54 protein-coding genes (1 of these 54 cut by a window edge) are annotated in these 56,206 nt (G+C 73.5%); 26 read left to right on the top strand and 28 right to left on the bottom strand.

Annotated features, from left to right (window positions below; genetic code table 11):
* From CCE01nite_RS03555 to CCE01nite_RS03545, 3 genes are all read right to left on the bottom strand, one after another.
* Nucleotides 1–270, bottom strand: the beginning of a protein-coding gene (locus CCE01nite_RS03555; RefSeq protein WP_141371979.1) for a TerD family protein. Its footprint begins 1,041 nt before the window's first position; the window shows 270 of its 1,311 coding nt (coding positions 1–270); it begins with the start codon at nt 268–270; its stop codon lies off the left edge, out of view.
* A gap of 99 nt (nt 271–369) precedes the next feature.
* Complete coding sequence (locus CCE01nite_RS03550; RefSeq protein WP_218026441.1) at nt 370–1,035, bottom strand: uridine kinase family protein; 666 nt, start codon at nt 1,033–1,035, stop codon at nt 370–372.
* 100 nt (nt 1,036–1,135) lie between these two features.
* The gene (locus CCE01nite_RS03545; protein WP_034627580.1) at nt 1,136–1,621 is read right to left on the bottom strand and encodes a hypothetical protein; all 486 of its coding nucleotides are present in this window, start codon (nt 1,619–1,621) and stop codon (nt 1,136–1,138) included.
* Between the two features lie 92 nt (nt 1,622–1,713).
* On the opposite strand from CCE01nite_RS03545, the gene CCE01nite_RS03540 reads away from it, so the two are divergent.
* The 4 genes from CCE01nite_RS03540 to CCE01nite_RS03525 all read left to right on the top strand — a co-directional run bounded on the left by CCE01nite_RS03540 (nt 1,714) and on the right by CCE01nite_RS03525 (nt 5,314).
* The gene (locus tag CCE01nite_RS03540) at nt 1,714–2,736 is read left to right on the top strand and encodes a protein kinase family protein (protein WP_034627577.1); all 1,023 of its coding nucleotides are present in this window, start codon (nt 1,714–1,716) and stop codon (nt 2,734–2,736) included.
* Nucleotides 2,737–2,837: 101 nt separating this feature from the next.
* Entirely contained in the window at nt 2,838–3,794 is a 957-nt protein-coding gene (locus tag CCE01nite_RS22325; RefSeq protein WP_034627574.1) for a cold-shock protein, read from the top strand.
* A gap of 102 nt (nt 3,795–3,896) precedes the next feature.
* Nucleotides 3,897–4,400, top strand: a complete 504-nt coding sequence (locus tag CCE01nite_RS03530) for a YbaK/EbsC family protein (protein WP_034627571.1) — start codon at nt 3,897–3,899, stop codon at nt 4,398–4,400.
* A 206-nt stretch (nt 4,401–4,606) separates the two neighbouring features.
* Nucleotides 4,607–5,314, top strand: coding sequence for a 4a-hydroxytetrahydrobiopterin dehydratase (locus tag CCE01nite_RS03525; protein ID WP_034627567.1), 708 nt, complete (start codon nt 4,607–4,609; stop codon nt 5,312–5,314).
* 55 nt (nt 5,315–5,369) lie between these two features.
* Here the strand turns inward: CCE01nite_RS03525 and CCE01nite_RS03520 are convergent, their stop codons facing one another.
* Entirely contained in the window at nt 5,370–5,729 is a 360-nt protein-coding gene (locus CCE01nite_RS03520) for a VOC family protein (RefSeq protein ID WP_034627565.1), read from the bottom strand.
* A gap of 129 nt (nt 5,730–5,858) precedes the next feature.
* Here CCE01nite_RS03520 and CCE01nite_RS03515 point away from each other — a divergent pair, with 129 nt between their 5' ends.
* Nucleotides 5,859–6,440, top strand: coding sequence for a GNAT family N-acetyltransferase (locus CCE01nite_RS03515; protein ID WP_034627599.1), 582 nt, complete (start codon nt 5,859–5,861; stop codon nt 6,438–6,440).
* Between the two features lie 79 nt (nt 6,441–6,519).
* Here the strand turns inward: CCE01nite_RS03515 and CCE01nite_RS21705 are convergent, their stop codons facing one another.
* From CCE01nite_RS21705 to CCE01nite_RS03495, 4 genes are all read right to left on the bottom strand, one after another.
* Nucleotides 6,520–8,169 (bottom strand): cellulase family glycosylhydrolase, encoded by a 1,650-nt coding sequence (locus CCE01nite_RS21705; protein ID WP_084142560.1) that lies wholly within the window; start codon nt 8,167–8,169, stop codon nt 6,520–6,522.
* Nucleotides 8,170–8,376: 207 nt separating this feature from the next.
* On the bottom strand, nt 8,377–9,183 hold the full coding sequence (locus tag CCE01nite_RS03505) for a HEAT repeat domain-containing protein (RefSeq protein WP_034627562.1): 807 nt from the start codon (nt 9,181–9,183) through the stop codon (nt 8,377–8,379).
* 44 nt (nt 9,184–9,227) lie between these two features.
* Nucleotides 9,228–9,575, bottom strand: coding sequence for a hypothetical protein (locus tag CCE01nite_RS03500; RefSeq protein ID WP_034627561.1), 348 nt, complete (start codon nt 9,573–9,575; stop codon nt 9,228–9,230).
* 126 nt (nt 9,576–9,701) lie between these two features.
* On the bottom strand, nt 9,702–10,001 hold the full coding sequence (locus CCE01nite_RS03495; protein WP_141371978.1) for a hypothetical protein: 300 nt from the start codon (nt 9,999–10,001) through the stop codon (nt 9,702–9,704).
* Nucleotides 10,002–10,129: 128 nt separating this feature from the next.
* Here CCE01nite_RS03495 and CCE01nite_RS03490 point away from each other — a divergent pair, with 128 nt between their 5' ends.
* The gene (locus CCE01nite_RS03490; RefSeq protein WP_307722713.1) at nt 10,130–10,609 is read left to right on the top strand and encodes a MerR family transcriptional regulator; all 480 of its coding nucleotides are present in this window, start codon (nt 10,130–10,132) and stop codon (nt 10,607–10,609) included.
* Between the two features lie 105 nt (nt 10,610–10,714).
* Here the strand turns inward: CCE01nite_RS03490 and CCE01nite_RS03485 are convergent, their stop codons facing one another.
* From CCE01nite_RS03485 to CCE01nite_RS03460, 6 genes are all read right to left on the bottom strand, one after another.
* Nucleotides 10,715–12,031: a HEAT repeat domain-containing protein gene (locus CCE01nite_RS03485; protein ID WP_034627556.1), complete on the bottom strand. Its 1,317-nt coding sequence runs from the start codon at nt 12,029–12,031 to the stop codon at nt 10,715–10,717.
* Between the two features lie 120 nt (nt 12,032–12,151).
* A complete protein-coding gene (locus CCE01nite_RS03480) occupies nt 12,152–12,718 on the bottom strand; it encodes a dihydrofolate reductase family protein (protein ID WP_034627554.1) in 567 nt (188 codons plus the stop codon).
* A 554-nt stretch (nt 12,719–13,272) separates the two neighbouring features.
* Nucleotides 13,273–13,524: a hypothetical protein gene (locus tag CCE01nite_RS03475; RefSeq protein ID WP_034627551.1), complete on the bottom strand. Its 252-nt coding sequence runs from the start codon at nt 13,522–13,524 to the stop codon at nt 13,273–13,275.
* Between the two features lie 144 nt (nt 13,525–13,668).
* Nucleotides 13,669–14,007, bottom strand: a complete 339-nt coding sequence (locus CCE01nite_RS03470) for a DUF3140 domain-containing protein (protein ID WP_034627548.1) — start codon at nt 14,005–14,007, stop codon at nt 13,669–13,671.
* Nucleotides 14,008–14,281: 274 nt separating this feature from the next.
* A complete protein-coding gene (locus tag CCE01nite_RS03465) occupies nt 14,282–15,088 on the bottom strand; it encodes an ETEC_3214 domain-containing protein (RefSeq protein WP_034627545.1) in 807 nt (268 codons plus the stop codon).
* A 120-nt stretch (nt 15,089–15,208) separates the two neighbouring features.
* Nucleotides 15,209–15,958, bottom strand: coding sequence for an alpha/beta hydrolase (locus tag CCE01nite_RS03460; protein ID WP_246056304.1), 750 nt, complete (start codon nt 15,956–15,958; stop codon nt 15,209–15,211).
* A gap of 451 nt (nt 15,959–16,409) precedes the next feature.
* Between CCE01nite_RS03460 and CCE01nite_RS03455 the strand changes: the two genes are divergently transcribed.
* The 3 genes from CCE01nite_RS03455 to CCE01nite_RS03445 all read left to right on the top strand — a co-directional run bounded on the left by CCE01nite_RS03455 (nt 16,410) and on the right by CCE01nite_RS03445 (nt 19,544).
* A complete protein-coding gene (locus CCE01nite_RS03455) occupies nt 16,410–17,117 on the top strand; it encodes a DUF72 domain-containing protein (protein WP_034627541.1) in 708 nt (235 codons plus the stop codon).
* A gap of 577 nt (nt 17,118–17,694) precedes the next feature.
* The gene (locus tag CCE01nite_RS03450) at nt 17,695–18,957 is read left to right on the top strand and encodes an OmpA family protein (RefSeq protein ID WP_170223932.1); all 1,263 of its coding nucleotides are present in this window, start codon (nt 17,695–17,697) and stop codon (nt 18,955–18,957) included.
* Nucleotides 18,954–19,544, top strand: coding sequence for a HEAT repeat domain-containing protein (locus tag CCE01nite_RS03445; RefSeq protein ID WP_141371976.1), 591 nt, complete (start codon nt 18,954–18,956; stop codon nt 19,542–19,544). The genes CCE01nite_RS03450 and CCE01nite_RS03445 overlap by 4 nt, the downstream gene beginning before the upstream one ends.
* A 125-nt stretch (nt 19,545–19,669) precedes the next feature.
* On the opposite strand, the gene CCE01nite_RS03440 is transcribed toward CCE01nite_RS03445, so the two are convergent.
* The 5 genes from CCE01nite_RS03440 to CCE01nite_RS03420 all read right to left on the bottom strand — a co-directional run bounded on the left by CCE01nite_RS03440 (nt 19,670) and on the right by CCE01nite_RS03420 (nt 25,002).
* On the bottom strand, nt 19,670–20,842 hold the full coding sequence (locus tag CCE01nite_RS03440) for an RICIN domain-containing protein (RefSeq protein WP_034627529.1): 1,173 nt from the start codon (nt 20,840–20,842) through the stop codon (nt 19,670–19,672).
* A 310-nt stretch (nt 20,843–21,152) separates the two neighbouring features.
* Nucleotides 21,153–21,890: a GH25 family lysozyme gene (locus tag CCE01nite_RS03435; protein WP_034627526.1), complete on the bottom strand. Its 738-nt coding sequence runs from the start codon at nt 21,888–21,890 to the stop codon at nt 21,153–21,155.
* A gap of 609 nt (nt 21,891–22,499) precedes the next feature.
* Nucleotides 22,500–22,940, bottom strand: a complete 441-nt coding sequence (locus CCE01nite_RS03430; RefSeq protein WP_246056302.1) for a RidA family protein — start codon at nt 22,938–22,940, stop codon at nt 22,500–22,502.
* A gap of 270 nt (nt 22,941–23,210) precedes the next feature.
* Nucleotides 23,211–23,813, bottom strand: coding sequence for a TnsA-like heteromeric transposase endonuclease subunit (locus CCE01nite_RS03425; protein WP_052103837.1), 603 nt, complete (start codon nt 23,811–23,813; stop codon nt 23,211–23,213).
* A 451-nt stretch (nt 23,814–24,264) separates the two neighbouring features.
* Complete coding sequence (locus CCE01nite_RS03420) at nt 24,265–25,002, bottom strand: hypothetical protein (RefSeq protein ID WP_141371975.1); 738 nt, start codon at nt 25,000–25,002, stop codon at nt 24,265–24,267.
* Nucleotides 25,003–25,520: 518 nt separating this feature from the next.
* Between CCE01nite_RS03420 and dnaK the strand changes: the two genes are divergently transcribed.
* Genes dnaK through CCE01nite_RS03400 form a run of 4 tightly spaced genes read left to right on the top strand, consistent with a single transcriptional unit; the run spans nt 25,521 to nt 29,494 of the window.
* A complete protein-coding gene (dnaK, locus tag CCE01nite_RS03415; protein ID WP_034627520.1) occupies nt 25,521–27,380 on the top strand; it encodes a molecular chaperone DnaK in 1,860 nt (619 codons plus the stop codon).
* The gene (gene grpE, locus CCE01nite_RS03410) at nt 27,377–28,036 is read left to right on the top strand and encodes a nucleotide exchange factor GrpE (RefSeq protein ID WP_034627516.1); all 660 of its coding nucleotides are present in this window, start codon (nt 27,377–27,379) and stop codon (nt 28,034–28,036) included. Before dnaK ends, grpE begins: the two co-directional genes overlap by 4 nt.
* 28 nt (nt 28,037–28,064) lie before the next feature.
* Nucleotides 28,065–29,054 (top strand): DnaJ C-terminal domain-containing protein, encoded by a 990-nt coding sequence (locus CCE01nite_RS03405; protein ID WP_034627514.1) that lies wholly within the window; start codon nt 28,065–28,067, stop codon nt 29,052–29,054.
* 5 nt (nt 29,055–29,059) lie between these two features.
* Nucleotides 29,060–29,494, top strand: a complete 435-nt coding sequence (locus CCE01nite_RS03400) for a heat shock protein transcriptional repressor HspR (RefSeq protein ID WP_034627512.1) — start codon at nt 29,060–29,062, stop codon at nt 29,492–29,494.
* A 46-nt stretch (nt 29,495–29,540) separates the two neighbouring features.
* Here the strand turns inward: CCE01nite_RS03400 and CCE01nite_RS03395 are convergent, their stop codons facing one another.
* The 4 genes from CCE01nite_RS03395 to CCE01nite_RS03380 form a co-directional block, all read right to left on the bottom strand.
* On the bottom strand, nt 29,541–30,494 hold the full coding sequence (locus tag CCE01nite_RS03395) for a CPBP family intramembrane glutamic endopeptidase (RefSeq protein WP_052103835.1): 954 nt from the start codon (nt 30,492–30,494) through the stop codon (nt 29,541–29,543).
* Between the two features lie 236 nt (nt 30,495–30,730).
* A complete protein-coding gene (locus CCE01nite_RS03390) occupies nt 30,731–31,396 on the bottom strand; it encodes a response regulator (RefSeq protein WP_034627507.1) in 666 nt (221 codons plus the stop codon).
* On the bottom strand, nt 31,393–32,667 hold the full coding sequence (locus CCE01nite_RS03385) for a sensor histidine kinase (RefSeq protein ID WP_052103832.1): 1,275 nt from the start codon (nt 32,665–32,667) through the stop codon (nt 31,393–31,395). Before CCE01nite_RS03385 ends, CCE01nite_RS03390 begins: the two co-directional genes overlap by 4 nt.
* Nucleotides 32,651–33,592, bottom strand: coding sequence for a hypothetical protein (locus CCE01nite_RS03380; RefSeq protein ID WP_052103830.1), 942 nt, complete (start codon nt 33,590–33,592; stop codon nt 32,651–32,653). Before CCE01nite_RS03380 ends, CCE01nite_RS03385 begins: the two co-directional genes overlap by 17 nt.
* Before the next feature lie 301 nt (nt 33,593–33,893).
* Here CCE01nite_RS03380 and CCE01nite_RS03375 point away from each other — a divergent pair, with 301 nt between their 5' ends.
* Nucleotides 33,894–34,886: an ATP-binding cassette domain-containing protein gene (locus CCE01nite_RS03375; protein WP_141371974.1), complete on the top strand. Its 993-nt coding sequence runs from the start codon at nt 33,894–33,896 to the stop codon at nt 34,884–34,886.
* Nucleotides 34,886–35,731, top strand: a complete 846-nt coding sequence (locus CCE01nite_RS03370; RefSeq protein WP_141371973.1) for an ABC transporter permease — start codon at nt 34,886–34,888, stop codon at nt 35,729–35,731. The genes CCE01nite_RS03375 and CCE01nite_RS03370 overlap by 1 nt, the downstream gene beginning before the upstream one ends.
* A gap of 39 nt (nt 35,732–35,770) precedes the next feature.
* On the opposite strand, the gene CCE01nite_RS03365 is transcribed toward CCE01nite_RS03370, so the two are convergent.
* Nucleotides 35,771–39,103 (bottom strand): ATP-binding protein, encoded by a 3,333-nt coding sequence (locus CCE01nite_RS03365; RefSeq protein WP_141371972.1) that lies wholly within the window; start codon nt 39,101–39,103, stop codon nt 35,771–35,773.
* 149 nt (nt 39,104–39,252) lie between these two features.
* Nucleotides 39,253–40,878: a methyl-accepting chemotaxis protein gene (locus CCE01nite_RS03360; protein ID WP_052104459.1), complete on the bottom strand. Its 1,626-nt coding sequence runs from the start codon at nt 40,876–40,878 to the stop codon at nt 39,253–39,255.
* A 459-nt stretch (nt 40,879–41,337) separates the two neighbouring features.
* On the opposite strand from CCE01nite_RS03360, the gene nrdH reads away from it, so the two are divergent.
* The 5 genes from nrdH to CCE01nite_RS03335 all read left to right on the top strand — a co-directional run bounded on the left by nrdH (nt 41,338) and on the right by CCE01nite_RS03335 (nt 45,921).
* Nucleotides 41,338–41,583, top strand: coding sequence for a glutaredoxin-like protein NrdH (nrdH, locus tag CCE01nite_RS03355; protein WP_034634631.1), 246 nt, complete (start codon nt 41,338–41,340; stop codon nt 41,581–41,583).
* Between the two features lie 169 nt (nt 41,584–41,752).
* On the top strand, nt 41,753–42,169 hold the full coding sequence (nrdI, locus tag CCE01nite_RS03350; RefSeq protein WP_034634633.1) for a class Ib ribonucleoside-diphosphate reductase assembly flavoprotein NrdI: 417 nt from the start codon (nt 41,753–41,755) through the stop codon (nt 42,167–42,169).
* A gap of 8 nt (nt 42,170–42,177) precedes the next feature.
* The gene (gene nrdE, locus CCE01nite_RS03345) at nt 42,178–44,283 is read left to right on the top strand and encodes a class 1b ribonucleoside-diphosphate reductase subunit alpha (RefSeq protein WP_218026439.1); all 2,106 of its coding nucleotides are present in this window, start codon (nt 42,178–42,180) and stop codon (nt 44,281–44,283) included.
* 57 nt (nt 44,284–44,340) lie between these two features.
* Nucleotides 44,341–45,315, top strand: a complete 975-nt coding sequence (gene nrdF, locus CCE01nite_RS03340) for a class 1b ribonucleoside-diphosphate reductase subunit beta (RefSeq protein ID WP_034634638.1) — start codon at nt 44,341–44,343, stop codon at nt 45,313–45,315.
* A 165-nt stretch (nt 45,316–45,480) separates the two neighbouring features.
* Nucleotides 45,481–45,921 carry an HNH endonuclease gene (locus CCE01nite_RS03335; protein WP_084142956.1) on the top strand — a complete coding sequence of 147 codons (441 nt, stop codon included), beginning with the start codon at nt 45,481–45,483 and terminating at the stop codon, nt 45,919–45,921.
* A gap of 18 nt (nt 45,922–45,939) precedes the next feature.
* Here the strand turns inward: CCE01nite_RS03335 and CCE01nite_RS03330 are convergent, their stop codons facing one another.
* Nucleotides 45,940–46,659: a phosphotransferase gene (locus CCE01nite_RS03330; protein WP_052104460.1), complete on the bottom strand. Its 720-nt coding sequence runs from the start codon at nt 46,657–46,659 to the stop codon at nt 45,940–45,942.
* Between the two features lie 104 nt (nt 46,660–46,763).
* Nucleotides 46,764–47,339, bottom strand: a complete 576-nt coding sequence (locus CCE01nite_RS03325; RefSeq protein WP_052104461.1) for a CAP domain-containing protein — start codon at nt 47,337–47,339, stop codon at nt 46,764–46,766.
* Nucleotides 47,340–47,557: 218 nt separating this feature from the next.
* Between CCE01nite_RS03325 and CCE01nite_RS03320 the strand changes: the two genes are divergently transcribed.
* A complete protein-coding gene (locus tag CCE01nite_RS03320; protein WP_034634639.1) occupies nt 47,558–47,860 on the top strand; it encodes a DUF1540 domain-containing protein in 303 nt (100 codons plus the stop codon).
* A gap of 318 nt (nt 47,861–48,178) precedes the next feature.
* Here CCE01nite_RS03320 and CCE01nite_RS03315 read toward each other — a convergent pair whose 3' ends face one another.
* Entirely contained in the window at nt 48,179–48,871 is a 693-nt protein-coding gene (locus CCE01nite_RS03315) for a hypothetical protein (protein WP_084142957.1), read from the bottom strand.
* A 278-nt stretch (nt 48,872–49,149) separates the two neighbouring features.
* Here CCE01nite_RS03315 and CCE01nite_RS03310 point away from each other — a divergent pair, with 278 nt between their 5' ends.
* The 5 genes from CCE01nite_RS03310 (at nt 49,150) to CCE01nite_RS03290 (ending at nt 56,150) form a co-directional block, all read left to right on the top strand.
* A complete protein-coding gene (locus CCE01nite_RS03310) occupies nt 49,150–51,354 on the top strand; it encodes a sigma-70 family RNA polymerase sigma factor (RefSeq protein ID WP_170223931.1) in 2,205 nt (734 codons plus the stop codon).
* A gap of 96 nt (nt 51,355–51,450) precedes the next feature.
* Entirely contained in the window at nt 51,451–53,118 is a 1,668-nt protein-coding gene (locus tag CCE01nite_RS21620) for a hypothetical protein (protein ID WP_034627747.1), read from the top strand.
* 350 nt (nt 53,119–53,468) lie between these two features.
* A complete protein-coding gene (locus CCE01nite_RS03300) occupies nt 53,469–54,524 on the top strand; it encodes a methionine ABC transporter ATP-binding protein (RefSeq protein WP_246056301.1) in 1,056 nt (351 codons plus the stop codon).
* Nucleotides 54,521–55,198 (top strand): methionine ABC transporter permease, encoded by a 678-nt coding sequence (locus tag CCE01nite_RS03295; RefSeq protein ID WP_034627751.1) that lies wholly within the window; start codon nt 54,521–54,523, stop codon nt 55,196–55,198. The genes CCE01nite_RS03300 and CCE01nite_RS03295 overlap by 4 nt, the downstream gene beginning before the upstream one ends.
* A 106-nt stretch (nt 55,199–55,304) precedes the next feature.
* A complete protein-coding gene (locus tag CCE01nite_RS03290; RefSeq protein ID WP_034627754.1) occupies nt 55,305–56,150 on the top strand; it encodes a MetQ/NlpA family ABC transporter substrate-binding protein in 846 nt (281 codons plus the stop codon).
* Nucleotides 56,151–56,206: the final 56 nt, after the last annotated feature.

Genomic DNA, 56,206 nt, shown 5'->3' with positions numbered 1-56,206 from the left:
GAGGCTCGTGACGACGCGGACCGCGTGCACGTCGGCGGGCACCGCCGCGAGGTCGACCTCGACGCGCCACGGCTGCCCGGCGGACGGCTGCAGGCACCGCACGCCCGGCCCGGTCGGCTGGTTGTAGAACACGAAGTCGGCGTCGGAGCGGACCTTGCCGCTCTCGGTGACGAGCAGGGCCGAGATGTCGGCGGGCGCCGGGACGTCGACCGTGAGCGTGACGCGGGACGCGGAGAGCGGGGCGTTCGCACCCTTGGTGAGCTGGTCCACCGGGATCCTTCCGTGGGTCGCCGACCGGGGGACGGCACCGGCCGTAGGGAATGTACCGGGCGACACCGTGCCGACGGATCCACCTGACGGGTGCCGACCTCACGCGGGGCCGGGGGCGACGGCGACCTCCCCGTCGCGCAGCGGGACCACCGGGGTGCCGGCGACGACCAGGCGGGCCCGCTCCCACGGCCGCTCGTGCGCGAGGAAGCGGAGCTCCTCGGCCATCCACTCGTGCCAGAACGCCACCGTCGCTGCGGCGTCCCCGTTGACGCCCTGCGCGAGGTCGCGGGCGAGGCCCCGCTCCTCGGCGACGGCGGCGTCGGACTGCACCCACAGCGTGGCGTCGACCAGGTCGTCCCACGCGCGCCGGCTCGCCCCGACCCCCTCGACGACGACGAGCTCGAGGCCTGCAGGGACGTCGACCGCCCCCTCCCGGCCGTGCCGGTCCCACGCGGGCGGACGGAAGGACACCGCCTCGCCGCGGTGCAGGGGCCGCAGGACGTGCTCGACGAGCAGGTCGCCCCACCCGAAGAAGGACTCGTGCCAGGCGAGGTCGTCGGTGTGGACGACTTTCGCGCGGCCCACCTGCCGGCTCAGCCGCTCGGCGAGCGTCGACTTCCCCGACGCGCTCCGCCCGTCCACGGCCACGACGCGCGGCCGCCCCGTCGGTGCGCCGGCGGCGTGCAGCACGGAGGCGGCGAGCTCCGCCTCGGGCACGGCGCGCCACGGTCCGGCCGCGGGCTCTCCCGGGGGCAGCGTGATCATCACGGGTCCAACCTTCCCCCACGGGCGGGTCCGAGCGGGGCCGCCGCGGTCGCGCTCCTCGGGTCTCGTGCGGGCGCACCCGGACGCCGGCGCGCCCGCGTCAGAGGCTGTCGCAGTAGTCGCGGCCCACGTCCGCGAAGTCGCTCGACGCCACGACCTGCGCCTCCGGCGGGTCCTCGACCTCCGGGTCGACCATGAACGGGTCGACCAGGACCTGCCCGGGCGCGAGCGCGGCGACGCTGTCCGCGGTGATCGTGGGCCCCTCGGCCGAGGCGACGTGGTGGGCCGACGCGCCGAGGCCGTACGCGTGGCCGTCGCGCAGGTGCCTCTCGACGACCTCGACGAGCGGGAACGCGCCGGTCCCGGCGACCTCCGTCGCGAACGTCCAGACCTCCTCGTCCCCGGTGTCGAGGTCGCGGAGGTGGACCCGGTCCACGTGGTCGTGGCACAGGTGCACGACGGCGGAGAGCGACCCGTCCTGCTCGCGCTGCAGCCCCACCATCCCGTCCGGCACCGGGGAGCAGGCGCTCAGCGTGGCGGCCGTCAGGACGCCGAGGCCGGCTGCGACGACGGTGCGCGCTCTCATGCTCCGGACCGTAGCGGCAGCACGCACGGGCCAGGACACGACGGCGCCACGACCGGATCACGATCACGTGACCCGGCGGGCAGGATGGTGCCGTGCTCACCGCCCGACGTGCCCGTCACGACCTCGTGTCCGCGTCGCTCGCCGCCCGGGACGACGACGCGCTGGTGGCTCTGCTGGACGCCGCGCCGCCCGGTGCCGTGGGTGCGGGCGGCGGCTCGTCGGTGGTCGAGGTCGACGGCGTCGCGGTGTTCGCGAAGCGCGTCCCGATCACCGACCGCGAGCTCGCGCACCCGCACAGCACCGCGAACCTGTTCGGCCTGCCGCTGTCCTGCCAGTACGGCATGCACCCGCTCGCCGGCCCGGGCTTCGGCGCGTGGCGCGAGCTCGCCGCGAACCTCGTCGTGACCGAGGGGGTCCTCGCCGGGGAGTCGGAGGCGTTCGCGCTGCTGCACCACTGGCGGGTGCTCCCGGGCCGGCCCCCGGTCGCCGACGAGCACCGGGACGTCGACGCGGTCGTCGCCCAGTTCGAGGGCGACCCGGCGGTGCGGCAGCGCTTCGAGGCGCTGGCCGCGGCGCGCTCGAGCCTCGTGCTCTTCCTCGAGCACCTCCCCGACCCGCTGGTGGACAGGCTCGGCGAGGACCCGGTGGGCAGCGCCGAGACGTTCGAGCGGCAGCTCGCCGACATCGTCGCGTTCCTGCGCAGCCACGAGCTGCTGCACCTCGACGGGCACCTGGGCAACCTGCGGGCGGACGGCGACCGGGTCCACCTCGTCGACTTCGGGCTCGCCACGTCGCCGCGGTTCGAGCTGTCCGACGCCGAGCGGGACTTCGTCGCGCGCAACGTCGACCACGACGCCGACTACGCCGCGATGCGACTGGTGAACTGGCTGGTCACCGCGGTGTGCGGGGTCCCGGTGCCGGCGAGCGGCGGCCCGGTCGCCCGCAACGCCTACGTCCGGCGGTGCGCGAGCGGCGACGTCCCGCCAGACGTGCCGGCGACCGTCGCGGGCGTCCTGCGCCGCCACGCCGCCGCCGCGGCCCGGATGAACGACTTCTGCTGGCGCCTCGTCGACGGCGACATCCACGCCCAGTACGCGGGCGCGTCCTCCACCTGACCGCCCGCCACCGGGCGCGGCGGCCGCCCCGGGCTGCGCGCCGACCCGCGCCGGTCAGGGACACTGGGGGACAGCAACGCTCGTCCGACAAGGAGTCCACCGTGCCCGAAGGAACCGTCCGCTGGTTCGACGCCGAGCGGGGGTTCGGCTTCCTCGCCCTCGACGACGGGGCCGAGGACCTGTTCGTGCACGCGTCCGAGATCGTCGGCGACGACGCGGTCCGGGTGCTCCGCGAGGGGCAGGTCGTCGAGTTCGAGGTCGGCGAGGGCGACCGCGGCCCGCAGGCCCGACGCGTCCGCGTCACGGGCGACCACGCCCCCGACGCGGTCCTCGGGGTGCTCGGGACCGTGTCCTGGTACGAGCCGGGCAAGGGCTACGGCTTCGTCACGCCGGACTCCCGCGGCACCGAGATCTTCGTCCACAGCTCCGCGATCGTCGGCGGCGGCGTCATCTCGGAGGGCCAGCGGGTGGCGTTCCTGATCGTCGACGGCGAGAGGGGTCCGCAGGCGGACCACCTGCTGCCGCTCGGGGCCGACGCCGCTCCGCGGGCCGTGGCGTCCGACGGCGCGGACGGCACCGTGTCCTGGTACGACGTGGACAAGGGCTTCGGGTTCGCCACCCCCGACATCGGTGGCGACGACGTGTTCGTGCACGTCCGGGCGCTGCCCGCGGGCCTGACCGGGCTCGCCGAGGGCGACCGCATCTCCTACGACATCGCGGCGAACGAGAAGGGCCCGCAGGCTCGCAACGTGCAGCTCGTGCGCGGCACGACGCAGCGGGGCGCGACCCCGGCGCCGTCGCGGGGCCGGCCGGAGCGCGGCCGGTCGGAGCGCCCGCCGGCCTCCGCCGGCCCGGTGCGCGGCGGCGAGGGCGTGGTCGCCCGCTTCGACGCGGAGCGCGGCTTCGGCTTCATCACGCCGGACGCGGGCGGCGCGGACCTGTTCGTGCACGTGTCCGTCGTGCGCGGCGCGGACGGCCTGCAGGAGGGCGACCGGGTCCGGTACCGGGTGCGGCAGAGCGACCGCGGGCCGCAGGCGGACGGCGTCGAGCTGCTCTGAGCGTTCGGCACAGGACCGGGTCGGCTGAGCGACCCGCGCCGGCAGCCGTCCACGGACCGCCCGACCGCGCGCGCACGCGCCGGACCACGGCACGATGGCGTTATGACGACCCAGCCGCTCCCCCTGCACCCCGACGCTGTGACCCGGACGCAGCAGTTCCTCGACGAGCACGCGGCCGGCGTGCAGGTCCTCGTGCCGGACGCCGACACCTCGACGGTCGTCGCGGCCGCGGCGGCGCTGGGCGTCCGCCCGGGCCAGATCGCCAAGACCCTCGCGGTGCGCGCCGGCGACGGCGTCCTGCTGCTGGTCATGAGCGGGGACGCCCGCCTGGACAACCGCAAGTTCCGCGACCGCTTCGGGGCGAAGCCGCGGATGCTGGGCGCCGAGGAGACCGAGCGGCTCACCGGTCAGCCGGTCGGCGGCGTCGGGCCTCTCGGGCACGCCCCCGAGCTCGCCGTGTACGCGGACGTGTCGCTCCGGGCGTACGACGCGGTCTACCCGGCCGCCGGCAGCCGCTCGAGCGCCGTCCGGCTCACGCTCGACCAGCTCGAGACGCTCACGCGCGCGACCTGGGTCGACGTCGGCTCCGTCCCCGCCGCCGACTGACGCCCCCTGCCGTTCCGTCCCGGTGCTCGACGGGGCTGTGCGCGGAGCACCTTCGGGCAGGTGGCTTCTCCTGCCTCCGGGCTCAGGCCACGATCGTCCGGTGAGGCGCTCGACCGTCGTCCCCCGAGCCGCTCGGCCAGGACGAGGATGCGGGCGGAGCGCCGACCACCGGCCCAGCGGCTCGACCACGGATGAGGTCCCCGGACATGGAGATGCTGTCGGACGACGAGATCGCCGCCGCGAGGCTGGCCGACTGGCGCAAGCTGGCCCAGGGGCTGCACGCCCGCTACCTGGTCGACTCGTTCGCCGCCGCCGCGCGGTTCGTCACCGCGGTCGGCGAGGCGGGTGACGCCGTCGGGCACCACCCGAGCGTGGCGGTCGGCCGCGGCTACGTCGACCTGAAGCTCGTCAGCGCCGACGCGCTCTACCGCGACGGCGAGGGCACCGAGCACGTGGTCGAGTGGGTGACGGAGCAGGACCTCGACCTCGCGCGGCGGATCACCGCGGTGGCCGCCGAGCACGGGCTGCTCGCCGACCCGGCCTCGGTCAGCGTCGTCGAGCTCGGTGTCGACACGGCTCGGTCCGCGACGATCGCGCCGGTCTGGGCCGCGCTGCTGACCGGGGACGCGCAGTCCCAGGGCCGCGGCTCCCCGAGCGACGAGGTGCGCGACGCGACGGGGCGGGTGCCGAACCTGTGGTTCGGGGACGCCGACGAGGACGAAGCGCCGCACCAGCGGTTCCACGTCGAGGTCTACGTCGCGCCCGAGGCGGCCGAGCAGCGGATCGCCGCCGCCGTCGCCGCGGGCGGGACCGTCGTCGACGACAGCGACGCGCCGGCGCTCACGGTGATCGCCGACCAGGACGGCAACAGGGGAGTCGTGTGCGTCGCCGGCTCGCCTGCGCCGCCGGACTGAGCCGCCCGCACCGCTGGTCCGGGTGGTGACCGAGCCGCGTGCGCCGCCGGTGAGCTCAGCCTGGCGGCTCCTGGTACAGCCCCACGACGCTGCCCCCGGGGTCGAGGAACCTGGCGGTCAGCTCTCCCGGGTCCCCGCCGGTCGGCTGGACGATCTCGCACCCCTCGGCCTGCACGCGCTCGACCGCCGCGGCGAGGTCGTCGACCCAGACGTAGACGAGGACGCCGGGCGGCGTCGGTTCCCGATGGGGGACCCAGTGGCCGCTGACCTCGTCGGTCGAGTCCTCGAAGAACCAGGTGCCGTGCTCGGCGCGCACCTTCCAGTCGAAGACGCGGGCGTAGAACTCCGCGGACCTCTGCGGATGGTCCGACGGCAGCTCGACGTGGCAGATCTTCCCGTGACGCAAGGTGGTCATCGCAATCGCCTCCGCCTCATGGTGGCAGCCGCCGGCCCTCGCGAGAAGGGCGGCGGGCGCCCGGCGCGACGGCCGTCGCGGGGAGTAATCGCGGGCGTACGCTCCTGCGGCTCCGGCATGCTGGCGGCCGTGGACACCTACCTGCAGACCGACCGCGTGACGTTGCGCCGCTTCCGCGCCGAGGACGCCGACCTGCTGGTCGAGCTCGACAGCGACCCCGAGGTCATGCGCTACCTGTCCGGTGGCGCGCCGACCGCGCCGGAGGTGGTCCGCGACCAGGTCCTGCCGAGCCTCCTCGTCGCCTACGAGCGGTGGGCCGGCGCCTTCGGGGTCTTCGCGGCGTACGAGAGGACGAGCGACGCGTTCGTCGGGTGGTTCTGCCTGCGGCCGCAGCGGGAGGGACCGCTCGACGAGGTCGAGCTCGGGTACCGGCTGCGGCGGGCCGCCTGGGGGAGCGGCTACGCCACCGAGGTGTGCGCGGCGCTCCTCACGCGGGCGTTCACCGAGCTCGACGTGCGGGTGGTGTGGGGCGAGACGATGGCGCTGAACCGTGCGTCCCAGCGCGTCATGGAGAAGGTCGGGATGGCCGTCACGCAGACGCTGGGGACGCCCGAGGACATGCTCGCGGTCGAGGGAGCCGACCTCGGCGGCTACCGGTACGAGATCACCCGCGACCAGTGGGAGCAGCGGCAGCAGCCAGGGTCCGCGTAGCGCGGAGACGCCGAGGGGCGCCGCGGAGCACCGCGCACGGTGTCCCTCGGCGCCCCTCGGCGCGACCTCCCGGGCCCGTTCAGCGCCCCATGATGGCGTCGATGATGCCCTGCTGCGTCACCGTCGCGGTGCGCCGGTCGAACAGCGCGAAGCCGTACTGGCCGTTGTGCCCGTTGTCCCAGTAGGCGGTGACGGCGCCGTACTTCGCCGCGGTGGCGACGAGGGTCCGGGCGTAGTCGGCGCGGTACCGGTTGCTCGACGGGTCGAACGCCGTCTTGTCGATCGAGCCGTACTCGCCGACGAACACCGGGTAGCCCTTCGTGGCGAACGTGTCGTGCATCTTCTTCAGCTGCGCGTCCATGAAGTCCTGCTGGCCCCACGTCGACTTCTTCGCCGGGTCCGTCGCGTTCGGGCCCCACTGCGTGGTCGCGCCGCTCTCGGTGCCGGCGAAGTCCCACGGGTCGTAGTAGTGCACGGAGATCATGATCCGGCGCTCGGCGCTGGGGACCGCCGTCGACCGGTACTGGTCGGTCGGCACGACGAAGCCGTAGTTGCCAGCGGTGTAGTCGATGTTGGTGTTCCAGCCCGGCACGAGCAGCCACCGCGAGGCGTTGTTGCCGCCGGTCCGGCGCACCGTGTCGACGAAGATCTGGTTGTACGCGTTGATGTTCGCGTAGCAGGGCTGGGTCGGGGCGCCGTACTGCCCGTCGAAGTTCTCGTTCATCGACTCGAAGACGAGGCGCCCGCCGTAGCCCTGGAGCTCCGACGCCACCTGCTGCCAGACCTTCCCGTACTTGTCCTTGATCGCCGTCTGCGAGGACGCGTCGCAGATGAGCCAGGCGCCGCCGACGCTCTTGTAGCCGTCGCCGTGCATGTTGATGACGACGTAGAGCCCGCGGTCGTAGGCGAGCTTCACGACCTCCTCGACCCGGTCGAGCCAGGGGGGGTCGACGGCGTAGCCCGGCGCGGAACCGATCTTGCCGAGGTAGGAGACGGGGATGCGAACCGTGCTGAAGCCGGCAGCCTTGACCCGGTCGAGGAGGGCGCCCGTCACGACGGGGTTGCCCCACGCCGTCTCGTCGGGCATCCCGTTGACGTTGGCCTCGAGCTGGTTGCCGAGGTTCCAGCCCTTGCCCATGCCGGCGACGAGCTGGGTGGCGTCGACCGTGACCGGCGCGGTGGAGGGGGTGGGCGTCGGCGTGGGTGTCCGGGTGGCCGTGGGCGACGGCGTGGTCGTGGGCCGCGGCGACTGCGACGGGGTCGTCGTCGGCCGCGGCGACTGGGACGGCGTGGTGGTCGGCGAGCTGGTCGGGGTGACCGGGGCCCCGGTGCAGGCGACGCCGTTGAGCGTGAACGCGGTCGGCGCGGGGTTGGTCCCGGCGAACGTGCCGTTGAAGCCGAACGACGCGGTGCCGTTCGTCGCGAGCGCACCGTTCCACGCCGCGTTGCGCACGGACACCGCGGCGCCGGACTGGGTGACGGAGCCGCCCCACAGCTGGGTCACGCTCTGCCCTGCGCCGAAGGTGAAGCGGAGGTCCCAGCCGGAGACCGCGTCGCCCAGGTTAGTCACCTTCACGTCGGCGCCGAAGCCGCTCTGCCACTGGTTCGTGACGGCGTAGTCGACGCGGCAGCCGGCGGCGGCGCTCGCCTGCTCGCTGACGGCGACGGAACCGGTGACGGCGACGACGGCCGCCGCGACCACGGTCAGCGCCTTGCGTAGTGAGAACACGGGGGGATGCCTCTCGGGTGCGGGAACGTGCACGGGCCACGGACGCCCGGCGACGGACTGGCAGTTCACCAGACGGCAGCGGTCGGAACAGCGGCATGAATCGATTCATTCAATGATGGTCTTCTCAGGAAGTGGTGGCGTCGGACCCTCGGTACGAGCTGCTCGTCCTGACCAGCGGGGAGGCTCTCGTCCTGACCAGCGGCGAGGCTAGAGAGCGGGCTGCCCGGAGTCGCGCCGCTCGCGCCGTCGTCTCGACGACTTCAGCGCCTTCTTCGCGCCCGTGCTGACGTGCGCGCCTGTGGGCGTTGTCGCGTGGTCGTCGGCAGCCAGGCGGACGAGCACCGGCTCGAACCGCTCATCACCCGTCGCGCCGAGGGCCGTGGCCGCCCAGAACCGGATCTCCGGGTCGTCGTGCGCGGTGGCCTCGACCAGCCTGTCGTGGATGTCGGGGCCGCATCTCGCGAGGGCCTGGGCGAGGTAGTGGGGGCGACGGTAGCGCCGGGCCCGGAAGGCCGACCACAGCGCCTCGACCGCGTCGTCGTCACCCAGCTCGGCGAGCGCCTCACTGGCCGCGGCGCGGACGTACTCGGACTCGTCGTCCAGGCTCCGAGCCAGCGCGCCCACGGCAGTTGAGGCTCCGAGGTCCCCGAGCGCGTAGCAGGCACCCTCCCGGACCATCAGGTCCGGGTGCTCGAGGAGTGCGACCAGCAGCGGCTCGGCCGCCCGCACGCCCAGCCGCCCGCAGGCCGTGGCACTCCAGAGCTTGCCGCCGTAGTCCGTGTCGCCCAGCGCTACCAACAAGGGCTCCGCCAGCCGCGCGTCGCCGAACACCTCCACGCGGTTGAGCGCCCGCGTGTAGATCTCGACGTCGAAGTCGCGGTAGTGCGTCACCACCTCGCGCAGCATCTCGCGTGCCTCGTCGTCGCCGTACCCGGCGAGAGTGACGAGCCCCTGCACGGCCTCGACCCGGACCTCCTGGTCCGGATGGGTGAGCTGGGACCGGGTGACGAGCACCCGGCGAGGCTACCCGTGGCCCGCTGGAGCGCGGCAGTCGTGTCCTAGTCCTCGCCGACGTACCGGCCCGCAAAGAACCACCGCACCCGGTCGTTCACCCCGCCGGTGGGGGAGAGGGTGCACTCCGGTCGGACGTCCGTGCGCGTGCGGACCGTCACGGCGTCGCCGAGCAGGACCTCGAGCTGCAGCACGATGTCGTCGATGTCCTCGTCGCTCTCCGGCGCCTCGGGCGGCACCTGGACGACGAGGACCACGTCGTTCCCGTCGACCTCGATCCCCAGGGCGTGGGCATAGGGCGGCACCAGGCGCAGGGCTGCCAGGGCGCCCTGCGCGGTCACGTAGTTCTCCCACACCGGGGCTCTCGCCGGGTCGTCGGGCGTCGGGTACTCCATGACACCGCAGTCTGTCAGTCCCGCTGCGCCGAGCCCGGCGTTGGCGCGGGGGGCCGTGACAGTGACGGTGACCGTCACTGACCGACCTCCGCGTCGGGACTCCGGTGCCCTTCTCTGCGCCGGGGCTCAGGCGGTGTGGAGGAGGCCCCAGCAGGCCTCGGCGAGAGCGTCGACGTTGTCCCCGCGCAGCAGACCGCCGTCGACCCGAGAGCCCGGGAACGTCTGGTGGAGCACGGCGAGAAGCGCGGCTCGAACGTCGTGGACGGTCATGTCGCCGGTCACGCGGTCGGCGAGCAGGGACGCCTCAGTGCGCCAGTAGTCGTCGTCGTAGTGGCTCTCGGTCAGCCACGACTCCACCGGGTCGTGCTCGACGAACAGCACCGCCAGGCGACCAGCCAGGCCATCCGGAGTGTCGCGTACGGTCATCCGGCCAGCATGCCGCCTGCTCCGCGGTGCGGGCCAGGAGACGCCGCACACCTGGGCCCGCCCACGGTCGCGCCGATGACTTCGCACTGTCGCCCGCCTCGGGCCCGACGAGGCGCCTGCCGCCGCCGGTGACCCAGACGGCGTCGTGGTCGAGGAGCGCCGAGGAAGCCCTCGGCGCGCTGGTTCCGCTCGAGCTCGGCGACGCACGCGACCAGCTCCGCGCCGTCGCCATGACCGGTCTGCCCCACGAGGCCGTGTGGCTCAGGCCGGGTCAGGTGGCGCAGCGGGCAGGCGTCGCCGTCTCCACGCTGCACTACTACGAGCAGCTCGGGCTCATCCGGAGCCGTCGCACCGCCGGGGACCGTCGCGAGTACCGGCGTGACACGCTCCGCCTCGTCGCCCTCATCAAGGCGTCGCAGACGCTGGGCATCTCCCTGGCCCGGATCAAGCAGGCGCTCGACGGCCTCCCGCAGGACGAGCCGCCCACCACCCACCACTGGCGCGACTGGCGCGACTGTGGCGCGACGACCTCGACCAGCGGATCGCGCAGCTCGTCGGGCTCCGCGACATCCTCGCGAGGTGCATCGCCTGCGGCTGCCTCTTCCTGACCGCGTGCCCGTACACGAACCCGGCCGACACCCTCGGCGCCGAGGGCCCCGGTGCTCGGCGGCTCGGGCCGGCCGCTCCCGGGGCCGCGGAGCGGACCTCGGTCCTCAGCGACCGGCTCGCGGAGGACCGTCCGGCCGCGTCGGGCCAGGGGTCCCGACCCCGGCGGCGCGGCGCAGGGTCGCGCGGGTGATCTCGACGGCCCACTCCGTCGCGTCGTCGGCCTTCTCCGGACCGAGCCGGGTCCAGGCGACCGCGACGTGGGTGGCGGCGCTCTCGCCGGCGAGCAGCCCGGGCAGCAGCCAGCCGAGTCCCCGCGGGTTCGCCTCCGAGCCGTGGTAGGGCGGCGTCCGCCCGCTGAACGACCCCCGCCAGGACGGGGCGTGCAGGCCCGCAGCCAGCTCGTCGTCGAAGGCGTCCTGCTCGGGTCCACCGACGGTCAGCACGTGCTCGGCGTCCTCGAACTGCGTCGCCGCGAGGTGCCAGCCGCCGCCGCGCACACCCTCCATGCTGTCCGGCAGCTGCGCCTGGACGCGGATCGTGCCGGTGTCGACACGAGCGTGGAGGCGCCACTCGATGCCCCAGCACGTGCACCGCGGGTGCTCGAGGAGATCACTGTCGTACGAGTACGGCACGACGAGCGCGTCGACGGTGAGCCCGCCGACGTCGTCCCACCGGGCCGTGCGGGCTCCGGACGGGAGCACCGAGGTCGCGGTCGGCACCCCGAGAGGGACGCCGCCGCAGGTCAGGCTCAGCGCGAGCGGACCGAGGGGCGTCGTGATCCGCTCGGCGCTGTGGGCCCGGGCGAGGTCGCGTACGACGTCGTCCGGGTCGTCGACGAGGTGTCGGGCGGCGCGCAGCGCGCGTGCCGTGTCGACCGCGAAGCCGTCCTCCGCCACGAGGGCGTAGAGCGCGTAGAACCGGACGTCGGCGTCCGTGTCGTGGGCGAGGTGCTCGAGGGCGTCGAGCACCTTGGCGCTCGGACGGTCCGGGTCCGTCAGGCCGGGCAGCTGGAAGGCGACGGTCTCGCGGACGCCGTCGTCGGGGTGGTCGACGCGGCGCAGGAACTCCCCGAGCGCCTCGTGCGCGCCGTTGAAGGAGAGCGCCGCCAGCAGGTTCCGCTCGGTCACCGGGTCGCTCGTCGCGTCCAGCAGCACGAGCAGGTGGGGGACGACCCGGTCGCTGAAGGGGCGCCGGCCGGTCTCGTCGGCGGGGCCGAGCTCGCGCAGGATCCTGATGCCCAGATCGCGCTCGTCCGGGTCGGCACTGGTCGTCGAGCGCAGCGCGAGGTCGAGCACGTCCTCGGTGGGGCGCCGGTGCAGCTCGAGCAGGTAGGTCGGCGGCGCGTCACCGGTGCTGTGGCGTTCCTCCTCCAGCGCGGCCTCGACGAGAGTGGCGAGCGGCAGGTCGGAGAGCGGGTCCACGACGGCACCGTAGCGGCAGCGCCCTCGGACCGGCGGCGGCGTCGCGCCGGCAGCGGGGCACGACGCTCGCCTCTGCTCCGACAGTCCCGCGCGATGCTCGCCGCTAGCCGGTGCGCACGCTCAGCCGGCGCCTCGCACGGCATGGCGCACGTAGAGGACGCCGTTGCCGAACCGTCGGCTGTCCAGCAGCTCCAGGTCGAGCCGGACGCCCAGCGGCAGCGCCGGCTTGCCGCCGCCCACGGTCACCGGGCACAGGAGCAGCACGCACTCGTCGACGAGCCCGTGCCGGAACGCCTCCGCACCGAGGGTCGCGCCGCCGACGCTCAGGTCGGAGCCGGACTCCTCCTTGAGCCGACGTACCGCCTCGGGGTCGAACTGCCGCTCGATCCTCGTCCGCGCCGTGGAGACCGCGTCGAGCGTCGTGGAGTACACGACCTTGTCGGCGTCGCGCCAGATCCCCGCGTACTCGCGGACGACGTCCGGTTCGGTCGCCAACCAGTCGTCGGTCTCCCAGACGCGCATCGTCTCGTACATGCGGCGGCCGTAGAGCGACGTGCCGATGCCGCGCTCGTGCTCGTTCCAGAACGCGTGCACCTCGTCGTCGGGCACCGACCAGTCGAAGGAGCCGTCCGCGTCCTCCAGGTAGCCGTCGAGCGAGGTGTTGGCTGCGTAGATCAGCTTGCCCATGAGCGCCTCCGGTAGGACGGGGGCTCCAGGCTGGCAGCGACCCGGACGCCCCGGCAAGGGCGGGTGGTGGTGCCACCGAGGCGGTCGTCGTCGGGAGTTCCGGGCCGATGAGCCGGGAACGGGTCGGACCACACCCGAGAGCACCTGGGCCCGGTCGAGACGCTCGACAGACAGCAGGTACGGAAGGCGTTCTGCAGGCCGGCGCCGCTTGCCAGCACACCGAGGACGTGACTCCCAGAGCTGCGTCGCGGACCGCGATGCAGCTCGGTGGCGTGGAGAGAATCCCGCCGGGCGGTGTGCCCCCGGCGGCGTGTCGAGCGAAAGACGGATCGTCGGAGTGGTGGCGACGCGCGTCGTGATCGGCGCGTCTCGGTCCGAGCGCCGGTCGCGCACGAACACGAACACCTGACCTGCGTGGTTCCCCGCGGGAGCGTCCCACGGCATCCGTGCGGCCAGAAGCTGTGCGACGACTGGCGAGTCCACCGCCGTTCCGGGCCACGGCGCCGGAGAGGTCGTCCCGGAGCACGTGGACGCCCGCGAGGTGTCGCCGACGGCTAGTCCGCGCTGTCCTCGTAGCGGGCGACGGTGTCCATCACGACGTCCCCGCCCTGGGCCTGCTCGATCGCGTCGATCACCCGGTCGTTCGGCAGGATCACCTTGCCCTTCTCGGGGCCCGTCTCAATGGTCACCGTGCCAGCGTCGCGGTCGTAGCTCGCGTCGTACTCGCCGGGCATCCGCAACCCTGGAAGGTCGGCCTCGTTCACGATCACGGTCGGGTCGTCGGAGCCCTCATTCTGCGTGTTCATCCTGTGACGCTACTCCGGCAGGTCCCGGCACGCCGCGATCGCCGCTGCCACGTCCTCGCGCGATTCCTCGCCCAGGGGGACGGCGATCGTGGCGGGGTTCAGTGAGTCCGTGGCCGGTCGGTGCCTGCGCCCGCCAGCGTCCGGTCAGGCGAGGGGGTCGTGCCCCCAGTTCATGAGCGACCACCGCCACGGGGTGTCCGTCACATCACCGTCGGGCCGCTGCGCGAGGTGCCGGTGCACGTACCCCACGACCTTCCGCATGTGCGCGGCGTCGTCGGCCGTGAGGTCCGTCTTGTTCGTGCGCAGGATCTCGACGATGCGTCGCCCGGACCGGTGGCCCGTCGACTCGCCGTCGCCGCCCGTGTCGCCGACCGACCGGGACTCCTCGGTCTCGAGCCACTGCTCGAGCGCCGCGGGGGTCGTCGTCACCGCGGCCTGCCCGTCGTCCCAGATCTCGGCGACCGCGTCGTCCGTCCGTGCCATGCGTGCGCTCCTCACAGGTCGTCGGTCGAGGCGGTCTCGCAGGCCGTGCGGCTGCTCTCGTCGTCTCCGATGGTGGACCACCACCGCCGCCGTCGCTCGCCGGAGCTGGAGACGGCGAGCGCTGTACGCGGCCACCCGGCGTCGGAGCGTCCCGACCGAGATCCGAGCCGGCGCGGTCGTCGCGAGCGCGCCGTCGTCGGCCCACCCTCCTCGAGGAGCTGGGAGATCACCGCGGCGCGGGGGCGTGTCCACAACGTTCACGGGGGAGCCGGCGTCAGACCTCGCTGCCGGCGAACAGGAGATCGTGGATCACCTCGGGGTCGTGCAACCAGGTCGCGAGCGGGCCGTCGTCCCGGAACTCGCCGTACGTGTTCGGTGCGGTCGCCGTCCTCATGTCGTCGAGTGCCGCCGAGAACGCTGCCCCGTCCGCCGCCGCCTCCTGCGCGGCTTCGAGCCGCTGGAACGCGTCCAGGTCGAACTGGCTCTGCAGACCTTCCCCCACCCACGCGAGGACCAGCCCGCGGTAGCTCGCCGGAGCGCCGCCCGGGACGACCTCGGCGTAGGAGTGCCACACCATCCCGGAGCGAACCGACGCGCCCGCGACGACGTCGACCCCCACCGAGTCGAGGATCTCCGCCGTCGAGACAGCGCCCAGGGGCCCGAGCTCCAGGTCGATCCACCGGATCGCGGGCTCGAACCCTTCCGTCGTCGTGGTCACCAGGTATGCGGCCAGGCTGTTGTCCGCGAAGAGCGCGCGGACGACCGTCTCGTCGGTCTCGTGGACGAACAGCTGCATCGACTCGGGCCGGGGCTCGGGGCACGGGACGGAGGTGCTGGTGCAGGGGTCGACCACCGCTCTCGCGACGCCGAACGTGTCCTCGAAGTACTCGAGGCGGACGTCGAGGTCGAGCTGATCGAGCGCGGCGTACTCCTCGCGATAGGGCTGCGCGACGTCCTCGACGCGGTCGCGGGCCCAGCCGAGCGCTTCCCAGACGGCGCTGACTGCGCCGACGACCGCCGCGGCGAAGAGGAGGACGGCCAGGACGGGCCGCTCCTGGAGTCGCTGGAGCCGCGAGTGCACGCTCGAACCGTCTGCGGCTTGCTCCGTTCGGGTCATGACCACCACCGGTCGCTGGACGCGATCCCGTCGCACTCATCTTCTTCCGATGCCGGCTGACGCGTCCAGGCGGATCGCCCAGACCTACCCGACGACCGCATCCGCGAGGTCGACGACGGCGTCGGCCAGGAAGGGGCCGAACCAGATGCGGTCGTTGTGCCCAGCACCCGGCACGACGACCTCGTCCTGCAGGTTGCCCACCCGCGACGCGAGCTCGGCCGAGAGCCGGGACGGCACCACGTCGTCGGCGCTGCCGTGCAGCACGAGCACCGGGACCTCGCTGCCGGACAGGTGCTCCGCGCTCGGGAACCGGTCGCGCAGGATCAGCCCGACGGGCAGGTACGGGAGCTGCGCCCGCGCCACGTCGACGAGCGACGTGAACGGTGACCGCAGCAGCACACCGGCGGGCGGGTCCGTGGTGACCAGCCGCGACGCCACGCCTGTCCCGATCGACTCCCCGACGTACAGGGTCCGGCCGGGCTCGAAGCCCTCTGCGCGGAGCGCAGCGGCCGCCGCACGGGCGTCGAGCGCCAGGCCCTCCTCGCTCGGCCGACCCGGGTTGCCGCCGTACCCCCGGTACTCCAGCAGGAGCACCGTGAACCCTCGGCTCGCGATCTCCCGCGCCACGTCCAGCCGACCGAGCCGGTTGCCGCCGTTGCCCGGCAGGTACAGGACGGCGACGTCCCGGTCCGCACCGCTCGGCGGGACGAGCCACGCCGTGAGCTCGAGCGCGTCCTCGGTCCGCAGGGTGAGGTCTCGCCCGCCGGGCAGGCGGTCCGCGACCGAGCCGACGTCGGTCCGGTCCGGGAAGTAGATGAGCGCTCGCTGCAGCACGACAACCAGTGTGACCAGCACCAGGGCACAGGCGAGGACCACGACGACGCCGCGCCCCAGTCGGCGCGCGCGGCCCCGCGGCACCCGCTCGGACAGGGCCAGCCGAGTCACGACGACCTCCCCGGTGCACGACGCGACGAGCTGCCGACCTGCCCGGGCTCTGAGGGCCGGCCCGCCGGGGTGAGCTGACCGGCTGCTGCCCGGCGGGGCGATCCGAGCGGCTGCCTCTGCGCCCGGGTCGCCCGACGTCGTCACGGTAGACCCACGGGACACGGAGACCCCAGGGCTCACGTGATCTGTCCGGCGCGCGGAAGCCGTACCTGCGACCGGACCGGAGAAGCGGGACACGAGCGGTCCCGGTCTGCTCCTGGGAGGATCGGCTCCATGGCTGACTGGATCATGCTGCGCACGGCGTCGGTTCGAGCGCGCCGCACCGGGGACGCCTGAGCAGGTGGGGGTTCACGTCGGGCTGTGTGGTTGGACGGTCTCCCAGGCGTCGTACGTGCGTCGCTTCCCCGTCGTCGAGGTGCAGCACACGTTCTACGAACCGCCGTCCGACGCCGTGCTGATGCGCTGGCGAGCCCAGGTGCCGGCCGGTTTCGAGTTCACGATCAAGGCGTGGCAGATCGTCACCCACGAGTCCAACAGCCCCACCTACCGGCGACTGAAGCAGCCTCTGCCGGACAGCGCACGTGGCCAGGTCGGGGCGTTCCGGACCACGCCGCCGGTCCTCGCGGGATGGCAGCGGACCCTCGAGTGCGCGCGGATCCTGCAGGCCACCGCCGTGCTGCTCCAGTGCCCGAGGAGCTTTCGCCCGACGGCCGACAACGTCGGACGGCTGCGCAGCTTCCTGGCGCAGGCGGAGCGGCCGGCGGGGCGGCTGCTGTGGGAACCCCGTGGTGAGTGGCCCACGCAGCTGCTCACGGAGCTCTGTGCCGAGCTGGATCTCGTGCACGTCGTCGACCCGATGCAGACCGACACGGTGACACCGGAGCAGACCTACTACCGCCTGCACGGCACTTCCGGCTCGCGGCACGTCCACACGGACGACGAGCTGCGCCGGCTCCGGGACATGGTCGACGGCCGACCGTCGCCCTACGTGATGTTCAACAACCTGCCCCGCGTCGGCGATGCGGAGCGGTTTCTCGCCCTGCTCTGATCGAGCCGGCTGCACGCGGCATCCCGGCACCGGCCCTAGCCGGCGGAGCCGACGGGTGGGTCGTCCGCGGGCGTCGCTTCGCGGGCTGGTCGGACGTGCAGAGGACGGAACCCACGAGGTTGCCCGTGACCCCGAGGCCGCGGACGACCTTGTCGAGAGATGCCCGTCGCGACGCGTGCTGGTCCGCCCACGACGACGCGGCTCGCCGGAGACGCTGGACCGGCGGCCGGTGCCCCGCCGACGAGCTGCCCGAACGGGACGCGAGGTCCACCCGAAGGGACCGTCCGGCGGTCGACGACACGCTCGCGTGCCCCTCGCTACGTTGCAGACATGGGAGGCGGCGCGCCACATGCATGAGCACGGTCCGGAGTCGCAGGCCACCGAGAAGCCGGGACAACGGGCGGCGACCCGTTCGTCTGCGGACGACGGGGCGTCGGAGGCCGTCCGCGATGCCCTCCGGCTCCAGCGGCTGGTGGGCAACAGGGCGGTGTCGTCGTTGCTCGGCAGTCTCCGGGCGGGTGCCGCGGGCGCGGGTCGCAGCTTCGCGGGTCCGTCGTCCGACGTCCTGTCCCGAGCAGTGACCGTCGAGACCACAGCAGACGCGGTCGTCGAGGTGCCGACTCGTGAGAGCGCGACCCGGACGCGCGCAGTGCCCGGACCCGCCGCCGCGTCGCACCTGCCGGTCCAACGCGACCTCGCGCAGTCCATGCCGGTCAGCGCCGGTGTGTTCGAGGCCGACATGCGGACCCGTCAGGGTGCTGCCAGCACACCGCCCACCTTCAGCGGCCTCGACGGCTTCATCCGGTTCGTGCCGGCCGTCGGGGCACCCAACTCGAGCAAGATCGTCATGATCCAGATCGTGAAGCTCACAGACCTCGGTGGAGCGGACGAGCGCTCGCAGTCGATACCCGCCTCCCGCGGGGCTCGCGGAGCCCTGGGCCAACCTGGGGTGCGGACCCAGGACGATGCGTCCCGTGGAGTGGAGGGCGGGTTCTTCACCGACGTCCACCATCAGGCCAACCCGTCGGCCACGCCGGCGGCAGCAGGCTCGGCGCTGTCGCCCAACTTCAACTTCCAGCCCGCCGGTGCCGGCGTCACGGGCGTCGCGGGGTCGACTCCCACGCCGGCAGGTGGAACGGGCGGCGTCGTCGGTCAGACGCCCGGATTCAAGCGATCCGACGACGCTGCCGACATCCGCTCGGCGGCGCTGTTCGACACACCGGGATCGGTCGGCCGGGCCAACCTCATCTTCGAGTTCGAGAGCGTGGCCAAGGGTGAGGACACCCAGGTCGTCTACGGCACGGTCCGGTGGGGCTTCACGCTCCGCAACGGCGTGGTCGAGAACGACCACATCACGCCGCTGGAGGGCGCCTCGGCGACCTTCGTCGAGGCGCTCGAGCGGCACCGCGACTTCTACGTGCACGAGCCGGTCACGTTCCACTTCCCCTTCGCGAGTGCCGAGCTCTCGACGGTCGAGTCAGCCAAGATCGACGAGCTCATCCCGTACATGACCCGCAATCCCCGGGCCCAGATATCGCTCGAGGGCTTCGCCGACATCCGGGGCGGGGCCAGCCGCTTCAACACCGAGCTGTCGCTGCGTCGCGCGCAAGCAGTCCGTGCCGAGCTGATCGTCAAGGGCGTTGATCCCGCGCGCATCAGTTCGCCCCTGGTCGGGAGCGGCATCTCGACCGACAGCACCGCCGACGCCGGTACCGGTGACCAGGGTGGTGACGCGGCAGCTGCACGCGATCGGGACCGCGCGGAGAACCGGCAGTTCAACCGTCGGGTGGTGGCCACGTTCTCGCCTGCGGCCGCGCCGGCTCCGGCGGTCGGCCCGTGAGCGGCGTCGACGAACTGATCGGCCGACTCGGGTCAGGTGACCCGAACGACCGGATGCTCGCCGTGGGGGAGCTGGTCCAGCTGGGCTCTGCCGCCGTGCCCGGCCTCGTCGGGGTCGTGCGCGACACGGCGTCCGTGGCGCGTGGGCTGGCGGCCGAGGCGCTCGCCGAGATCGCGGACCCTGCGTGCGCCGACGACCTCGCCGCCGCCGTCGGCGACCTCGACGAGGAGGTGAGGGCGAACGCGGCCGTCGGACTGAGCCGGATCGGGGACCCGCGAGCGGCTGAGGCGCTCCTGCGCACGATCGACGACCGGCAGGACCTGCTGCACTACCCGTACACGGCCAGCGTCCACGCCTTGATCGCGCTCGGCGCGCCGGCGCTGCCTGCCGTCGCCACTCTGCTCGACGCGCCTGACCCCGTCACTCGGCAACGCGCCTTCGTGGTGGTGAGGTCCGTCGTCGAAGCGATGCCAGGCACGGGCGACTGGCAGGAGCTCTGGCGGGAGCTCGGTCGCTACGAACCGGGCGCGGGGGACCAGGACCGGGCCGTCGCGCAGTGGCAGGCGTGGATCGCCTCGCACATCTGAGACGGGGTGGCCCCACCTCAGCGGCAGGGTGGGGCCAGATGAGGCAGACGTCGTGTCGAGGGCACCCGGCCGACGTCCGGCGCTGGTCGAGCTCGGCGCGCCCTGAACAGTCGGATGCTGCTCAGTCAGCCCACCCGGACGAGCTGCCACTGCTGGTTGGCGCCGTTCCAGTCGGAGTACTGGACGATGTTCCCGCCGTCGGTGGTGGAGGCGCCCTGGACCTCGACCGCCTTGCCGCTGTTCCGGTTGATCAGCTGGACGTACCCGTCGATCGTCTGGATGCTGAACTGCTGGTTGGCGCCGTTGTTGTCGCTCCACTGCTGGATCGCCGCACCGTCGGCGGTGGACCTCCCGGTCACGTCGAGGACCTTGCCCGACAGCCGTGACTTCAGCTTGTAGTAGCCGTTGCCGGAGCTGACGAACTGCCACTGCTGCTGGGTGCCGCCGTTGCGGGACCACTGGGTGATGCGTGCGCCGTCCGCGGTGGACAGGTTGTACACGTCGATGGCCTTGCCGCTGTTGCGGTTGACGAGCGTGTACCAGGCCGCGGTGTCCACCGGACCGGTGGTCCCGGGGTTCCCGGACGGGTTGCCGATGCTCCCCGGCACGGCACGCAGCGCGGCGAACCAGGCGGCCGCCATCTTGTCGTAGCCGGTCGCGTTGGGGTGCACGCCGTCGGCGAGGTCGGCGGTGGTCAGCGCCCGGTACATGTCGACGAGGTGCACCCGCTTCCCGGCGGCGGCCCTGCTCGACACGATGCCGGGGATGGCGGCGTTGTAGGCCCGGACCTTGGCGTCGGCGAACGACACCGGGATGAGGGTCGCGACGAAGACGTCGGTCTGCGGGGACGTGCTCGTGATCTTGTCGACGACCGACGCGAGGCGGGCGGGTGCGTTCCCCAGGTCCCGGTCCTGGGTGATGTCGTTGGTGCCGATGTGCAGCAGCACGGTGCGCGGCTGGTACGTGCGCAGCCAGGCGACGACGCCTGCGTCGATCTGGTCGATTCGCCAGCCGGAGTGCCCCTCGTGGTCGTGGTCCCCGAGGTTGCCCGGCCCGTTGAAGCCCGACCCCACGAAGTCCGTGGTGTAGCCGTTCTGGGCCAGGCGCTGCCACAGCCCGACGCGGTAGCCGCCGCCCCCGGGGAAGCCGACGCCGTCCGTGATCGAGTCGCCCAGGGGCATCACGCGGGTGCCCCCGTTGCTCTCGGCGGAGGCGGGCGCGGACTCGGTCACGACACCCCCGGCCAGTGCGACGCAGAGCGTGACGGCGAGCAGCAGCCGTCGGGCGATTCGGTGCATGTCGTCTGCCTCCTGGATATGGCTGCGCGGCGACCCCTGCGCGCGCAGCGCTGCGGTGATGAGCGTCCTGCGACCTCTGGTCGGCGCCGTTGCGCTCACCCTGCCGGATGGTCGGTGAGGTCCGCCGATGTGAGCGCTAACACGACGGGCCCGAGCCCACTGTGGCACGGCTCGTCGAACCTGTGGTCGGCCCAAACGATTAGGTGCGGGGTGGGAGCGGCCGCATCGTGGGGCGCGCCTACCGCGTGTCAGGTGGGGCTGGGACTCATCCAGGTCGTCGGGTGATGACCGTCCGCTCCCTCCGGCAGGCCTACCGCAGGGCGCGCAGGTCGTCGAGGTCACCGTCGAAGACGTTCATGTCGATGAACGACTCCTCGCCGTCGTACCCGTCGAGGCGGTCCCGGTTCGAGTACTGCCAGAAGGTCCACACCCGGTCGTCCGACATGGTGGGCGGCACGATCACCGACCGGATCCAGAGGGGCGTGCCCGGGAAGTGGCCGGCGACGTACCGGTCGTACGCGCTGCGGGTCGCGTAGACGACCGGCTCGATGCCGTGGTCACGCAGGGTCTCGATGAGCGCGGTCAGCTCCGGGCGGACCTGCGACGCGTCCGGGGGGTCGGCGTGGAACGTCCCGTAGTACTCGACGTCGATCGCGACGGGCAGCAGGTCCTCGTCGTCCGGCACCGTCGCGAGCACGTGCTCCGCCTGCGCCCTGCCGCTGCTCTCGAAGCTGAAGAAGTGGTACGCACCGACCAGCAGCCCGGCCTCACGCGCCCCGCGCAGGTTCGCCTCGAACTCCCGGTCGACGAACGACGAGCCCTCGGTGGCCTTGACGTACGCGAAGTCGACGTCCTGCCGGGCGATCGCCGGCCAGTCGATGGTTCCCTGCCACGCCGAGACGTCGACCCCCCGCACGTCGTAGCGCGCCGCGAACAGACGGTTCGGCCACACCAGGCCGCGTTCGACGAGCGCGGCCCCGAGCGCGATGACGACGATCGTCCCCGTCAGGACGATCAGCAGGACGCGGATGCGACGGCGGCTCGGCACCGCGCTAGTCTGGCGTCGTCGCGCGTCCTGCGCCCGCGACGTCCACCTGACCGGCCGCAGACGCTGCGTGCCACGATCTGGTCGCCGGGGCGCGCGACGCGCCCGGTCGTCGCGCTCGTCGGGACCGTAGGTTCGCGCTGGTCCTGGCGGAGTCGTGACGCCTGACCAGGTGCATCGCAGCTACCTGTTGGCGGTGGGTTCGCATCGAGGTGGCGGCGTTCTCGGGACGACGGGCCGTCGGGTCGAACGGCGTTCGTGGGTGGAGGAACTCGCCGAACCTGTCCGGTCGGCAGCGTTCTGACCTGGGCACTGAAACAAGCGTGAGACGGGTCGCTTCTCACCTTCGTGTCCGAATCCCTGGGCAACCTCTCGCCGAGGCGGGTCGTGGACAAGTTGGGCCTCCGGCACGAGGGCACTTTGCGTGACTACCTCGTCCACCGCGGTCGACCTGCGGACGCGTGGATCGCCTCGCGGCTGCGGGGAGAGCCTGCCTGAGCGCACGCACTTGCCGCCCTCGACGCGCAGTCAGAACCGATGGTGCTTGCATCTGCCGCAGCCGAGCAGTGACACGCCACGTGGTGTCGTGGCGGCCGGCAGTGACCTCTACGGTCAGCTCAGGACCGCGTCTGCCTCGACCTCCACGAGAAGGCGTGGGTCGATCAGCGCGCTGACCTCGACCATCGAGGACGCGGGCCGGATGTCGGCGAAGAACTCCCCGTGTGCCCGGCCGACGTCTTCCCAACGGCTGATGTCGGCCACGAACATGCGGGTGCGTACCACGTCGCCGAGGCAGGCCCCGACCTGCTCGAGGGCCGCCTCGATGCGTCGGATGGCTTCCCGCGTCTGCTCGGCGATGTCGTCACCACCCACGGGAGCACCGTCCGGGCCGGCGGCCGTCGTGCCGGCCACGCTGACCCAGGAACCGACCCGCACGGCCCGGGAGTACCCGACCAGCGGCTCCCACACCGCACCCGAGGACACGATCTGACGCTTCGACATGCGTCGATCCTGCCAGGCGACACGCCCCCCTCTGGCCGCCCACACGTCCATGGCACGGAGCGAAGGACGAGCAGCTGTTGCGCCGGCTCTCCTCGCTGTCGCCGGCGAGTGGCAGGCGGGAGCCACCTCGACGACCGACCACGCCACCCCCTCGAACCAGAGGCGAGCACCCACGCGGAGCTCTAGGACATGCCCGCTCACGCTGCGTCCTCGCGCCATGCGACGGCGGACGCCGCGTCCAGCACCTGAGTGAGGTCGGCCCGGAGCACGTGCGACCAGAGCAAGAACATGACGACCCGCCGAACGAGGCTCGGGTCCGCCTCACGTGAGGCGGCCTCGCACAGCTCGGTGATCGTCGACGCGGCGCGTGGACCCGCGAGCACCGCGGTCAACGCGGCCTCGTCGCGGTGCTCCGCCCAACCAGCGCACGTTTGCGAGGTATACCGGGCCCGCGCCCGTCCAGACCTCGTAGCGCCAGCCCTTCGCGTCGCAAAGGCGCGCCGTCCAGTCGAACACTGCACGCACCTCGGGGCGACCCGCGAACGCCTGAGGCTTGACGTCCACGAGCGTGAACCCGCCGCTCCGGGTCCCGAGCAAGAGGTCGGGTGCATGACGGCGCAGGGCCTCACCGTCGCGACCGCAGAACCAGAGCGGTTGCGCAGCGATCCAGTGGACGTCGCGGTCGAAGTCGGCGAGCCACATGCGGTCCAGCTCCATGCGGCTCTCGTACTCCACGTGCCGGCCCGTGGTGTCGGACCAGAAGAAGCCCGGGTAGTGGGTCTGACCCTTGTGGGACCAGATCTTGCGGACCGGCAGCCCGTGCAGCGCCCGGTCACCGTCGAGGAGGCGCAGCGAGGTGACCACCGGGTCGCCCGCATCGGTGACGTACTGCACCTCGGTCTGCAGCAGCGCCTCGATGGTCATGCGGTCAGCGTGGCAGGTGACAAGTCGGTGACAACGCGACATCGAGATGACGGATCGATGACAAAACGACAGGTCAGATGACTTCCTACAGCTGTAGGAACTCATCGAACTTGTCCGGAGCCCATCGCGCTGACCTCAGGTGGGACGAGTACGGGAAACGGGCTGCGTCTCACGTACTCGTCCAAACCCTCAAGCCGGGACCGTCGTGATCGACGGCGTAAGGGCAGACGCTCGAGCGCTTCTTCGACGACGAGCGCGGCCACTCCACAGCGTGCACGCGCCGGGCCCGCCGGTGGTCCCCGTTCGAGGCGGCGTGATCTGCCGGATCCTGTCGGTCAGGATCAGGTGGCGGATCGCGCGAGCCGACGGCGAACTCCGGCGACGACATCCCGGCCTGTGTCGACGCCGCTCACTGGACAGTGACGCACTCGCCGGCTGTCGGGCGCCGATGTCACCACCGGTCGCCGCTGGCGCCCTCGTCGAACGCGTCGCGCAGGTCCGGCGGCAGTCCCTCCTCGAATGCCGCGATGTCCTCCTCGGAGAGCAGAGGGAAGCACTCGACCTTGGTGGCCATCTCGTAGATCACGTCGACCAGCCCGTCTCCGTCGCCTCGCGGAACGTACCCGCGGGCGATCGGTATGCCTTCGGCGCGGACGAGCGGGCATTTGCTCTCGCCGGGGTGCTGCCAGCCGGGCGGTCCGACGACGCGGAGGTAGACGACCTGGTTTGGATCCCGCACGGTGCCGAGCTGGACGACCCAGTCCGAGCTGACGTCATCGTCGTAGAGCATCTGGACGGCGGCCACCCGGCCCAGGACGACAGAGCTTCGGTCCTGGTAGTTGGGCCACCGGGCGAACAACCGCGAGACCTTGCCGCCGGCCAGGTCCGGGTCCGACAGACCCTCCGCGGAGAACTGCGACGCCGGGTCCACCGCTCCGTGCACGATCCTCGCGTAGTTGTCCCGGACGAGCTCACGGTTGTCGCGCAGCATGACGTGCTTCATCCCGGGCTGCCAGATGTTGGCGAACTCGGTGTCGCAGTACCAGGTGTCGACCATCAGGTCGGCGAGCGGGCCAGACGACAGTCGGTCCAGGCATTCCTCCGCGGTCGTCGGGTCTTGCTCTCGGAACCTGTCGACGACGCTCAGGGCGTCGTCGACACCGCCGGCCATCGCGAAGGCGCCCGCCATAACGGCTGCGGCGGCGGACCACGGCTGGACCCAATGCTGCGCGCACGTCAGGCGCCACCGCCTCGCGGGACGGGCGCAGCGGGAGAGCCGTTTGGTCCGGGCCAGGCAGCGCATCTGGACCTCCGGTGCGTCAGGTACGCGGCCCGGGCCGCGCGCGGCTCCACGCTTCGAGCATCCCGCGTGGCCAACTCGGTGAGATTCGGACACGCCGTGGCCAACTCCGTGAGATTTGGCCAACCCGGGATGAGATCCCACAGCGACGCCGCCCGTGCGGCCGTTCGGGCGACGGGAACAACAGCTCCCGATCGAGAGTTGAGTCAGACAGGCTCAACTCCAGCGCCGCGGACTTGCGCACCACCCCGCCGCGACGCAGACTTGAGCGCAGCAGGCTCAAGACGGCCCGCCGCCCGCGGCGCTGCGCCCCTACAGGGGGCAGGCAGCAGCCCGGACGGCGACACCCGCCGCGAGCGCGACACGCACCGCAGCAGCAGGACCACCGAAGGAAGAGGCACACGCACATGGCACGAGCAGTCGGGATCGACCTGGGTACCACCAACTCGGTGGTCGCCGTCCTCGAGGGTGGCGAGCCCACCGTCATCGCGAACGCCGAGGGCGCCCGCACGACGCCGTCGGTGGTCGCGTTCTCCAAGACGGGCGAGGTGCTGGTCGGCGAGGTGGCCAAGCGCCAGGCCGTCACCAACGTCGACCGCACCATCAGCTCCGTGAAGCGTCACGTCGGCACGGACTGGTCGGTCGCGATCGACGACAAGAAGTACTCCGCGCAGGAGATCTCCGCGCGCGTGCTCGGCAAGCTCAAGCGCGACGCCGAGGAGTACCTGGGCGAGCCGGTGACCGACGCGGTCATCACCGTCCCCGCGTACTTCAACGACGCCGAGCGCCAGGCGACCAAGGACGCCGGCCAGATCGCGGGCCTCAACGTGCTGCGCATCGTCAACGAGCCGACGGCCGCGGCCCTCGCCTACGGCCTCGACAAGGGCAAGGAGGACGAGCTCATCCTCGTCTTCGACCTCGGTGGCGGCACGTTCGACGTGTCCCTCCTCGAGGTGGGCAAGGACGACGACTTCTCGACGATCGAGGTCCGCGCGACCTCCGGCGACAACCGCCTCGGCGGCGACGACTGGGACAACCGCGTCGTCGAGCACCTCATCAAGCAGGTGAAGAACTCCTCGGGCGTCGACCTGTCGAAGGACAAGATCGCGCTGCAGCGTCTGCGCGAGGCCGCCGAGCAGGCGAAGAAGGAGCTCTCCTCCGCGACGAGCACCAACATCTCGATGCAGTACCTGTCGATGAGCGAGAACGGCCCGATCCACCTCGACGAGAAGCTGACCCGCGCGCAGTTCCAGCAGATGACCGCGGACCTCCTCGAGCGGACCAAGGCGCCGTTCCAGGCCGTCATCCGCGACGCCGGGATCAAGCTCTCCGACATCGACCACGTGGTCCTCGTCGGCGGCTCGACCCGCATGCCCGCCGTGGCGGACGTCGTGCGCGAGCTCACGGGCGGCAAGGAGCCCAACAAGGGCGTCAACCCGGACGAGGTCGTCGCCGTCGGCGCCGCGCTGCAGGCCGGTGTCATCAAGGGTGAGCGCAAGGACGTCCTGCTCATCGACGTCACGCCCCTGAGCCTCGGCATCGAGACCAAGGGCGGCGTGATGACCAAGCTCATCGAGCGCAACACGGCCATCCCGACCAAGCGCAGCGAGATCTTCTCGACGGCCGACGACAACCAGCCGTCCGTGCTGATCCAGGTGTTCCAGGGCGAGCGCGAGTTCGCCCGGGACAACAAGCCGCTCGGCACGTTCGAGCTGACCGGCATCGCGCCGGCGCCGCGCGGCGTCCCGCAGATCGAGGTCACGTTCGACATCGACGCGAACGGCATCGTGCACGTGTCCGCGAAGGACCGCGGCACGAACAAGGAGCAGTCGATGACGATCACCGGCGGCTCGGCGCTGCCGAAGGACGAGATCGACCGCATGGTCAAGGAGGCCGAGGCGCACGCCGCCGAGGACAAGGCCCGCCGCGAGGAGGCCGAGACCCGCAACTCCGCCGAGCAGCTCGTCTACTCGACCGAGAAGGTGCTCGCCGACAACGCGGACAAGGTCTCCGAGGACGTCTCGACCGAGGTCAAGGCCGCGATCGCGGAGCTCCGGACCGCGCTCGAGGGCACGGACCTGGCCGAGGTCAAGGCCAAGCACACGGCCCTCGCGACCGTGAGCCAGAAGATCGGCGAGGCGATCTACGCCCAGAACGCCGCCGCGGACGCCCAGGGCGCCCCGGCCGACGGTGCCCCCGCGGGCGACGCCCCGGCGGACGAGGACGTCGTCGACGCCGAGATCGTGGACGAGGACGAGCGCAAGTGACGAGCGACAACGCACGCCACGCGGGGTCGGGCGAGCCCGACCCCGCGGAGGGCGCCCCCAGGTTCACGGACAAGCGCCGCATCGACCCGGACACGGGCCTGCTGCGGGAGCCGACGCCGGCCGAGGAGGCCGAGGCCGCGGCTGCCGGGGGAGGGGCCGACGACCCCGTCGCGCACCTCGACTTCGAGACGCCCGACACGGGCGCGCTCGCGGCGGCCGAGGCGCTCGCGGCGGAGCGGCTCGACGAGCTCCAGCGGCGCAACGCGGCGTACTACAACCTCGAGCAGCAGTACTCGGGCTACGTGAAGCGCTCGAAGTCCGAGGCGCTCGTCGCACGCGAGCAGGGTGTCGCCGAGGTCGCGGAGGCCCTCATCGGGGTGCTCGACGACATCGCGCTCGCCCGCCAGCACGGCGACCTGCAGGGCCCGTTCCTGTCGATCGCCGAGAAGCTCGAGTCGACGCTCGCGCGGTTCAAGATCGAGCGGTTCGGTGCCGAGGGTGAGGTGTTCGACCCGACGGTGCACGAGGCGCTCATGCACTCGCACTCCGCGGACGTCACCGAGCCGACGGTCGGTACGGTGCTCCAGCCGGGGTACCGGATCGGCGAGCGCGTGCTGCGGCCCGTGCGCGTCGCGGTGATCGACCCGGACGCCTGAGCGTCCGCCGACGAGGAAGGGAGGCGCCGTGACCGGCCAGGACTGGCTCGAGAAGGACTTCTACGCCGTGCTCGGCGTCCCCAAGGACGCGGACGCCGCGACGATCAAGAAGGCGTACCGCAAGCTCGCGCGCAACATGCACCCGGACCACAACCCGGGTGACGCGCGCGCCGAGGCGAAGTTCAAGGAGGTCGGGGAGGCGTACGCCGTGCTCTCCGACACCGAGCAGCGCGCGCAGTACGACCAGCTGCGCGCGATGGCCGGCGGCGCCCGGTTCGCACCGGGCGCCGGCGGCTCCGCCGGGTTCGAGGACCTGTTCGGCGGGATGTTCGGGGGTGCGACGCAGGGCCAGCGCGTCCGCTTCCAGCAGACCGGCGCGGCCCCGGGCGGCGCGAACTTCGAGGACCTGCTCGGCGGGCTCTTCGGCGGTGCCGGCGGCGGGGGAGGCTTCTCGCCGTCGCGCGGGCCGCGCCAGGGCGCCGACCTCTCAGCGGTCACGACGCTGCCCTTCCGGCAGGCCGCGACGGGCTCGACCGTCTCGCTGAACGTCGAGGGCCGGGTCGTCAACGCGCGCATCCCCGCGGGCGTCAAGGACGGCCAGAAGATCCGGCTGCGCGGCAAGGGCCGCCCGGGCGAGCACGGCGGACCGGCCGGCGACCTGGTCGTCACCGTCCGCGTGACCCCCCACCCGGTGTTCGCGCTCGAGGGCAGCAACCTGCGCGTGACGGTCCCGGTGGCGTTCGACGAGGCCGCGCTCGGCGCGCAGGTCGACGTCCCGACGCTCGACGGCAGCACCGTGCGGGTCAAGGTGCCCGAGGGCACGCCGTCGGGGCGCACGCTGCGCGTCAAGGGCAAGGGCGTCAGCACGCCGGACGGCACGGGCGACCTGCTCGTGACCGTCCAGGTCGTCGTCCCGCAGCGCCTCACCGGCGCGGCGCGCGAGGCCGTCATGGCGTTCGGCGTCGCCACGTCCGGCGAGAACCCGCGCGCCGACCTGCTGGCGCGCGCCCGGGAGTGAGGGCCGTGGTCTCCGAGGACGCGCAGGTCTACGTGATCTCGGTCGCGGCCGAGCTCGCCGGCATGCACCCCCAGACCCTCCGGCAGTACGACCGGCTCGGCCTCGTCTCGCCCGGTCGCACGCGCGGGCGGGGCCGGCGGTACTCGCTGCGGGACATCGCGACCCTGCGCGAGGTGCAGCGGCTCTCGCAGGACGAGGGCGTCAACCTCGCGGGCATCAAGCGCATCCTCGAGCTCGAGGCGCAGGTCGACCGGCTCCAGCGGCAGGTCGAGTACCTGCGGGCGTTCACCGAGCCGGGCCGGCGCGTGTTCACCGCCGCACCCTCGGGCGACGTCGTCGCGGTGCGGCCCGGACAGCGGCCGCCGGGCACGCGCACCGTGCGGGGGGAGCTCACGGCGACGCCGGGCGCCCTCGTGCTCTGGCAGCCGACGCCGCGCTGAGGACGTCCAGGGCCCGGCACGGGGACCGCGTGCCGGGCCCCGGACGTCACGCGGTCGTGAGCGGGCTGTCGGCCCGCTCGGCGTCCGCGTCCGCGGCGTCCGTGGGCTCCGGCGCCGGTCGCGCGAAGCGCCCCGCCCGGCGCGCCAGCACGAGCGCGAGCACACCGACCGCGGTGCACACGAGGACGGCCGCGAGCGACGCCTCCGGCCCGAACTCGCCGCCCGAGAGCCACAGCGGCGCGTCCGGGTCCGCGACGCTGCGCGCGAGCGAGCTGCCCGTGTCACCGCCCGAGACCGCAGCCCCGAAGACGTAGCCCTGGGTCAGGTTCCACGCGACGTGGACCCCGATCGAGGTCCACAGCCGCCCGGTGAGGACGTAGAGGGCGCCCAGCATGACGCCGGCCTCCAGCGCGATGCACAGCGCGGCGAACACGGTGGCCCCGGGGTTGGCGAGGTGCCCGGCGCCGAAGAGCACGGCCGAGACCGCGAACGCGGCCCACGGGCCGAAGGCCCGCCATACGAGGCGCAGGATGATCCCGCGCACGATCAGCTCCTCGACGACGCCCGCCTGGACCGCGAGCCCGGCGGCCTCCCACGCGGACGTCCACCCGAGCCAGGTGACCTCGTAGGTGCCGCTCAGCGCCAGCAGCCCCATGACCACCGCCATCATCAGCGCGCCGAGGGCGAGCCCGACGGCGAGCGACGGAAGCGCGGGGCGCAGGGCCAGCTCCGACGGTGCCCGGTCCTCGCCGGCCCGGACGAGCAACGCGTACGCGCCGAGCGCGACCGCCGCACCGAGGGCGCGGACGAGGAAGGTCACGGCCTCCGTGTCGGGCAGCAGCCCGCCCAGCGCCTCGATCGGCGGGCCGAAGGCGAGGGTCATGCCGAAGAGGAGCGCCGGGGCCCACCCGAGCGCCCGGAGCCAGCGGAACCGTCCGGGGTGCAGGACACGGCGCTCGCCGAGCTCCATCGGGACGCCCCAACGGGGGGATGCGGTCATGGCGGATTCCTTCGTCAGGGGTGGGGCGGCGCGGTCGCGCGGCGCGGGCGCCGGTCCGTCCGTGCGGTCACGAGCTCGACCGCCGCCCGAACCCTAGGTCGCGTCCTGCGCGGGAGGGCGGGGGTGTCCATAACCGATTTGTCCGGCTGCAGCGGCAGGTCGAGCACCGCCCGGGCGCGCAACAGCCGGCACCGCGCCGAGCTGCGCGACGGAGCGGCCGCGCCGTGCGTCCGGGCTCAGGCGGGGCGGGAGTCGCCGGGCGTCACGAGCCCGGACTCGTAGGCGAGCACGACCGCCTGCGCGCGGTCGCGCAGCCCGAGCTTGCGGTGCAGGTGCTTCACGTGGGTGCGGACCGTCTCCTCGGAGACGTAGAGCCGGCCCGCGATCTCCCCGTTCGACGCCCCGGACGCCATCGCGAGGAGCACTTCGCGCTCGCGGTCGGTCAGCGTGGCCAGCGCCGGGTGACCGGCCCCGGGCGCCGGGGTGCGCGCGAACGCCTGGATCAGCCGACGCGTGACCGAGGGCGACAGCAGGGCGTCCCCGGACGCCACGACGCGCACCGCGTCGATCAGGCCCTCGGGTGGCGTGCGCTTGAGCAGGAACCCCGAGGCCCCCGCGCGGATGGCGTCGACCACGTACGCGTCGCGCTCGAACGTGGTGAGGATGACCACGCGGGTCGACGGCGCCGACGTGGCGAGCCTGCCCGTCACCTCGATGCCGTCCATCCGCGGCATGCGGATGTCGACGAGTGCGACGTCGGGCCGCTCCCGCTCGATCGCGCGCAGGCCCGCGGGGCCGTCGGGGGACTCCGCGACGACCACGATGTCGTCGACGCTCTCCAGGATCAGGCGGACGCCGCTGCGCACGAGGTGGTCGTCGTCGACCAGCGCGACCCGGATCACCGGTCGGTCCGCAGCGTGCAGCGCACGGCCCAGCCCCCGTGCTGGTCGGGCCCGATCTCGGCGGTCCCCCCGAGGGCGGCGACCCGTTCGCGGATGCCGCGGACGCCGCGCCCGGCGCCGGTCCGGTCCGCGCTCGACCCGCGCCCGGGCCCGCCCGTCGCCGAGCCCGCCCGCGCACCGTCGTCCTGCACGCGGACGCGCACCTCGTCGTCGCCGTACGCGACCTCGACCTCGGTCCGCGCCCCACCGGCGTGCTTCGCGACGTTCGTGAGCGCCTCCTGGACGACGCGGTGAACGGTGACGGCGACCGGCGCCGGGATCTCGCGCGGCCGGCCGCTCACCGTGAGGTGCACCGCCAGACCGGCGGCGACGAACCGCTCGACGAGCTCTCCGAGGTCCTCCACCCCGCGCCCCGGTCGGCGGGTCGGTGCGGTGTCGAGGAGCTCGAGCGCGCCGTCGAGCTCGGCGAGCGCCTCCCGGCCGACGCTCTCCACGACCGCGAGGGCGTCGGCGCTGGCCACGGGGTCACGGTCGAGCAGCCGCCGGCTGGCCCCGGCCTGGAGCACCATGACGTTGAGGGCGTGGCCGACGATGTCGTGGACGTCCGCGGCCAGTCGCTCCCGCTCCTGCGCCACGGCGCGGGCCCGGTCGGCCTCCCGGCGCCGCTCCGCCTCGGCGAGCCGCTCGAGGGCCTCGGCGGCGGTGCGTCGGCGCTGGACCTCGGCCCGCCCCGCGACCCAGGCGAGCGCCCACGCGCCCACGAGGGCGCCGGGCAGCCACGGGATGTCGGACGACGGCACGAGGGTCCAGTAGAGGATGACGCCGGCGAGGCCGGCGACGAGCGCGACGGCCGAGCGCCGACGGCTGCCGTACGCGGCGGCGGAGTACAGGCCGATTGCGTTTGGGTAGGGGTACAGGCCGGCGTCGTAGCAGCGTGCGGCAAGGACCAGCAGCGCGGCACAGCTCACGAGGTACGACGCGAGCGGGAACCGGCGCCGGAAGGCGAGGGAACCCCCGATCGTGCCCGCGAGGACGATCGCCCCCGGCGCCCCGCCGGTCTCCGCGACCGCCTCACCGACGAGGATCGTGCCGAGCACGACGGCGAGGGCACCGTCCCACAGGAGCACCCGCGTGCCCGGGGCCGGGCGGGCCGCGAGCGTCCGGGCGACGGCTCCCCGGAGCGTCGCCGTCCGCGCGACCGTGCTGCCGGGCCGGGGTAGGCGGGGCCGGACCTCGTCGATCTCGGTCTCGGCCTCAGAGCCGGTGCGCATGCGTCCCCTCGCTGTCGTCCGCGGTCAGCCGGAGCGGTTCAGGACGGGCACCAGCATCCCGCACCGCCAGCACGAACGGAACGACGACAGCGGTGGTGGCCAGGACGAGCCCGACGGCCGTCGCCGCCGGGAGGTCCGTCAGGGCGCGTCCGGCGTACGCCTGAGCGACGACCAGCGCCGTCAGCGCCGTGTACCCGGCCGCGGCCACCAGCATCGCGCGCGTGCGGCCCCGGGTGGTGAGCCCGGAACGCCCGAGCAGGAGGGCCAGCAGCGCCAGCACCTGGAGCCCGTGCAGGGACACCGCGTGCGCGAGCTTCGCCGAGCCCGCCGCTCCGACCACGACGACGTCGGGCACCGTGCCGTGCATCTCGGTGAGCTCCAGCCCGCGCGCGATCATGTCCCCGCCGATCGCGCCCCCGACCATCGTGACGGTGAGCCCGAGGGCGACGGCCACGACGACCGGGGCGGGCCCGCGCAGGCGCAGGGCCGCCCACACCCCGAGCACGACCACGCCCAGGAGGGCCGTCCCGATCGCGGCCGCCATCGACGTGAACACGAGGGCGTCCAGCGGGGTCGCGTCGTTGAAGTGCGACGGCACGCCGCGCCACCGCTGCACGGTGATGAGCCCGACCTCCAGCAGCGAGCCGCCCGCGACCAGCACGGTCACCGACCAGCCCCAGGCCGGCGAGCGCGGCAGGGCGCCCTGGATCCAGCCGCACGAGAGCAGCAGGAGGCCGAAGGAGAAGCCGAACGTCATGGGCTTGCGCCACGACACCGCCCCCTCCCAGGCACCGCCGTCGACCACCCACACCCCCATGTGCACGACGGCGGAGGCGAGGAGCACCAGACCGGCGAGGTAGAGCGCGCGCTGGTAGCCGGAGCCGGGTGCGGCGTCTGCCAGGGCGGCGCGCAGCTGCGCCGTCACGGCGCGCGCGACCTCCGAGGGACGACGCGGGAGGCGCGACGGGAGCGGACCCGCGCCGGTCGGGGTCGCGCCCGGGCCGCGGGGGGCCGGAGGGGTGGTGCGGGGAGGGGGCTCGGGTGTCATGCGGCCATCGTCGGAGCCCGTGGCCGCGCCGGTCGTCCTCCGCCGCGGGGAGCCCGCCTCCCCCTGCTGGGTGAGCCCCGCGCCGGCGTGGCGTGCAGCGGACGGCCTGTCGGCGTCGTGTCAGCGCGACGTCGCGCCTGTCGGTGCGCCGTCAGCGGCCCCCCGCACCGTGGGGGGCATGACAGCAGACGACCTGGTGATCGAGGCGCACGGCCTCGTCAAGCACTTCGGCCGGACGAAGGCCCTGCAGGGCATCGACCTGGCCGTCGCACGCGGCACCGTCCTCGGCGTGCTCGGGCCCAACGGCGCGGGCAAGACGACGGCGGTCCGCATCCTCGCGACGCTCCTGCGCGCCGACGCCGGCACCGCCCGGGTCGGCGGGCACGACGTCGACCGCGACGCCGACCGCGTGCGCCGCGCGATCGGGCTGACCGGGCAGTACGCGTCGGTCGACGAGGACCTCTCGGGCCGGCAGAACCTCGAGCTGATCGGCGCGCTGCTCGACCTGCGTGCCCCGGCGGCCCGGGCGCGGGCGACCGAGCTGCTCGCCTGGTTCGACCTGACCGACGCGGCGGGACGCCCCGCGAAGACGTACTCGGGCGGGATGCGGCGCCGGCTGGACCTCGCGGCGAGCCTCGTCGGGCGCCCCGAGATCATCTTCCTCGACGAGCCGACGACGGGCCTCGACCCCGCGAAGCGCGAGGACATGTGGGACGTCGTCCGGTCGCTCGTCGCCGACGGCGCGACGGTGCTGCTCACGACGCAGTACCTCGAGGAGGCCGACGCGCTCGCGGACGAGATCACCGTGATCGACCACGGCCGCGTCATCGCGCACGACACCCCGGACGGCCTCAAGCGGCGCGTCGGCGGGCAGACCCTCACGGTGCGCCCGTCGGACGCCGCCCGGCTCGACGAGACGGCCTCGATCCTCGGCGCCGTCTCGACCGCGGGCCGTGCCGAGGAGGTCCGCAAGGGCGTGCTCGCCGTGCCGGTCGCGGACGACGCGGCGCTGACGGCGACGGTCGCCCGGCTCGCGGCCGCGGGCGTCGGCGTCACGGAGCTCTCGCTGCACCTGCCGAGCCTCGACGAGGTCTTCTTCGCGCTCACCGGCGCACCCGACAGCGAGCGGGCCGGCGACGGCTCCCTCCCGAGCCCGAAGGAGGCCGCGTGATGACCACGGCACCCGGCACGACCACCCCCGCCGCGCCGTCCCCGCTCGCGGGCCGCGCTCCCGCGGGCGTCGCGGCGCAGCCCCGCCCGTTCGCGTACGTGCGCCACTCCGCGAGCCTCGCGCGGCGCAGCCTCATCAAGACGTGGCGCACGCCCGAGGCGCTCCTCGACGTCACGCTCCAGCCCGCGCTGTTCCTCGTGATCTTCGTCTACATCTTCGGCGGCGCCGTCGCCGGGTCGACGGGGGAGTACCTGCAGTTCCTGCTGCCCGGGATCCTCGCCCAGACGATCGCGACGGGGGCGATCGCGATCGGCGTCAACCTCAACACCGACCTCGAGAAGGGCATCTTCGACCGGTTCCGGTCGCTGCCCATCCCGCGGTCGGCGCCGCTCGTCGGCGCGGTGCTCGGGGACGTCGTGCGGTACGCGATCGTCACGGTGTCGACGCTCGCGATCGGGTACGCGATGGGGTTCCGGATCATGACCGACCCGGCGAGCATGATCGCGGGGTGCGCGCTCGCGGTGCTGTTCGCGCTGTGCCTGAGCTGGGTCTCGGTGTGGGTCGGGATGATGGTCCGGACCTCCGGGGCCGTGCAGGGGATCATGTTCCTGGTCATCATGCCGCTGAGCTTCGCGTCGAACGTGTTCGTGCCGGCCGAGTCGATGCCGGGCTGGCTCCAGACGTTCGTGGACGTCAACCCGCTGACGCACCTCGTCGGCGCGGTGCGCGGGCTCTTCCTCGGGGGGCCGACGGGTGCGCACGTGCTCTGGACGCTCGTGTGGTGCGTCGGGCTCGTCGCGGTGCTCATGCCGCTCGCGCTGCGGGCGTACCGGCGCAAGGTCTGAGCCGCGCGCAAGGTCTGAGCCGCGCGCCAGGTCCGAGCCTCAGCGCAGGAGCGCCACGATGCGGCTCACAGCCGCGCTGCTGGTCAGGTCGTGCACCTCGGCCAGCAGCGCGGTGCGCTCGTCGCCGTCCCCGACGTGCGCGTGCAGCAGCGACGCGAACGCGGGCCCGAAGATCAGGGCGATGCTCGCGCCGAGCCGGGTGCCGAGCGCCCACAGGGTCCGCGCGCGCTCGTGCTCCCCGCGGCTCGCCGCGAGCTCGGCAAAGCCCAGCGCGAGCGACCCGAGCACCGGCGCGTCCTTGGTGCTGACGGCCTCCGGGACCGCGGAGCGCAGGAGCGCCTCGCTGTCGTGACCCGCCCGCAGCCGGATGACCGCCGCGCACACGACGTACACGACCCGGGCCTGCGGGACGGCCGCCGGGTCGTCGCGCGCGACGGCGAGCGCCTCGTCGGCATGCCGGACGGCGTCGTCCCACCGGTCCTCGAGCGCGGCGAGCGCGGCGAGCCCGACCGAGGCGTGCGCCCGTGACGCGCCCCCGGACGCGGGCGCCGCGACGACGTCCTCGAGCGCCGCGCGCGACCCGGTCTCGCCGCGCAGCGCCCGGTGCACGTGCCGGACGACGGCGATCGCCCGCGCGTCCGCGACAGCCCCGATCGCGCGGAGGTGGTCCTCGGCTCGCTCGAGCCACACGTCGGCGCCGGCGCCTCCGCGCCCGCCCTCCCACTGCCCGATGCCCTGGGCTGCCATGCCCATGCCCCACAGGTCGCCCACGGACGCGAACCGGTCGTAGGCCGCGTGCGCGTCGCGCAGCGAGAGGTCCACGTCACCGAGGTTCTCGCGGAGCGCGCTGCGCAGGAACAGGCCCATGCCGGCCAGCGAGGGGTCGTCCTCGCGGGCGAGGGCCTCCGCGGCGGCGACGCCGTCGGCGGACTCCACCGACGTCAGCGCGTCCATCGCCCGCACGAGCGCCGCCGTCCGGTGGCGCACCCGCCCGCGTCCGACGGCCGCGGGCGACGCGAGCGCGCGTCGCGCCACCCGGCGGGCCACCGCTCCGCGCCGCTGGGTGCCGGCGATGCCGGAGTTCACGAGCGCGTGCAGCGCGACCGTCGCGACGTCCTCCGCCTCGGGGGGCGGTGCGTCCGTGCGCGGGCCGTGCAGCGCCCACGACGTGGCGCGCAGCTCCGGGTCGTGCGAGCCGAGCAGGACCGCGGCCCACGTGTCGACCTCGGCGTGCAGGCCGCGCACGGTCCACAGCGCGAGCAGCGCCGCGCCGACGGCCATCGCCTCGCGCTCGCGGCGCCGCTCGACGGCCCAGCGCAGCGCGGCCAGGAGCGACTCCTGCTCGGCGCCCGCGCGCCGGATCCCGGCCGTGTGCTCCCGGGCGGCGAGCATCTCCGCGACGGCGTGCGCCTCGTCGACGGCCCACCGGACGAGGCGGTCGCGCGCGTCCGCCGGGTCACCGAGCTCCGCGAGCCGCTGCTCGCCGTACTCGCGCACGGTCTCGAGCATCCGGTAGCGCGCGGCACCCGGGCGGGCGGGGGCCTCGCCGCCGTGCCCTCCGGCGTCGCGGGCCGACGCGTCACGGCCCGGCTCCTCCAGCACGAGCAGCGACTGCTCGACCAGCGCGCCGAGCGCCCGCCGGGCCCGCGTCTCGCCGAGCAGCGGCCCCGACGCCCCGGCAACCGTCGTCGCTACCTCCGGCCTGGCTGCACCCGACCTCGCTGCACCCGGTCCCGCCGGAGCGCGCGCCGCGTCCGGCCCGACGAGGTGCACCGCGGTCGCGGCGGTGAACGGCGCCGGCACCACCGCGACGTGCATCAGCAGGACGCGCTCGTCGTCGGTCAGGAGGCTCCAGCTCCAGTCGACCATCGCGCGGAGCCCCGCGTGGCGCTCGGGCATCCCGCGCAGGGCGTGGTCGAGCAGCGCGAACCGGTCGTCGAGCCCCGCGAGCACGTCGGTCAGCGGCATGGACCGCACGCGCGCCGCCGCGAGCTCGAGCGCGAGCGGCAGGTTGTCGAGCCGGAGGCACAGCGCCGCCGCGACGTCCGGGTCCCACGCGAGGTCGGGCCGCACCGCGCGTGCGCGCGTCCCGAGGAGCTGGAGGGCGTCGGCGTCGGGCAGCGCGAGCACCGGCTGCACGGTCTCGCCCGGCACGGCGAGCGGTGCCCGGCTCGTCGCGAGCACGCGCAGGTCCCGGTCGGCGAGCGCGATCAGCCGCGCCGCGACGTCGGCGACGGCGTCGAGGAGGTGCTCGCAGTTGTCGAGCACGAGCAGCCCGCCGACCTCGGCGACCCGCTGCAGGCGCTCGTCGGCGCCGAGCACCCGGCGGCCCTGGGGTCGGTCGGGGTCCGCGACGGACTCCGCGGCGCCGACCGCCGAGAGCAGCGCGGGGAGCACCTCGGACGGCTCGCGCAGACCCGCGAGCTCGACCGCGTGGACCGCGACCCCGCGCTCGGCGGCGCGGCGTGCGACCTCGAGCGCGAGGCGGGTCTTGCCCGCGCCGCCGAGCCCGACGAGGGTCACGAGGGGCTGATCGGCGAGCGCGCTCTCGGCTGCGGCGACGTCGACCTCCCGCCCGACGAGCCCCGTGACAGCCCGGCGCCACCCGACGGCGAGGGCCTCGCCCGCCGCGGTCGCCGGGCCGGTCGGCGGGCCGGTCGGTGCGCCCGGTGCCAGCTCGCCGCGCAGCAGCGCGACGTGCACCTGCGCGACGACCCCCGACGGGTCGGTGCCGAACCGCTCGGCGAGCCCGGCGCGCACGCCCTCGAGGACGTCGAGCGCCTCCGCGTCGCGGCCCTGTGCGGCGAGCGCCCGGACCAGCAGCGCGACGAGCGGCTCGTCGGGCGGGGTGCGCAGCGCGAGGGCGCGCAGCACGTCGAGCGGGCCCGGGTCGGTGCCGCCCGCGAGCGCGGCCTCGACGCGCAGCGCGACCGCGCCCGCGAGCAGCCGCAGGTGCGCCGGGTCGTCGTGCACGGCGGTGGTGCCGGGCGGGACGTCGGCGCCGACGAGGGCGAGGGCCTCGGCGGCGCACCGGTCGGCGTCGTCGGCGTGGCCCGTGCGGAGCGCGTCGCGGCCCCGGCGCAGCGTGGCGGCGGCACGGACCGCGTCGATGTCCGCGGGGTCGTGCGCGAGCGCGTACCCGGCCGGGCCCGACGTGACCCGCAGCCCGGTGCGCCGCGCGCGCGAGACGAGGGCCTGCAGCGCACCGGCCGCGTCGTCGGGCGCCGCGCCGTCCCAGACCGCCTCGGCGAGGGCGGCGACGCTCACGCTGCGTCCGCGCGCGTCGACGAGCGCACGCACGAGGGCGACGAGCCGCGCCCCGCGGACGGGCCGGCCGTCGACGGCGAGCGTCCCGAGCGTCGTGATCTGCACGGGGACAGCATCGCGCAGCCGGCGCGCGTGCGGAGGGCGCCGGCCCGCGGACCGTCGAGCCGGCGCTCACTGACGCGACGCTGCGCCGCCGGCCCCGGTGAGACGACGCCGCGCGTGCACCCGGGTCGAGGTGCACGCGCGGCGGCGGGTCAGACCCGGAAGCGTCCGACGAGCTCGTCGAGGTGCTGGGAGCTGCGCGCGAGCTCGTCGGCCGACGAGCGGATCTGGTCGATGTTGCCGACGGTGTGCTGCGCGTTCTCGGCGATCGAGCGGACGTTGTCGGCGATGGTCGTGGCGCCGACCGCGGCCTCGGCGACGTTCGCCGACATCGCGCTCGTCGTGGCGCTCTGCTCCTCGACCGCTCCCGCGATGCTGCTCTGGTGGTCGTTGACCTGACCGATGACCTGGGTGGTCGACGAGATCGCGGACACCGCGACGTCGACGTCGCCCTGGATCTGCGAGATCCGCGCGGTGATCTCCTCGGTCGCCCGCGCGGTCTGCTGCGCGAGCTCCTTGACCTCGCCGGCGACGACCGCGAAGCCCTTGCCGGCCTCCCCGGCGCGCGCGGCCTCGATGGTCGCGTTCAGCGCGAGCAGGTTGGTCTGCTGCGCGATCGTGTTGATCAGCGCGACGACGCCGCCGATCGCCGCCGAGGACTCCCCGAGCCGGCTGATGGTCGTGTTCGCCTCGTCGGTGCGGGTCACCGCCGTGCGGCCCGCGTTGCTCGCCTCGGACGCGCTGCGGGCGATCTCGTGGATCGAGGCGCCCATCTGCTCGCTCGCGGCAGCGACCGTCTGGACGTTCGAGGAGACCTGCTCCGCGGCCGCGGCGGCGGCCGTGGCCTGCAGCGCGGCGTCGGAGGACTGGCGGGTCATCTCCGCGGTGATCACGGAGAGCTCCTGCGCGGCGGCCGAGGACGTCGAGGCGGTCTCGCCGATCTGCTGCACGAGCGTGGCGACGTTGCCGACGAACCGGTTGAACACCGTCGCGAGCGCGCCGATCTCGTCGGCCGCCGACTCGTCGACGCGCTGCGTGAGGTCCCCGTCGCCGTCGGCGATCTCGCGCAGGCGGCTCGTGAGCGCGTTGACGGGGCGCGTGATGCTGCGCGTGAGGAAGGTCGCGAGGACGAGCACGACGAGCACGGCGACGGCCGTGCCCCCGAGGACGACCGACTTGGTGGTCGTGGCGGTCGCGCTCGCGGCGGCGTCGCGCTCGGCGAGCAGCTGCGCCTCGTCCGAGCGGATCTCGTCGAGCACGCCCCGGATCTGGTCCATGACGGCCTTGCCGGCGTCGGAGAGCACGATCGCCTGGGCGGCCTCGAAGCCCTCGTCGTCGCGCACGTCGATCGTCTGCTGCATCTCCTCGAACTTCGCGGCGACGAGCGGCTCCAGGTCGTCGAGGCGGCCCTGCTGCTCGGCGTTGTCGCTCGTGAGCGCCCGGACGGCGTCGATGTGCTCGGTCACGTCGGCCTGCGCCGCGGTGTACGGGGCGAGGTAGCCGTCGACGCCGGTGATGAGGTAGCCGCGCTGGCCGGTCTCGGCGTCCTTGAGCGAGGACAGGATCGCGTCGGTCCCGTTCAGGACCTGGTGCGTGTGCGCGACCCAGCCGCTGTTCTCGACGAGCTTCTGGGTGTTCGTGAACGACACGACACCGATGACCGCGAGCAGGACGAGCGCGACGGCGTAGCCGGCGACGAGCCGGCGGCCGATGGTCCAGCTCCAGCGTGGGCCCGCGGCGGCGGGGGGCACGGTCGGGTCGGGGGCGGTGGTGCTCACGGGGAAGGCTCCTCGGTGGGACGACAGGGGTTCGTCGGGCCCCATCGGGTGTCCGTCCCCCGGCGTGACGGGTGCCTGCGGATGAAGCCGGGCGCCGGGTGACGCCCGTTCGGGTGACACCTCCGGTGCGTCGTCCGCGCGTCACCGGCGCGACACGCCGAGGCCCTCGCGTGTTCACGCGGTGTGTCGCCCGGCGGCACGCGGGACGAATCGGACGTCCCCCTGTGGAGGCGCCTGTGGAGAGCACTGTGGGGGTGCTGTGGAGGGGCGCGAACCCGCAGGTCGGGGCCGTGTCAGACCCTGCGCGTAGCCTGGAGTTGTCCACAGCGGGTGAGAAACGACACGGATGTAAGCACAAGTGGTTGTGGTCACTGCCAAGACCGACCACTAGGTGTAGTGTCGAGACACCGCAGTGAGGGCTGCGGCACCGAGTCTCACAGCAAGTCCACGGGAGCCAGAATGTCGATCACCGTCTACACGAAGCCGTCCTGCGTGCAGTGCAACGCGACGTACCGCGCGCTCGACAAGCTGGGCTTCGAGTACGAGGTCGTCGACATCAGCCAGGACGCCGACGCACGCGACTACGTCATGTCGCTCGGGCACCTGCAGGCGCCCGTGGTCGTCGCCGGCGGCCAGCACTGGTCGGGTTACCGCCCGGACCAGATCAAGGCCCTCGCGGAGCGCATGGCCGACGCGGTCGCCTGAGCGCCGGCGGCCCACGAGGCCGCTGCACCACCGCTCAGCAGGCACCACGCGGCGCCGCACCACCCGCGGTGCCCGCGCCCCAGCCGTCGAGGCGGGCGCGAGCACCGCAGCAGCAACGCGCCAGGACCAGCCCCGGGTCCACCGAGGTCCGCAGACGAGGGAGCACAGCATGAGCTCGCTGGTCTACTTCTCCAGCGCCTCGGAGAACACGCACCGCTTCGTCGAGAAGCTCGGTCTCCCCGCGCAGCGCATCCCGCTGACGCCCAAGGAGCCGTTCCTCCACGTCGACGAGCCGTACGTCCTCGTCGTCCCCACGTACGGGGGCGGCAACGAGGGCGGCGCGGTGCCGCGGCAGGTCGTCCGGTTCCTCAACGACGAGAGCAACCGCGCGCTCCTGCGTGGGGTCATCGCCGCGGGGAACACCAACTTCGGCGAGGCGTACTGCATCGCGGGCGACATCATCGCCGCCAAGTGCGGCGTCCCGTACCTGTACGGCTTCGAGCTCCTGGGAACGAACGAGGACGTCACCCGCGTCCGTGAAGGATTGAGGACATTTTGGCAGCGACAGTCACGGATACCGGCGTAGCGACGGAGATGGATTACCACTCCCTCAACGCGATGCTCAACCTGTACGGTCCCGACGGCAAGATCCAGTTCGACAAGGACCGCGAGGCAGCGCGCCAGTACTTCCTCCAGCACGTCAACCAGAACACGGTCTTCTTCCACGACCTCAAGGAGAAGCTCGACTACCTCGTCGAGAACAAGTACTACGAGCCCGAGGTGCTCGCGAAGTACGACGCGGCGTTCGTGAAGACGCTGTTCGAGTACGCGTACTCGAAGAAGTTCCGCTTCCAGACGTTCCTCGGTGCGTTCAAGTACTACACGTCGTACACGCTCAAGACGTTCGACGGGAAGCGGTACCTCGAGCGCTTCGAGGACCGTGTCTGCATGGTCGCCCTCACGCTCGCCGACGGCAACGAGGACTTCGCGCTGTCGATGGTCGACGAGATCATCTCGGGCCGGTTCCAGCCCGCGACGCCGACGTTCCTCAACTCGGGCAAGGCGCAGCGCGGCGAGGCCGTCTCGTGCTTCCTGCTGCGCATCGAGGACAACATGGAGTCCATCGCGCGCGGCATCAACTCCGCGCTGCAGCTCTCCAAGCGCGGCGGCGGCGTGGCCCTGCTGCTCAGCAACATCCGCGAGCACGGCGCCCCGATCAAGCACATCGAGAACCAGTCCTCGGGCGTCATCCCCGTGATGAAGCTCCTCGAGGACTCCTTCTCCTACGCCAACCAGCTCGGCGCGCGCCAGGGCGCCGGCGCCGTGTACCTGCACGCGCACCACCCGGACATCTACCGGTTCCTCGACACCAAGCGCGAGAACGCCGACGAGAAGATCCGCATCAAGACGCTCTCGCTCGGCGTCGTGATCCCGGACATCACGTTCGAGCTCGCCAAGAAGAACGAGGACATGTACCTGTTCTCGCCGTACGACGTCGAGCGCGTCTACGGTGTGCCCTTCGCGGACATCTCCGTCACCGAGAAGTACTACGAGATGGTCGACGACGCGCGGATCCGCAAGACGAAGATCAACGCGCGCGAGTTCTTCCAGACGCTCGCCGAGCTGCAGTTCGAGTCCGGCTACCCGTACGTGATGTTCGAGGACACGGTCAACCGCGCGAACCCCATCAAGGGCAAGATCACGCACTCGAACCTGTGCTCGGAGATCCTGCAGGTCTCGACGCCGTCGACCTACAACGACGACCTGTCGTACGAGCACGTGGGCCGCGACATCTCGTGCAACCTCGGCTCGATGAACATCGCCCTGGCGATGGACTCCCCGGACTTCGGCCAGACGGTCGAGACGGCGATCCGCGCGCTCACGGCGGTCTCCGACCAGACGAGCATCGACTCGGTCCCGTCGATCCGCCGCGCCAACGCCGGCGGCCACGCGATCGGCCTCGGGCAGATGAACCTGCACGGGTACCTGGCGCGCGAGCGCGTGCACTACGGGTCCGAGGAGGGCCTGGACTTCACGAACATCTACTTCTACACGGTCGCGTACCACGCGATCCGGGCGTCCAACCGCCTCGCGATCGAGCGCAACCAGAAGTTCGACGGGTTCGAGGACTCCAAGTACGCGACCGGCGAGTACTTCGAGAAGTACACCGAGCGGGCCTGGGAGCCGAAGACCGCGCGGGTGCGTGAGCTCTTCGAGACGGCCGGCGTGCACGTCCCGACGCAGGACGACTGGCGCGAGCTGGCGGCCTCGGTGCGCGAGCACGGGATCTACAACCAGAACCTGCAGGCCGTCCCGCCGACGGGCTCGATCTCGTACATCAACCACTCCACGTCGTCGATCCACCCGGTCGCGTCGAAGATCGAGATCCGCAAGGAGGGCAAGATCGGGCGCGTCTACTACCCGGCGCCCTTCCTGACGAACGACAACCTCGAGTACTACGACGACGCGTACGAGATCGGCTACGAGAAGATCATCGACACGTACGCCGAGGCGACGCAGCACGTCGACCAGGGCCTGTCGCTCACGCTGTTCTTCAAGGACACCGCGACGACGCGTGACATCAACCGCGCGCAGATCTACGCGTGGCGCAAGGGCATCAAGACGCTCTACTACATCCGCCTGCGCCAGATGGCCCTCGAGGGGACCGAGGTCGAGGGCTGCGTCAGCTGCATGCTCTGAGCCGACGCCCGCCCGCGCCCCTGCGCCCCCGCGAACCCCTGAGAGAAGTGCAGTCACATGAGTGAGAAGCTGAAGCTGGTCAGCCGCGTCTCGGCGATCAACTGGAACCGCCTCGACGACGACAAGGACGCCGAGGTGTGGGACCGCCTCGTCGGGAACTTCTGGCTCCCCGAGAAGGTCCCGGTCTCCAACGACATCCAGTCGTGGGCGACCCTGAACCCGCAGGAGCAGGAGCTCACGATGCGGGTCTTCACCGGCCTGACGCTCCTGGACACCATCCAGGGCACGGTCGGCGCGGTGAGCCTGATCCCCGACGCGATCACGCCGCACGAGGAGGCCGTCTACACGAACATCGCGTTCATGGAGTCGGTGCACGCGAAGTCGTACTCGTCGATCTTCTCGACGCTGTGCTCGACGCGGGAGATCGACGACGCGTTCCGCTGGTCGGAGGAGAACTCCAACCTCCAGCGCAAGGCCGAGATCGTCATGGACTACTACCGCGGCGACTCCCCGCTCAAGCGCAAGGTCGCGAGCACGCTGCTCGAGTCGTTCCTGTTCTACTCGGGCTTCTACCTGCCCATGTACTGGTCGAGCCGGGCCAAGCTCACGAACACGGCCGACCTCATCCGCCTGATCATCCGTGACGAGGCCGTGCACGGGTACTACATCGGCTACAAGTACCAGAAGGGCCTCGAGAAGCTCTCGGAGGCCGAGCGCGCGGAGCTCAAGGACTACACGTTCGAGCTGCTCTTCGAGCTGTACGACAACGAGGTGGAGTACACGCAGGACCTCTACGACGGCGTCGGCCTGACCGAGGACGTCAAGAAGTTCCTGCGCTACAACGCCAACAAGGCGCTGATGAACCTCGGCTACGAGGCGCTGTTCCCGCGCGACGAGACGGACGTCAACCCGGCGATCCTCTCGGCGCTGTCGCCGAACGCGGACGAGAACCACGACTTCTTCTCGGGGTCCGGCTCGTCGTACGTCATCGGCAAGGCCGTCAACACCGAGGACGAGGACTGGGACTTCTGACGTCCTGACCCCTGCACCACCGCGCGGCCGTCGTCTCCCCGGAGGCGGCGGCCGCGCGTCGTCGTCCTGGGTCCGTGCCCCCGTGGCCGGCGGTGCCGCCGCGTGCCACCCGGTGCGTCCGCGCGCCACCGCCGGGGGAGCGGCGGTGCTCCGTATGCTCGCCCGATGGCAAGCACGAGCCGCCGGGCGCGAGCCGCGAACCGGCGGAAGCGGCGGATGGGTGCGGTCGAGCACGACCTCGACGCGGTCCAGTGGGCCGCGCTCCTGGCGGCGTGGGGCGGCTGCGCCTACTGCGGCGCTGCGCCCGGCGCGGACGCCCTGCAGCGCGACTGCGTGCTCCCGATCTCCCGCGGAGGCCGCTACACCTGGGACAACGTGGTCCCCGCGTGCCGGTCGTGCAACGCGAGCAAGTGCAACACCGAGGTCACGGCGTGGATGCGGCGCAGGCGTCTCGACGAGCGCCAGTTCCTGCTGCGGCACGCCGAGCTCCGCGCGGCGGCTCGCGTCGGGTCAGCGCCGGGCGCCGTGCCGCTCGCCGCAACCCCGGACGTCGCGCCGCTCGCCGCAACCCCGGACGCCGTGCCGCTCGCCCCGACCCCCGGCTAGCGGCCCGGGCGACGCGGGTCAGGAGTGCGCGCCGTGCGCGTACCGCGTCACGAGCGCCGCGGCGGCCGGCACGAGCTCGCGCTCGCCCGGCACCAGGTGGCTGTCCCGCGTCCGCAGGCGCACGGCCTCGTCCAGCGCGGGCAGCGGGTCGGTGTCGACCGCCGCGAGGAACGCGACGAGGAGCACCTGCGCGGCGTGCGAGTAGTCGCCGCCCTCGTCGGCGGCGACCTCGGCGAGCAGCAGCGCGGTCGTCGCGACGTCGAGCGCCGCGCTGCCGAGCCGCGCGGCCGACCAGTCGACGACCGCGGGGCCGTGCGACTCGGTGAGGACCACGTTGGCGGGGTGCAGGTCGAGGTGCACGACGACGTCGTCCGCGTTCCCGACGGTCAGCAGGTCGTCCTGCGGCACCGGCAGGCGGTGCAGGCGGTTGAGCAGCTCGGCGAGCATGGTGGCGCCCTCGCGCAGCGGGACCTCCTCGGCGGCGAGCGCCTGGAGCAGCGTCGGGCCGTGCAGGCGCTCCATCTCGAGGTCGGCGCCCTCGGCGCGGAACACCTGCGGTGCGGGGAACCCGTGCGCCCACACGTGCCGGACGATCGCGGCCTCGCGGAGCACGCTCTGGCCGTCCCGGTTGCGGCGCAGGACGCGGTCCTCGTCGAGCGCGTACACGTCCGCGTCGCGACCCGAGGTCAGGAGCGGCCCGGGGGCGTCGTCGTGCGGTGCGAGCTGCGCGGGATTCATAGACCGACGTTAGACCGGTTCGCGGCCGTTGTCGCCTGTCCTTGACGATCGCATGAGGTGCCTGCGGTGCGCACTTGCCCGGAGCGCACCGCAGGCTGCCCTCGTCAGCGGTACGTCGCGAAGTCCTGCGTGGACCAGAGGTAGCCGCGGGAGTCCGTCGCGGCTCCGATCCCGATGGACGTGAAGCGGGTGCTGAGGATGTTCGCGCGGTGGCCGGCGGAGTTCATCCACCCGGTGAAGATGCGCTCGGCGTTGTTCGCGTAGCCGCCCGCGAACCCGACGTTCTCGCCCCAGGCCGTCCAGCCGGGCTCGATGAGCGAGGAGATGCGCGGGTTGTGCGACAGGACCTTGACGCGTGCCATCTCCTGCGACCAGGCCTCGGCGACCTCGCCGAGGCGCGCGCGGTACTGCAGCGGGGCGAGCCCGTTCTGCGCGCGCACCTGGTTGACGCGCGTGAACAGGTACGCCTCGGGGCTCCCCGGGGCCGGCAGCGTGACCGCCGTGGTGGACGCCGCAGGCACGGTCGCCGCCGCGGCCGGGGCGACGAGCGGCGACGGGACGGCGAGCCCGGTCGCGAGCAGCGCGAGGACGGCGGCGGCGAACGCGGCACGCGCGACGCGGCCGGTCGGGCGGGACGGGATGAGGGCGCGGGTCGTGCCCATGCGGACGTCGGTGTTCACGGGAGAACCTCTCGGGTCGGGATGCCTTCACCCGACCCGATCGGCCGCAGCGCATCACCTGAAAGTGGTCGGACGGCACCAGTTTCACCCGGGCGTCCACCCGCACGGCCCAGCGCCGGCACGCGCGCCGGCCCGCCCGCCCCTGGGCGCGACGCGGCCCGCGGGTCTACCGTCGAGAGGGACCGCAGGATCCGTACGACACCCTCTCGGAGGTCAGGATGAGCGCCCTCACGGACATGCCCGCCGTCAGCGAGTGTTCGGTCGACCAGTGCTCCTACAACGACCACCACCACGGCTGCCACGCCGAGGCGGTCACGATCGGTGGCAGCGGGGCCGACGCCGCGTGTGCGACCTTCATCCCGCTCGACATCCGCGGGGGCCTCGACAAGGTCGTCTCGCACGTCGGCGCGTGCCAGCGCCACGACTGCGCGCACAACGACCACCTCGAGTGCAGCGCGCCCGCAGTCCGGGTCGGCGCCGGGCGCGACCTCGCCGACTGCCTGACGTACACGCACCGCTGACCGCCCGCACACGTCGCCCGACCCCGTCGTCGCCTCGCGGACGGCGGGGTCGACGTCTGCCCGTCGCCGTCCGTGCGTCGGTCCGCGGACGGGCACCACGCCACCGGGCCGTGCGTCGGGCCGGGCAGCTGGTCGCGCGTGCGTGCGTCGCGCCGGAGTGCTCACGCCGCGTGCGTGCGTCCCGCCGGTGCGCACCGGAGGGTTCTCGGGCCGGGACGTCGGCTGAGCCCCCCGTGCCCAACCGACGCCACGGCCGGAGAAGAGGTCACGCCGGGACGGCGAGGGGGGTCAGACGTCCCGGCGGAGCTGGTTCCCGCGTCAGCGGGAGATCTCGGCGAGGAGCTGCACCGCGCGCTCGTGCGTGCGCGGGAGCTGCTCGGTCCAGATGCGCGGCGGCTGCCGCAGGAGGTCGGTGACCTCGAGCTGCTCGGCCTGGTGCGTGATCTCGAGGCGCGCGACCGCGATGCCCGGGCCGAGCTCGGGGTCCCGCTCGACGAGGACGGCGAACAGCCCGCCCCCGAGCGTCGCCATCGGGTGCCCGGGGCCGTACGCGTTGCGCAGCGCGGCACCGACGGCGGCCGAGCGCGCCATGCGCGTCCACGGCGACACCTCGGCGGCGGCCACGTCGACGAGCACGAGGCAGTGCGTGAGCTGGGCGAACGTGTCCTCCCGCTCGGCCGTGCCGTACGTCTCGCCGAGCCGCGTCACGAGGTAGTCGCGCGTCGGCAGGCCGGACTCGGGGTCGAGGCACGAGCCCATGAGCAGCGCGCCGCCCTGTGCCGAGGACCAGCCCTCGCACAGCGCGCGCACCACCGCGAGCGGCGGCTCGACGGCCCCGGTCGAGCGGTACAGGCATGCGAGGTCCTCGATCGCCTCGGAGATGCCGACGCCCGCGCCGCCGCGCACCTCGCCGAGGCGCTCCGCCGCTGCCGACGGGTCCCGCCCGGCGAGCACGGCCTCCACGACCGCGTCGACGGCGGGGTGGTACCAGTCGGCGGGTCGAAGCCACACCGACTCGGCGCTCTGGCTGCGCCAGCGCTCGCGGAGAGCCGGCGGAACTGCCTGGCTGCTGTCCGGTCCTGTGGTCGTCACACCGGATGAGAGGGGCCAGGTCGGCCACTATGACGCGGTTCCGGGCGAAGTTTTCGAGACGGATCCTGGATATCGCGCGGATGTGCGACTCTTGTCGTTCCGGGCGGACGACGACAGCAGTGCTGGCGCCCTCCCCGGAGCGACGCGCGGCCCTGGGGAGCTGTCGTGCGGCGGACGACGAGCGAGGAGCGGTGCGGATGAGCAGCGCCGGGGTCGAGGACACCGTCCTCAGCGACGCCGAGCTGATCACTGCTGCCCGGACCGGCGACGCGGACGCGTTCGGCCACCTCTACGAGCGGCACGCCGGAGCGGCCTGGGCCGTCGCGCGCCAGTACACGAACTCCGCCGCGGACGCCGAGGACGTCGTCGCCGACGCGTTCACGAAGGTCTACTCGATCATCCAGACCGGTGGCGGGCCGGACGTCGCGTTCCGCGCGTACCTGTTCACCGTGGTCCGCCGCCTCGGCATGCTGCGCGTGCAGGGCGGACGCCGCGTCGAGCCGACCGACGACGTCACGACGTTCGAGTCCGCCGTCGGCCCGGCCGCCTCGACCGAGGACCCCGCGCTCGAGGGCTTCGAGCGCGGCGTCGTCTCCCGCGCCTACCGCACGCTCCCCGAGCGCTGGCAGGCCGTGCTCTGGTACACCGAGGTCGAGGCGATGAACCCGGCCCAGATCGCCCCGCTGCTCGGGCTGACCGCGAACGGCGTCGCCGCGCTCGCCTACCGGGCGCGCGAGGGCCTGCGCCAGGCGTACCTCCAGGAGCACCTGCAGGAGCCGCTCACCGAGGGCTGCCGCGGCGTCTCCGGCAAGCTCGGCTCGTACGTCCGCGGGGGGCTCGCCAAGCGCGAGACCGCGCAGGTCGACGCCCACGTCGAGACGTGCGGGGACTGCCGCGCGCTGCTGCTCGAGCTCGGCGACGTCAACCACGGCATGCGCGTCGTCATCGCGCCGCTCGTGCTGGGCGTGCTCGGGCTCGGCGCGCTGTCGCACGGCCTGCCGGTCGGCGGCGGCATCGCGTCGGGCTTCGCGGCGCTCGGCGAGGCTGGGACTGCGGGGACCGCCGGGGCCGGTGCGGGTGCCGGCGCGTCCGCCGGGGCCGGCGCGGGAACCGGTGCGGGCGCGGGAGCCGGTGCGGGCGCAGGAGCAGGCGTCGGTGCGGGCACCGGCGCGGCGAGCGTCGCGGTCGGTGCCGGTGCGGTCGGGGCGACGACCAGCGTCGCGGCGGGCTCGGCAGCCGCCGCCGGGGCCACCGGGCTTGCGGCGCTCGTCGGCGCCCTGCCCGTCGGGGTGCTCGGGGCGGTCGCGGCGACGGTCGCAGTCGGTGCCGCGGTGGCCGTCGGCGGGGTCCTGGGCGTGTTCTCGGGCGACGCCGCACCCACGAACGAGGCCGACGGGCCGGTCGCCTCCGCGTCGCCGACCCCCGGCTCGACCCTGCGCCCGACCGCGACGCCGACGCCGTCCGTCCTGCCGAGCATCGCGCCGACCGACCTGCCGACGCTCGACCCCGAGCCCGGCACCGAGCTCGACGCGGACGCCGCCACGCCCTCGGACGAGGACGACACCACCGTCCCGAGCCGTACCGGCCCGCGCACGGTCCCGACGACGGCCCCGGGCACCGGTGCGGACGACGAGCCGGACCCCGACGTGACCCCGGACCCCGAGCCTGTGCCGGACCCCGAGCCCGAGCCGGACCCCGACGAGACCACGCCGCCGCCGGTCCCCGCGACCATCGGCGTCGCGACCACGCAGGCCGCCGTGACGCTGACCGCGGGGGCGTCGAACCGGCTGAGCGTCGAGCTCGTCAACAGCGGCGGCCTCCCCGCGACGGACCTCGTCGCGACGGTGACGCTGCCGAGCGGCGTGAGCATCGACGAGGTCCGCACCGAGCTCGCGCCCGTCGCGCTCGCGGGCGGCGCCGCCGGGCGGTTCGCCGTGGCCGCCGAGTCGACGACGTGGACCTGCGGCCCGGCCCGGAGCGCCGTCGGCGGCAGCTCGGTCGCCGAGTGCACGCTCGCCACGCTGCCGCCGAACGCGAGCGCGCGCCTCGTCCTGCAGGTCGTCGCGGACGAGTCCGTCGACGCCCGCGACGACGCCGAGGTCACGATCGCGATCCGCGGCACCGGCCTCACCGCCGGGCCCCCGATCTCGCTCCGCACCCCGATCACCGCCTCGGCCGCGCGCCTGGCCCACGGGGGGACCGCCACGTCCGTCCCGCTCGTCGTTCCCTCGGGCGACGCCGAGCACGCGCGCCCCTTCACGCTCGACCTGCTCAACGCGGGCGAGAGCACGAGCGCCGCCGCCGGGGTCGTCCTCCAGCTGCCGCCGGGCGTGCACACCGACCCGTCGAGCGCCCGCCTGCCGTGGTCCTGCATCGCCGCCTCGGCGGCCGGAGGCGACTAGGTCACGTGCGGCCTCGCGACCGGGCACCAGCTGCCCAGCCGCGGCCACGGGATCGACCTCACGCTCGACCTGTGGGCCGACGCCTCCGCGGCGCGCGTGCCCGGGGCGGCGCTCGTCTACTCGCTGCAGCCGGACGCCCCGGGCCGCAGCCAGAACCAGCGCCTCGGGCTCGGGGTCGACGGGTACCTGCAGGTCACGTCCTCCGCGCGGGGCGTCGAGCTGGTCGGGCCCGACGGCGCGGTCGACATCCCGGTGACGGTCACGAACGTCGGCGGCCGCACGGTCGACGTCCCCACCCTCCGGCTCACCGCACCCCACGGCGCGCGCTGGGCGCAGCCGGACCCCGTGACCGCGCCCGGCTGGACGTGCGGCCCGCCGCAGCCGTCCTACGAGCCCGGACCGGGCGGGGACACCGTCGTGTGCACCGGCGCGCGGCTCCTTGCGGGCTCGGACCTCCAGGTCAGCGCGCGGCTCGTGAAGAACGGGATGTCCGAGCACGGGGACCTCGGGACCGCGGAGCTCGCCATCGAGACGCCGGGCGTCGACGGACCGTTCCCCGCGGCGAAGGTCGGGGTCACGGCGCTCCCGTACGGCACCGACCCGACGCCGACCCCGTCGGTCACGCCGACGCCGATGCCGTCGGTCACGCCGACGCCGACCCCCTCGGTCACCCCGACCCCGACCCCGACCCCGACGCCGTCCGTCGAGCCGACGCCGACGCCGTCGGTCACGCCGACCCCGACGCCGTCCGTCGAGCCGACGCCGACCCCGTCGGTCACCCCGACGCCCACGCCGAGCGTGACCCCGACCCCGACGCCGACCGACAGCCCCACTCCGCCGCCGACGCCGCGCTACAGCACGCCCGCCGGGGGGTACGCCGTAACCGAGATCGGCGCGCCGCTCCTCACGTGCACGACCCGCGGCTCCGGCGACACGTGCGCGGCGGTGCTCGCGGGCACGTCGGACAGCGACGACGTCTCGCTGACCCCGCTCAACGCCGCGGGCGGGGACTCGGTCTCGTCCTCCGCGACGCTCGACCTCCCGGCCGGCCGGCAGGTCGCCTGGGCCGGGCTGTACTGGGCCTCGAACAGCGTCCACCCGCGCGCGAACCCGCTCCCGACGGTGGACCGCATCGAGGTCCGCCCGCCCGGTGCAGCCGCGTACGCGCCCGTGACCGGCAGGGTCACGGTGCTCGCCCAGCACGGCTCGGGCCGGCCGAGCGAGTTCCAGGCGTTCGCCGACGTCACGGCGCTCGTGTCGCAGCACCGCGGGGGCGTGTGGTCCGTCGCGGACATCGCCGAGCTCCGCGAGGGCTCGCTCGTCGACGCGTACGCCGGCTGGGCCCTCGTCGTCGTCTACGCGGACGCGTCGGGCGGCCAGGTCGCGGTGCACGACACGCCGCTGCGCGTGGCCGACGTCACCGGCCCGAGCCTGACGGTCGCGACCCAGCCCGGCGGCAGCACCCGGGTCGGCGTCGTGGCGTGGGAGGGCGACCGCGGGCTGCGCGGCGACCAGCTGCTCCTCGACGGCTTCCCGCTGACGCCCAAGCGCGCCGGCGCGGCCGTGGGGAGCCCGGACAACGCCTTCGACAGCACGGCGACGGGCTACGCCTTCCCGAACTCGCTGCTGGTCGACGCGAAGGGCTTCTCGCGGGTCACGACCGCCGGCTCGACGGCCACGCTGACGCCCACCTCGGCCGCGCCGGACGACGACGACTACGTGGTGGGCGTCGTGACGGTCGAGACGCGGCCGGCCGCGCGCTGAACCACGGCGTCCCGGTCGGCCCGCTCGCAGCACCCCACGTCGGCCCCGCGGCCGTGACCCCGGCGCACCGCCCGGTTTCTGCGCGCCTCACCCGCTGTGGTCCAATAGGTCCTATGACCGGGACGAGCACCGACCGCCCGACGCGTGCGCGCGTCGCGTGTCGACCGTGCTGTCCCGGCGCGTGTCGCAGCCTCTGAGCTGACACCGTCCCCGCGCGCCGCTCGTCGGCGCCCCCGGAGCCCCGCTCCGACCGTCCGCACGGACCCCGCACGCACCTGCACGGACCTTCCCTGGCACAGCCGCCGCCGCGCGTCGGCCCGCCGCCGTCCGGCACGACCTCCGAGGACCTCGTGAGCACCGAACCCCACATCCGCCTGACGGCGCTGCGCAAGGTCTACCCCGGCACGGGCGCCACGCCCGAGGTCGTCGCGCTCGACGGGATCGACCTCGCCGTCGAGCGCGGCCGCATCCACGGCATCGTCGGGCGCTCGGGCGCCGGCAAGTCGACGCTGATCCGCTGCCTCACGGTGCTCGAGCGCCCGACGTCGGGCGCGGTCGTCATCGACGGCGAGGAGCTCTCGGCGCTGCCCGAGGGCCGGCTGCGCGAGGCGCGTCGCCGGATCGGGATGGTCTTCCAGCACGTCAACCTGCTCGACTCGCGGACCGTCGCGCAGAACGTCGCCTACCCGCTCGAGGTCGCCGGGGTGCCGCGTGCGCAGCGGGCCGCGCGGGTGCAGGAGCTGCTCGACCTCGTCGGGCTCGGGAACCGTGCGGGCGCCTACCCGGCCCAGCTCTCGGGCGGTCAGCGCCAGCGCGTCGGCATCGCCCGGGCGCTCGCGACCGAGCCCGCGGTGCTGCTGTGCGACGAGCCGACGTCGGCGCTCGACTCCGCGACGACCCGGCAGATCCTCGGCCTGATCCGTGACCTGCGGGACCGCCTGGGCATCACGGTGCTGATCATCACGCACGAGATGGCCGTGGTCCGCGAGATCTGCGACTCGGTCACGCTGCTCGACCACGGCCGGGTCGCCGAGCAGGGCGCCGTCGCCGACGTCGTCGCCGCGTACGGGTCCCGGCTCGCGCGCGAGCTCATCCCGGTGCCGGACCTGCCGCTCGGCGAGGAGCGCCAGCTCGTCGAGGTCGCCTACTCGACGGACGACGTCGCGACCGCCGACGTGCTCGCGGCCGTCGCGGCGCTCGGCACCGGCGTCGAGGTCGCTGCCGGCACGATCGAGACGCTCGCCGGCCGGCGCGTCGGGCGCCTCCAGCTCGACGTCCCGGCGGCCGACGTCGCCGCGGCGCTCGACCGGCTGCACGCCGTCGGGCTGCACGCCGTCGTGAGCTCGGACGGGGGCGCGGGGACCGGCTCCGCCGTGCGCGCGACCGGCGCGGGGGTGGCCCGATGAGCTTCCTCGACGAGCTGGTGACGAGCCCGGTGATCCAGGAGAAGCTCCCGGAGGCCACGCTCGAGACGCTGTCCATGGTCGGCCTGTCGTCGCTGCTCACCGCGGTGCTCGGCCTGCCGCTCGGGCTGCTGCTCGCGGCGACCGCGCGCGGCGGCCTCACGTCGAACGCCCTGGTCAACCGGGTCGTCGGCCTCGTCGCGAACGTCGTCCGGTCCGTGCCGTTCCTCATCCTCATGATCGCGGTCATCCCGTTCACGCGGCTGCTCGTCGGGACGTCGCTCGGCTGGGAGGCGGCCGTCGTCCCGCTGACCATCGGCGCGGTGCCGTTCTTCGCGCGGCTCGTCGAGACGTCGGTGCGCGAGGTCAGCCCCGGCAAGGTCGAGGCCGCGCGGGTCATCGGCGCGACGCGCTTCGGCATCGTCGCGCAGGTGCTCGTCCGGGAGGCGCTCCCGGCCCTCGTCGCGAGCCTGACCGTCACGGTCATCGCGCTCGTCGGGTACTCCGCGATGGCCGGCGTCATCGGCGGCGGCGGGCTCGGCGCGCTCGCGATCTCCTACGGCTACCAGCGCTTCGACCCGCCCGTGATGGTCGCCTGCGTGGTCGTGATCGTGCTGATCGTCGTCGTCGTGCAGGCCGTGGGCGACGCCGTGGCCCGCCGGCTCGACCACCGCTGACGGCGGACGCCCGGACGCGCGGCACCCACCCGGCCGCCGCCCCCGAACCGCACCGCCCACCCCCGACCCACCCCGCCCCACGAGGGCCCACGTCCGAGGAGGACACATGAGGAAGACCCTGAGCACCCTCGCGCTCACCACCGCCGCAGCCCTGGTCCTCGCGTCGTGCGGCTCGGGCTCCGAGGAGACGCCGGCGGCCGACGACGTCGCCGAGACGAGCGGCGTGACGACCCTGAAGGTCGGCGCGAGCCCCGTGCCGCACGCCGAGATCCTCGAGTTCGTCGACGAGGAGCTCGCGGAGAACGCGGGCCTCGACCTCGAGATCGTGACGTTCGACGACTACGTGCTGCCCAACACGTCGCTGGCCGAGGGCGACCTCGACGCCAACTACTTCCAGCACCTGCCGTACTTCGAGTCGCAGGTCGAGGAGCAGGGCTACGAGTTCGACCACTTCGAGGGCGTCCACATCGAGCCGCTCGGCATCTACTCGGACAAGCACGAGTCGCTCGACGACATCCCCGACGGCGGCACCGTCGGCATCACGAACGACCCCGGCAACCAGGCGCGTGCGCTCGACCTGCTCGCGGCGAACGACCTCATCACCCTCGAGGACACCGGCGACGCGCTGCCGACGCTGCTCGACATCGCGGAGAACCCGAAGGACCTCGAGCTGATCGAGACGGCGCCCGAGCAGCTCGTCCGCGCGCTGCCCGACGTCGACCTCGCGGTCATCAACGGCAACTTCGCGCTCGAGGCGGACCTCAACCCCGCCGAGGACTCGCTCGTGCTCGAGGCCGGCGAGGACAACCCGTACGCGAACTTCCTCGCGTTCCGGTCGGAGGACAAGGACTCCGAGGCGCTCGCGACGCTCGACGAGCTGCTGCACTCGGCGGACGTGAAGGCGTTCATCGAGGAGCGGTGGCCGGCCGGCGAGGTGCTGCCGGCGTTCTGACCGGCGAGCGCACGACCCACGTGACGAGGCCCCCGGCGCACCTGCGCCGGGGGCCT

The sequence above is a fragment of the Cellulomonas cellasea genome (genome assembly GCF_006538745.1).
Lineage (GTDB): Bacteria > Actinomycetota > Actinomycetes > Actinomycetales > Cellulomonadaceae > Cellulomonas_A > Cellulomonas_A cellasea.
Note: the sequence above shows the minus strand (reverse complement) of the source record. Positions and strands in the feature narration are given on the sequence as shown.

Bases quoted from the DNA above. Each gene is read 5' to 3' on its own strand.
- CCE01nite_RS03420 (WP_141371975.1), bottom strand. From the start codon at position 25,002: ATGGCGGGCGCCTTCGCGATGGCCGGCGGTGTCGACGACGCCCTGAGC.
- CCE01nite_RS03550 (WP_218026441.1), bottom strand. From the start codon at position 1,035: ATGATCACGCTGCCCCCGGGAGAGCCCGCGGCCGGACCGTGGCGCGCC.
- CCE01nite_RS03295 (WP_034627751.1), top strand. From the start codon at position 54,521: ATGAGCTTCCTCGACGAGCTGGTGACGAGCCCGGTGATCCAGGAGAAG.
- CCE01nite_RS03395 (WP_052103835.1), bottom strand. From the start codon at position 30,494: ATGACCGCATCCCCCCGTTGGGGCGTCCCGATGGAGCTCGGCGAGCGC.
- CCE01nite_RS03470 (WP_034627548.1), bottom strand. From the start codon at position 14,007: ATGGCACGGACGGACGACGCGGTCGCCGAGATCTGGGACGACGGGCAG.
- CCE01nite_RS03500 (WP_034627561.1), bottom strand. From the start codon at position 9,575: ATGGAGTACCCGACGCCCGACGACCCGGCGAGAGCCCCGGTGTGGGAG.
- CCE01nite_RS03520 (WP_034627565.1), bottom strand. From the start codon at position 5,729: ATGACCACCTTGCGTCACGGGAAGATCTGCCACGTCGAGCTGCCGTCG.
- CCE01nite_RS03290 (WP_034627754.1), top strand. From the start codon at position 55,305: ATGAGGAAGACCCTGAGCACCCTCGCGCTCACCACCGCCGCAGCCCTG.
- nrdH (WP_034634631.1), top strand. From the start codon at position 41,338: ATGTCGATCACCGTCTACACGAAGCCGTCCTGCGTGCAGTGCAACGCG.
- CCE01nite_RS03495 (WP_141371978.1), bottom strand. From the start codon at position 10,001: ATGACCGTACGCGACACTCCGGATGGCCTGGCTGGTCGCCTGGCGGTG.
- CCE01nite_RS03330 (WP_052104460.1), bottom strand. From the start codon at position 46,659: ATGAATCCCGCGCAGCTCGCACCGCACGACGACGCCCCCGGGCCGCTC.
- CCE01nite_RS03430 (WP_246056302.1), bottom strand. From the start codon at position 22,940: ATGGACGTGTGGGCGGCCAGAGGGGGGCGTGTCGCCTGGCAGGATCGA.
- CCE01nite_RS03370 (WP_141371973.1), top strand. From the start codon at position 34,886: ATGACCACGGCACCCGGCACGACCACCCCCGCCGCGCCGTCCCCGCTC.
- nrdE (WP_218026439.1), top strand. From the start codon at position 42,178: ATGGATTACCACTCCCTCAACGCGATGCTCAACCTGTACGGTCCCGAC.
- nrdI (WP_034634633.1), top strand. From the start codon at position 41,753: ATGAGCTCGCTGGTCTACTTCTCCAGCGCCTCGGAGAACACGCACCGC.
- CCE01nite_RS03480 (WP_034627554.1), bottom strand. From the start codon at position 12,718: ATGGGCAAGCTGATCTACGCAGCCAACACCTCGCTCGACGGCTACCTG.
- CCE01nite_RS03440 (WP_034627529.1), bottom strand. From the start codon at position 20,842: ATGCACCGAATCGCCCGACGGCTGCTGCTCGCCGTCACGCTCTGCGTC.
- CCE01nite_RS03530 (WP_034627571.1), top strand. From the start codon at position 3,897: ATGACGACCCAGCCGCTCCCCCTGCACCCCGACGCTGTGACCCGGACG.
- dnaK (WP_034627520.1), top strand. From the start codon at position 25,521: ATGGCACGAGCAGTCGGGATCGACCTGGGTACCACCAACTCGGTGGTC.
- CCE01nite_RS03310 (WP_170223931.1), top strand. From the start codon at position 49,150: ATGAGCAGCGCCGGGGTCGAGGACACCGTCCTCAGCGACGCCGAGCTG.
- CCE01nite_RS03545 (WP_034627580.1), bottom strand. From the start codon at position 1,621: ATGAGAGCGCGCACCGTCGTCGCAGCCGGCCTCGGCGTCCTGACGGCC.
- CCE01nite_RS03320 (WP_034634639.1), top strand. From the start codon at position 47,558: ATGAGCGCCCTCACGGACATGCCCGCCGTCAGCGAGTGTTCGGTCGAC.
- CCE01nite_RS03475 (WP_034627551.1), bottom strand. From the start codon at position 13,524: ATGAACACGCAGAATGAGGGCTCCGACGACCCGACCGTGATCGTGAAC.
- nrdF (WP_034634638.1), top strand. From the start codon at position 44,341: ATGAGTGAGAAGCTGAAGCTGGTCAGCCGCGTCTCGGCGATCAACTGG.
- CCE01nite_RS03375 (WP_141371974.1), top strand. From the start codon at position 33,894: ATGACAGCAGACGACCTGGTGATCGAGGCGCACGGCCTCGTCAAGCAC.
- CCE01nite_RS03385 (WP_052103832.1), bottom strand. From the start codon at position 32,667: ATGCGCACCGGCTCTGAGGCCGAGACCGAGATCGACGAGGTCCGGCCC.
- CCE01nite_RS03425 (WP_052103837.1), bottom strand. From the start codon at position 23,813: ATGACCATCGAGGCGCTGCTGCAGACCGAGGTGCAGTACGTCACCGAT.
- CCE01nite_RS03525 (WP_034627567.1), top strand. From the start codon at position 4,607: ATGGAGATGCTGTCGGACGACGAGATCGCCGCCGCGAGGCTGGCCGAC.
- CCE01nite_RS03335 (WP_084142956.1), top strand. From the start codon at position 45,481: ATGGCAAGCACGAGCCGCCGGGCGCGAGCCGCGAACCGGCGGAAGCGG.